Raw genomic sequence first — 57,671 nt, 5'->3', positions numbered from 1 at the left:
CGTCATACAGATATTGATGCATGGCGGCCGTATAAGCGCCATCAATCCCATAACCTGATGGATCATCGTCGGTTGAGTCGCCGCCACTGTCGTAGTCTTTACCTGTGTAGCGACTGTCTAAGCGTCCTATCGTCAAATCTTGATCTCTGAGCAGCTCCTTAGTGTATCGACTGGCGCTCACGCGCAAATTAACACGATCTAAATAGTGCTCATTTAAACCCGTAAAACGCGCCAAGCTTTGACGTACAGCTTGATATGCCTCGGGGGTTAAGCGGCTGCCTTGCAACAACGCGAGGGAATAATCTTTGATCGCAAATTGGCGCGCCTCCTCAATAAAGACCTCCAGCCCCAAGGCTTTATCCGCAGCGCTGACTTTATTATGGTAAAAAGCCGTTGCCGCCATCGTCGGTAAAAAACCAATGTATGGCAGGTTGTTACCCGGCTGGTAGCGGGCATGACTAAAATCGAGAATGGATGAAATCAGCATAATTCCATTGACCGAAATGTCAGTCCAACCGCCCTGCAATTCATTCACAAGTGCTGCCGCGCGGGTAGTACCGTAACTCTCGCCGGCCAAATATTTAGGGGAGTTCCAACGTTTATGCTCAATCAACCAGCGGCGAATAAACTCGGCAATCGACTGGGCATCTTCTTTCACGCCCCAAAAATCCGCACCTTTTTTATCGCCTAAGGCGCGGCTAAAGCCAGTACCTACGGGATCGATGAACACGAGATCGGACTCATCAAGCATAGAGTAATCGTTTGATTCAATACGATAAGGTGCTGCGCCATCGTCCTTTGCATCCGGCACCACCACACGTTTAGGACCAAATAAGCCCATGTGCAACCAGAGCGATGCCGAGCCCGGACCGCCGTTAAAAATAAAGGTTACGGGGCGTGTGCTGCTGTCTTTAACATCGTCACGTAAATAGGTAATAGAGAAAATACTCGCCAGCGGTTCGTCTTTATCATCCTTTAAAATAGTCTCGCCACTTATCGCTTGATAACTGACTTTTTGCCCTTGAATCGTCATCTTATGCTCGGTTTTAACCACCTCAGGGACAAGCTTGTCGGCTTTATCTTCGGCCTTTTTGGCGGGTTCGGCATAGCTCAGGCTCGAGCAGAATACGATCAACGGCAACACGAATAATGACCAAAGCGGCCTAGCCGACGAGCGTCGACGCGATAGTAAAGGTGTCATCTTATTTCCTTTTATTTTTGTTATAGCGGTAACTATCATCTTGCCCAGCTTACAAAGACTCCACAGCAGGCGCAAAACACAATTGCAACTGAATGCGTCAAAGGGCAGCTCAAATGAAATCCCATAAATTCATGCTGCTTTAAGCCGTTAACCGCTAAGATAAGCACGAATCTAAGTCTGTATTCCTAAGCCTCAATGTTTAATAAAGGCACGCCATTCTCCAGCAGGAAGTTTTATGAGCACTATTACTCTGATCAGTATTATCATTCTTTGTCTATTAATCGGCGCTATCTTGCTGCTGATTTGGCAAAGACAAAAAGGAAAAACCATACCGCTGGCGGTGATATTTGTACTGGGATTTTTCGCCTTAGGACTTGGCGCTATTATTGGATTTGTGCATAAAGGCGAGGATTATCAAGCCTATCAAAAACTGCAATGGCACACCTTAGCACCCGAGCAAATTGCGCCTCTGGTTGCCCAAGGCTATACCGTATTTGTCGATATTACTTCAGATTGGTGCACCATCTGCCAAACCAATAAAGCCGAAGTCACCCACAGGGAACAAATTGTGAATGCCTTAATGGCAGACAACATTATCCTGATGCAAGGCAACTGGAGTGAGGCCAACAAAACGATTGAAAGCTATATGCGCCATGAAGGTGTACCTGGTACGCCCTACAATAAAATCTACGGTCCAAGCGCACCCAATGGCATTCTTTTGCCGTCAAAACTCAGTATGAGTGATGTGCTGAATGGCCTTGCTGCCGCACAAACGAATCGTAGCTAACGGAAAAATAACCAATAAAAAAGGCTGCACTGCAGCCTTTTTGCTCACTTCACTTCAAATCTATAAAAGCCAAATTTCTTGAAAGGTGGGTTAGAAATCGCTTCTATAAATTGGCTTACTCATTAAAAACGGTAATTTACACGGCCATAGTAGAAGCCACCGTTGTAATCGAATGGCCCACTTTCATAGTAAACGCCACCAAGTTCACCTAAGGTTCCGTCTTTCAGCTTTTGCGCTTTTTGGTCGAATAGGTTATTTGCCCCTACCGCCAATGTTAAACCATCAAATAACTCATAGCTCACTTCCAGATCTATGGTGACTGCAGCATCGGCCATTTCAGAACCCCAATCAGAGGTATCGTCAGCATGAGTCGCATAGTACTCACCGAAGTAGTTACCACGCAGTGACATGCTTAATTGATCCCATGACTGCGCCCAGCTTAAGGTTGCACGATGCGCTGGAATACCATCTTCTAAACGGCGAACTTTACCTTCATCAGTGGTTTCTGGATCGAATTTATCAACGCTGGTATCGGTCCAACCATAGGCGAGACTGAATTTAGCATTACCCGACAGAATTTCCGCATCATAGGAGGCGACGATATCGATACCTTGAGTGGTAGTATCAAAGTCGTTAGTGTAATAACTCACGCCTTGGATCAACTCAGGGAACTCAACGCCCGCTGCACGCAGCGCATCATAGTCTTTAGCTTCAACATCAATCTTACTCGACTGCGCAATACGACCCTCTACACCAATGTTGTAATAATCGACCGTTAAGAAAAAGTTTTCGTATTCATATACAGCACCTAATGCATAGCTTATTGACTCTTCAGGCTTTAACACTTCCCCGCCATAAAATGCCGCAAGTGGATCGGTGGGTGGCGCAATAAACGTCTGGATCAGTTCACCATCGATAATTGATGTCTGCGTGTTGACGACGTTTTCTTGACCCACGGTTGGCGCACGGAAACCTGTGCTGTGTGACGCGCGGAACGACAACTCATCCGTTGCGGAATACTGCAATGTCAGTTTGTAATTTAACGTATCACCAAAGGTCGAAAAGTCTTCGTAACGCAGTGCTAAACCGACTAACCAGTCATCACTTAAATAGGCTTCTAGATCAGTATAAATACCGATATTGTGGCGAGAGTTTTTACCCGCAGATTCTGGGCCAAAGCCTTTAAATCCGTGCGCACCAATATTGAAACCTTGGTTAGCATAAGGGCCAGCAATCCACGAGGCTTCATCACCTTGAGATATCTCAAACGACTCATTACGCCATTCAAAACCAGAAGCAAAGCTAATGTCTTCGATGCCGCCTATAGTAATGAAACGCGAGAAGTCTAAGTTAACTGTGGTTTCAACTTGCTCATAGGCACCCGTATCGAAATCAGTCGGCGTGTCTAATCCCAATGATGGATTTAAAGAGTTTTTAAGGCCAAAGCTGGCTTTGTTACTGCCCGTACCGGCACTGAAATCATAATTCCACTCGCCGATATCACCTTTTACACCAGCGAAGAAAGACATATCTTCAATGGTGCCGGTGAACTGCGGCGTATAGCCACCAGGAAATATCTGGTTCATGGCAAAGCAATTTGGATCGGCAACCATCGCCTTGTAAGCATCAGTATCGAGTACGTTGCCGTCACTTCCATCAGCATTTTTAGGGATAGGCACAGCCGCACAAGTCGACTGAACACCATTAACCGCGCCCACGAGTAAATTCTGACCATCGTCATTGGAATACACGTTGCTACGATTTTGCGGGTAACGATAATAAAAACCACCTACGGCATCGCGGGATGACAGGTTACCAAAGGCATAGGCATGCATATTGGCATTAATGTCTAAGCCTGAGTTGATGAACACTGAGTAGTCATCATTGATTTCAGGATTACCCCATACTTGAGCGGGGTCATTAATCGCAGTATTACCCTGCTCTGCTAAGTTAGCCGCATCGGGACGCTGCACACTTCGACTTGTTGCATCCGCATTTTTATACTGGAAGCTTAAGTTAACGAAGCCATTATCTGTCAGCGGTAAACCAACATCGCCTTCGACTGTGGTCGTAGCACCGTCACCCTCGTAATATTCACCTTGGGTCACTGTGATGGAGCCACCATCGGAATTATCTTTTAAGACAAAGTTCATGACCCCTGCAATCGCATCAGAGCCGTATTGCGCCGCAGCGCCGTCACGCAGCACTTCGACTTGCTTCAATGCAGAACCAGGAATAACTGAAATATCTGGGCCTTGAGCACCATCGTTAATGCCGCCGCCTTGGAACGCAATCACAGCTGCGCGGTGACGACGCTTACCATTGACTAACACTAAGGTACTGTCGGAAGGCAAACCTCGTAAGTTAACGGGACGCACTAAGGTTGCCGCATCACTAATGGGTTGAGCGCGCGAGTTAAACGAAGGTACCGATGTCACTAACATATCAATCATGTCAGTCGAACCATTCTTTTTAAGGTCGTCACTACTAATAATATCAATTGGAACTGGGGAATCGCCGATTGAGCGTGGTGCCGCACGTGAACCAACAACCGCAATCTTTTCCACGCCTTCATTTTTAACAGCAGCGTCTTCTTCCTCAGCCATGGCTTGCGGGCTAATGAAGCTACCAGACAAAGCTAATGTAATCGCCAAACTGACTGCACTTAATCCAAACTTCTGCTTCTTTGAGGTCATCATATTCATCCCAACTGCTTATTATTTTTTTAGAATACCTGACCTGCTTTATGCGATTCTCATCCCTAAACCTTGCAACTACGGTCAATACAAAGTTATTTTTACATAACAAGAACATTTTTATAACATAAATAAGACAATATCCAATGTTAAATCAGACTTTTGAATGAATATTAGTCATTTCTCTTTTAGATCAGTTTGTTATAGGTAAATATTTTTTAAGGTACTGCATTGGGTAAAAATGCATTTCAGAGTGCTAAAAATGTGATCCAAAATGTCACCATAAAGAGGTAATTACTCAATAGTTCAATCAAAAACACGATATATCGCGTCATACGACTTAAGGTATACTCAGGCAATACCGCCTAAACCTGAGTACCACAGATGACAAATGAGATTTCGGTCAATAATGAAAAATCGGTAGATAAGCATTTCTTACCGGAAAACCAGTTACTGCTTAACGCTGTCAGTGAAGGTATTTATGGATTTGATTTAAGCGGTAATGCGGTGTTTATCAATCCAGCGGCAGAACGCATGACAGGTTGGAAGAATGAAGAGTTACTGGGCAAAAATATCCATAACTGCCATCACCACAGCCATGCAGATGGTAGCCATTATCCCCAAGAAGATTGCCCGATTTACAACACCTTAAAGGATGGTATTACCCGAGAAATCACCCATGATGTGTTCTGGCGTAAAGATGGCAGCAGCTTCCCCGTATATTACAGTTCCACCCCCGTTTACCGTGATAATGAACTGATTGGCGTAGTCGCGATATTTCGCGACATTAGTATTCAAAAGCAAACAGAGCAGTCATTACGCCAAGCATTGGCGCAAGTGCAAGCGCTCTCGGAGCGACTCGCCTCGGAGAATCATTACCTGCAGGCTGAACTTGCTGACAAAACGGGTGATGTGGATATTTCGGGCGCCAGTAGCGTGATCCGCCACATGATCCAGCAATTGCATATGGTGGCTAATACCGACAGTACTGTGCTCATTTGTGGTGAAAATGGCACAGGAAAAGAGCTCGTTGCCCGTAACTTACATCAACTCAGTCGCCGCAAAGACAAGCCGATGATCAGCGTCAACTGCGCCGCATTTTCGGCATCTTTGTTAGAAAGTGAACTTTTTGGTCACGAGAAAGGCGCATTCACCGGTGCCACCAGTCGCCGTAAAGGCCGCTTCGAACTTGCTCACCAAGGCACGCTGTTCCTCGATGAAGTGGCAGAACTCAGTTTAGAAGCCCAATCAAAACTACTGCGGGTCATCCAAGAGCAATTCTTCGAACGCCTCGGAGGCAGCGAAACCATACAAGTGGATATTCGCTTGGTCGCCGCCAGTCACCACGACTTACTCAAGCGGGTCGAGCAGGGATTATTTCGGATGGATCTCTATTACCGCTTGAATGTATTCCCTATTCAAGTGCCACCACTGCGCGCGAGGATCGAAGATATCCCCGAACTCGTCAGCCATATACTGCACAGTTTGAATCGTAAGTTAGGCAAAAAAATCCGCGGTGTGAGCCAAAAAGGGCTGCAAAAACTCATGGCTTACACATGGCCGGGCAATGTGCGCGAATTGCAAAATATCCTCGAGCGCGAAGCCATTTTATCCCAAGGCGATATTCTGCAGATCCATGCGATGCCGAGTAACAACCCCTTAGCTCAAGCCCAAGGCCAAACCTTAGCGGAAGCGGAAGCCTTGCATATAGAACAGACCCTTAAACGTTTAAACTGGCGAATATCCGGTCCACTCGGCGCGGCGAATGTGCTAGGCGTTCCGGCAAGTACGCTGAGATCGCGGATGAAAAAACTGGGGATCCAACGTCAATCGAGTGAAATATAACTCTAACCACACAAGCTAAAAACGCGATATATCGCCAATGTGTGATATATCGTGACTACCACTTAGCTCGCATCATAAAATAACCATATATATCATAAGGTTGAATCAGTTAAAACTTGGCCTAGCGCTTGCTATAGGGAGGCGAATCTTATTTAAGCCGTTAGGACCCTTTATGCCCAAGAGCGAAGTTACCCCCAATTCTCCAAGTGTGAATAAGAGTGTGAACGCGAAACCTTCCTCAGTCGAGCTGCACATTCCGATTAAAATCCTCTCCAGCGAAACTGCAACTGGGAGCAATACGCCCTCTGGCAACATCCATTTTCGTGAGCAGAAAGGTGATTTTCAGCGCCTGCGAACCATGATGAATAGCCTGCTGATCGTGTTGTTTTTCGCCTTGCCGTTTATCTCAATCGATGGCCGCCAAGCGATATTGTTAGATATCAGCCAGCAACAGTTTTTCTTCTTTGGCATCACGCTCTGGCCGCAGGACTTTACCCTACTTGCATGGATTTTTATCGCCGCCGCCTTCGGTCTATTTTTTATCACCGTGTTCTGGGGCCGTGTTTGGTGCGGTTATCTTTGCCCACAAACGGCGTGGACCTTTATCTATGTGTGGATAGAAACGCGCATCGAAGGCAGCAGCAACAAACGCAAGCAACTCGACAAAGCGTCCTGGTCTGGCAGCAAAATCGGTAAAAGAAGCACCAAGCACTTACTTTGGGGTCTCGCCGCCCTGCTCACTGGCTGTGGTTTTATCAGCTATTTTATTCCCGCCCGCGAACTCTATATGGACATATTGACGGGCAATGCTAGCTTTTGGGTGACAAGCTGGGTCTGGTTTTTCGCCATTTGTACTTATCTGAATGCGGGCTGGATGCGCGAGCAAATGTGTCTACATTGCTGTCCCTATTCACGTTTCCAAGCTGTAATGTTCGATGCCAACACTAAAACCGTGACCTATGATGCACAGCGCGGTGAATCCCGCGGCCCACGTAAACGTAAGCAAGAAACCAATCTCAGAGAGAGTAATCTTGGTGATTGTGTTGACTGTAATTTATGTGTCGAAGTGTGCCCAACAGGAATAGATATTCGTAACGGCTTGCAATATGAGTGCATCAACTGCGGTGCCTGTGTCGATGCTTGTAATGAAACCATGTTGAAATTCGATTATAAACCGAACCTTATCGGCTACATGAGTGAGAATGATCTTAAGGGAGTCAGCTACTCCTATTGGCGCTCGCCGCGATTCTTAGGCTACGGCGCAGCGGTCGTGATCATGCTGATAGTGATAGGTTTAGATTTAAATAGCCGCAGCGAAATCCAGCTTAACGTGATCCGAGACCGTCAAAGCCTGTACCGCGAAACGGCTGACAATAAGATTGAAAATACCTATCAGCTGAAGATCCGCAACAAAACGCAGGACACTAAGCAGTATCAACTCGCTGTTGACAGTGAAATGCCCTTCAGCTTGATTGCCGATCCTATTATTACCTTGGCTGCGGGCGAACAAGTGGACTATCCCGTCACAGTATTAGCCGATAAGGATGCCATCCCCTCGGGGCGCAAAATGATCCAATTCTCGGTGACGGATGTGAAACAGCCAAGCCAGCAAGTGAGTCAAGAAACTGGATTCTTCAGTCCCTAGGCTTTTAGCGGTTAATATCGGTAACCGTCTACATTAACCGCTAAATCGGCGCTTGGGGAATCAACCTAAGCGCCGTTCTAAATCAAACACTCATCCTCAAAGGACAGTGTATTTCTTGCGATATCTTTAGTGCTTCTTCGTCCAATAAAATCCAATCTTAGGCATCTAATCAGCAGTGGCTGCAATCCATCTGTTATTCGACGTTACGCAAAATATGCTTAAGCAAGTTGAATTCTTATAAACATACCCATTACAAAATCTCGAATGATCTCCACTCACGCACTTTTAGTGCTTTATCGATGATACGATAATTACGCTATCCTTAACGCCTGAGTTTTAGAGTAAAAATACTATTTGTTACATAAAGATACCGTTATTGGCATAGCGATGTTTTTCGCGATAAGCATTGACCTCTAGTGCTAACACCCTCTAATCTAAACACCTGTTTAACTCCAGAATAATAACAACTAATAAACATCATCTTTGAGGTAGTTCAGCATGGCATACGATCAAGACTCTCAACTCAAACTAGACTACTCATCACTGGTCGATCTGATCGAGAAAACCAGCCTGCGTTATGGCGATAAACCCGCCTATGCCTGCCTTGGTAAAACCAGCAGTTTTAATGAGATAGAACGCGACTCTCGTTACTTTGCCGCCTATTTACAGAATAAGACCACACTCAAACCCGGCGATCGCATCGCCATTCAATTGCCCAATATCACCCAATTTGTCATCGCGGCCTACGGCGCCATCAGGGCTGGGCTAATCCTTGTTAACACGAATCCCTTATATACCGAGCGCGAGCTTATTCATCAGTTCAATGATTCTGGTGCTAAAGCGCTCGTGGTGTTATCCGACCTATTGCCGACCTTGGCCAAAGTCATCGACAGCACTCAAATAGAACTTGTCATCTCCACCCATCCTTTAGATTTGATCGATCCGCATGTGCAGCCAAAAACAGGGCTTAAGAATGTCGAGTTTTGTCAGATTTTAAAACAAGGTGCTGACCTTCCTTTTAGCCGATTTATCTCGAATCTCGACGACCTCTCGGCGTTGCAATACACAGGTGGCACGACAGGATTATCTAAAGGTGCCATGTTGACCCACGGCAATATGCTCGCCAATGCGGCGCAGGTAAAATCCCGCATCGCGAGCGTGATCACCGAAGGGGAAGATATCTTTGTTGCGCCACTGCCGATTTACCATATTTACGCTTTTATGGTGAACTTAGTGCTGTATTTCGAGTGCGGCGGTTGCTCGGTATTAATTCCAAATCCGCGTGATATTAGTGGCTTAATTAAGACACTCGCCAAATACCCCTTCACGGGATTTGCAGGCCTCAATACCCTGTTTGTCGCCCTATGCCATCAACCCGAGTTTAAGGCGCTGGACTTTAGCCACTTAAAAATCACTATCTCGGGCGGTACAGCACTCACGGCCGCGGCGGCCAACATTTGGCAACAGACGACAGGCAATATGATCAGCGAAGGTTATGGATTATCTGAAACTTCACCGGTGATTTCACTCAATGCGCCCGGTTATCAAAAACTTGGCACTATTGGTAAACCTGTGATTGGCACTGAAGTTAAACTCTTAGATGAAAACAACCTTGAAGTGCCCTTAGGTACAGCGGGAGAATTAGCCGCGTGTGGCCCACAAGTGATGCGGGGTTATTGGAATAATCCGCAGGAAACCGCCAATGCTATGACTCCAGAAGGTTTCTTTAAAACCGGTGACATTGCCATAGCAACAGCGGAAGGTTTCCATCAAATTGTTGATCGCAAAAAGGATATGATCATAGTCTCGGGCTTTAACGTTTATCCCAACGAGGTGGAAAACGTGCTGGCGAGCCATCCAAGTGTGATCGAATGTGCCGTGGTGGGAGTAAAGGATGAACACTCGGGCGAAGCGGTTAAAGCCTTTATCGTGCTCAAGGATGATAGCCAAGATCATCAACAGGCAAAAGAGGCCATTCTAGCCTTTTGCCGCGAGCAATTAACCGCCTATAAATTGCCAAAAACCATTGAATTTATGACGCAATTGCCTAAGAGTACCGTAGGTAAAATTCTGCGCCGCGAGCTAAAAGATAAGGCTTGAAGACCGCACTTACAGTGCCGTACTTAAAGTGCCGTACTTAAAGGAAAAGCTGACTAACAGAGCTTAGAGACAAACGCACAATAAAAGACCCAGTGAGCTAGCTTGAGCGTTTCAGCTAGCAACTGGGTTTTATTTTACTTAAATGGTCTCATTCAAGGCGCTGGCATTAGCCTCTTCGGTTAACAATTGCAGACTGGCAAATTCACGATATAACGCATTGGATTGCATCAACTCTTGGTGGCGCCCGCAGGCAACAATCTCGCCCTTATCGAACACAAAAATCCTATCGGCATTGATCACCGTCGATAAGCGATGGGCAATAATCAAGGTGGTTTTACCCGCCATCAATACATCCAGCGCTTGCTTCACTTTCTGCTCGCTCACCGCATCTAAGGCACTGGTCGCTTCATCGAGTAACAATATGGGTCTGTCGGCTAAAATCGCCCGCGCAATGGCGATCCGCTGTTTTTGCCCACCAGAAAGTCGCACGCCACGCTCGCCTAAATAGGTTTGATAACCGTCAGTAAATTCGCTAATAAACTCGTGGGCACGGGCTGCAATACAAGCATCAATCACTTCTTGCTCAGTCGCATCGACGCGGCCATAACGCACGTTTTCAAGTACGCTGGTCGCAAAAATCACTGAGTCCTGGGGCACCAGAGCAAACTGCGCTCTTAGGTCATGTGGCAAAAGCTTAGCAATATCAATTCCTTCCAGTCGAATACTACCAGCGCTAGGGACATAAAAGCGCTGCAATAACTGGAACAAAGTACTCTTACCCGCGCCACTTGGGCCGACTAAGGCAACCCGCTCCCCCGCGGCAATGGCCATATTAAGCTGTTTTAGTACTAAGGCATCATGCTCTGGATAGGCAAAGTTGAGTCCTTCTATGACTAACTCGCCACTGACCTTGGCGGGTAAAGCAATAGGATGAGCTGCAACGGCAATATCCACTGGCGTTTCAGCCAGTTCAATTAAACGTTCAGCGGCGCCAGAAGCACGCTGAATTTCGCCTATTACTTCGCTAATCGTCGCCACAGCGCCTGCAACCATCACAGCATAAAACATAAAGGCGGATAGCTCGCCACCCGTCATCTTACCCGACATGACATCGTGGGCACCGACCCAAGTCACCATAGCAATCGCCGCGATACTTAAAAACATCACGGTTGAGATCAGCAAGGCACGGTAACGGATCCGCCCGCTTGCCGCAGACATCACATCTTCGACGCGGGTATTGAATAAGCTACGGTCTTTATCTTCATGGCCATAGGCTTGTACCGTATGAATTTCATGAAGTGTTTCATCCACATAAGCGCCGAGATCGGCAACCCTGTCTTGGCTTTCTCGCGCCAGTGTACGCACTTTACGACCGAAAAAGATCACCGGTCCCAACACTAAAGGTACAGCCAATAACACTAATAAGGTCATCTTAACGCTGGTGATCCCCATCATGACTAAACCACCAAGTACCGTCACACTAGAGCGCAGTGCCATAGATAAACTCGAGCCCACCACGGTTTGCAGCAAGGTAGAGTCGGCGGTAAAACGGGAGATCACTTCACCGGTGCGCACTTTAGCGTAAAAGGCGGGAGATAGTTTAAGCAGTTGATAGTAAACAGTTAGACGAATATCAGCACTGACCCGCTCGCCGAGCCAAGTCATTAAATAGAAGCGGCAAAACACCGCTGTGCCACTGACGGCGGTAATTCCGAGCACTAACAGTATGATTTCATTCAGCCGCTGCGCATTGTCACGCACAAAGCCTTCATCAACCATTAAGCGCACACCTTGGCCCAATGATAGCCAAGCGAGTGATCCTATCATCAAGCAGATAATCGCCGCGACGACTTTCAGTTTGTAGGGTTTAAGAAAACCAACAATCCAAGGCAATACGGATCTTTGCTGCACCGAGGTTGGTTTAACCTTCGAAGCATCAGCGCTTATTGTAGGCGTGACTGGAATTAACTTTTCAGGCAATGGCTCTGCGCCCGCTTTAATGGGGTTTGGTGATTTGGCTAATTCGACGGTCGGCTCTGTCACGGGTGATATCCTTCGGTAGGGAACGGCAATTCAAGCATAACATTCACCTGAACTGGGTATCTGCAAGCCGTTAACCGCGCAGCTTTGCTTAAAGCATATCAATTAGATGCTACCTGTTGCGGGAAAATTCAAGGGCAAAGCGTGGTTTTACTCAAAAGAAAAGCATAAAACCAACCCGCAGCGAGTGCGGGTTGGTTTTATTGCCATCGCTTAGCGCGACTTAAGCGACTTGCTGGTTTTCTGGCGTTTTGGGCGTGCCATGGTGGCCATCACGCTTCCAATCCACATCTAACAACTCTGCGCCGCTCAGGCTAAATGCTTGGCCAAAACCTTTCACATAAAGACCCTGATGGGGCGCGAGCTTGTATAAGTTAAAATCGGTTAATGCCGCAAGGTTATCGGACATTTCGCCAAAACGGGCCGACAACACACCAACGCCCTTAATGAAGGCTGGCGTATCACGGGGCACGGCCTCGGCAATTGCATCAAAGGTCAAACGCTTGCGGGCAAAAACCGATTTGGCCGCGGTTTCATCTTCAACAAGCATCACAGAGACCTTAGATGAGTGCTTTAAGTTATGACCATGACGGGCTAAGTCACTCACCAGAATATAAAAACCATCATCGGCCAGTGCGAAGGGTGCATAACTCGCATTCGGCTGGCCATCAATACCTAGCGTGGCCAGTTGCAAGGTTTCCCTTTGCTGTTTAAAGGCTTCTATCTCAGGTAAAAGCTTGTCTCTTAAACGTTGTTCTTGTTCGGTCATTTCAGGCTTCATTTGCTCTGTTCCTTAAATACTGTCGTTAATGCTGCAATTCAGAGGTGTGATTACACCGAGGCAAAGGCAGTTGCGAGCGCTTTAAATTGGCGAACTTGTTCAGGAAACAGCGCTCTTTGTTTATCGCGACCTAAATACACTTTGAACACGACCTCACCTTCGCTGCCGAAGAAGTTAATCGAATGGCTCTCGCTGCCTCTAAAAGGTCTGCTGATCAAGGCTATGCCACGCATGGCATCTAATTTGAGATGCCCGTGCAAACCGTCGCCCTTGCTGTAGAGGTTGTAATAACCATGGGCATATTTTCCCTGTGGGAAATCCCCTTTAAATTCAAATACGCTGCCCGATAACATCACAATAGTGGTTAACTTTCCCCATTCGGGTAAGGCTTGTAGTAAGGCATCGAGCTGAGTTAACGGCACAAACACCACTTGTTCGGGCGGCAGGGCTGCAACGACTTCGAGCTCAGCAATGCCTAATTCACTGGCGAGCTGCGCTGGCATCAAATCAGCTTGTTGCTCAAATCGTTGTCGCAGTTGCGCCTGTTGCTCACTTAGCTGGCGTTGCTCAGAGCCTAAATCTGTCGCGACATCGAGCTCGCTATCGAGTGTCATCTTCATTTTACTGTCTCCAGCGGTAGTGACTATTGAGTGGCTTGGCATTAAACCTGGCTCCCGTTTACCGCTTGCTCAGATTTAACACTCAGCATTTGCCGAAACGGAAGTCAGCACTTTAATGCAGGGCTTAGAACATATAGCGCGCCGATAACTTCATATTACGGCCCGGTTGATACAAGGTTTGCCACGCTTGTTGGTACTTTTCATCGCCGATGTTTTCGATGGCGAAATCCACTCTCACACCCGCCATCGCGCCCATAGTCGGCTCCCACGCAACATACACATCCCATAGGGTGTAATCGTCGTATTTCGCCACTTTGAAGCCATCAGGCGTATTCGACTGCGTCGCCACATAAGTGACGCGAGTGCCGAGTTTCATGTCGCCTTCCATAATGCCTTGGGATAAATCAATGTTAAATTTATTGGCGGGTATACCTTCAATATCGCCGCCATTTTTACGATCTTCACCATGGGTTTGGCCATAATTCATCGCTAAGCGAGTTTGGCCAATTCGGTAACGACCGCTAATTTCAAAGCCAGTTAAACGCGCATCTTCGACGTTATTCCATGAGGTCGTTTGCTCGAACCCAGGAATACCATGCCAAGGATTAGACACTTGCTGCACGATGAAATCGTCCACATCGTTACGGAAGATGTTGAACGTCAAAGCTAATTCATCATCACCGGCTAACTCACTGAAACGTAAGTCTGCTTTGATTTCTTTGTTGCGGGCTTTTTCAGACTTTAGATCCGGATTGGTCGCAAAGGTGTTGCATAGACCTTGGGGCAAGAATCCCGGAATAGGTGGAATGCAGTAATGGGTGCCGCTAGAATACATTTCCTCTACCGAAGGTGCGCGGAAGGCTTGATCGTAACGGGCACTTAAGGTCAACCAAGATTGAGTCTGCCAAACTAACCCTAGTGATGGCGATAACTCATTATCATCGGAGGATAAATTGAGGTTGTTACTGTCATTTTTAAAGCTGTCATAACGCAGACCTGCATCCAGGTTTAACGTCTTAGTCAGCTCAATATCTGCCCGCGTAAAAGCGCCCCATACTGTGGTTTCACCATCAATATTTCCCGGACGCTGGCCCACTTGACCCGAATCATCACGCGTCGTCTCTATAGTATCGCGGAAGCCATCAACGCCGTAGGTCAACAATGTATTGCCCAAGCGCGAACTGTTATTGAGGTTAATGCCCACAGTGCGATACTCAGTGCTGTCTAGCTGGCCCTTAGTAATACGGTCTTCATCGTAGTCGGTACTGTTCCAATACACTTGCATCTTAGTATCCAGATACGGGTTATTGGCTGGATTGAAACTGTAATCTAAGGTGATATTTTGATCGTCTGTCTTGCGACGCACTAAAGGTATTGAATTACTGGCTGCCGCAGAAGGATTACTTGGCACTAATTCATTGATCTTATTGACTCTCGCAGATAACTCTAAGCGTGACGCCTCATCGGCTTGCCAACCGAATTTAGCTAAACCACTGCTGCCATGGGATGAACTGTTGCTTAGGGTTTCGTCATTACCGGTTTTTATATTGTTTGAGTCGGTGTAAGAGCCGTTTAGTAACCAATCGATACTGTCTTGTTGACCATAAATAGCGCCACTGGTTTTAGTGCGCGAGCCATTGGTCTCATAACCTTGTTTTAGGAAGCCACCAAAGGTTTCATTGGGCGCTAAGAAATCCTGCGCTGACTTAGTATTTTGCGCGACGACGCCACCCAGTGCGCCACTGCCCCACAAACTACTGGCTGGACCGCGCAGCACTTCTATGGATTTCAGTAACTCAGGGTCCATAAAGTAGGTAGCTCTGTGGCCAGAGCCGGTATTTTGTCTTGCTCCGTCAATCGTCTGCAGTACTCGACTGCCACTTAAACCACGGATTTCAACCCCTTGAGATGAAGCTCTTGGGCCATTCGTCAGCGTAATATTCGCCTCGTTTTTAAGGGCATTAGCCACGGATGATGCTTGAGCTACCGCAAGTTGCTCTTCACCCACCACGGCTACGCTGCGGCTGGTTTCGGAGGCTTTTTCGCTGATGCGGGTTGCACTCACTAACACTTCATCAAACTCTGTCGTGACGAGTTTTTTATCCGCATCACCTTGAACAACAGGCTTAACATTTTCTTCTGCCGCTAACGTAAAACTTAGGGCCGTACTGCTCAGTGCTATCGCCATGGCGATCACTAACGGCTTTTTCTTCATCTCTTCATCCTCAAGTGATAATCAGCTGTTCCCGTGCAATTCAATACTGAGCCCAGACTCTCTTTCCAGACGCCAATCCTTTTGAGATTGAGTCTGTTACAGATGCTCAATTCCAGATTAGGCTCTTTCAAACTTGAGCCCTTTCCAGACAGAGTCCAAGACAATCAGTCCCCATAAAGTAGGATGAATTACCGGTTTAGCTGTTTTTTTAAGCGCTCATTCGAGCTATTGCAGGCACTCTACCTGAGATAACAAAATAGATCAAATGCAAATCATTATCATTTGCGATCTTGTTTATATTGAGATATCTTAATTAGCGAAGATAAATGAGCAGAAGTGCTTTATTGGGAAAAAGAGGTTGCTGTGACACCGAAACGATATCTTGCCTTTGGCGCGTTAACTGTTGCCATCCAAACGGGTGTTATCGCCTCGCAGCCTGCTATCACTATGCTACAAAGTGCCCAAGCATTGAGTGCAAATCAAGCATCGAACGCTCCCAGCGCGAATCGTGTCACCCTCAATTTTTCTGCTGCGACAAGCAGCAACGCCAGTGTCGAGCCCATAACGCAAACAGAATCCAAGTTAGCCACAGTGAGCAGCACAGCAAGAAAAGTATCAACAGCAGACTCTGTCGATAAAACGGTTATCGAGGCTGTAGAAAAACCCAAAGCTGATCAACGAATTGACAGCCAGTTAGCTAAGAAACCTTCTGTCGCAAAACCTACTGCTAAAAGTTATCCAGATACAGATCAATCAGCGACGAACGCTTTAGTAAATAAGCAACCCGAACATGTTGAACAAGAATTAGAGCTAAAAACAGAGCCCAAAACAGCACAAGAACCAACGAATTTAATCGCTAACGCAGCCGAACTAGATGCAAAAGCGACTCAAAATGTAGACAGTGCAGCCGCTGACAATGCCCCATTTAACGACAGCCTCCAAACGAACATAGTGGAATTAGCCAAACCGCTGTTTGCTACAGCGCCACCGCAACCGACTTATCCGCGAATAGCGCGTAAGAAAGGACTCGAAGGCACTGCAACCATAGAAGTGATGTTTAACGAACTTGGCGAGCAACTGGCGCTGACGTTAGTAAAAAGCTCAGGATTTAGCCTGCTTGATCAGGCAGCAATTGCTGCAGTTGAGAACTGGCAATTTACGGCGCCGACGCCAAGGCTAGCGAGTCATTACAAGGTCAGAGTGCCGATTCGTTTCGCGCTTAACTAGCGGGCCTTAATCTTATTGCTGAAAGCTAGCCATAGTAAAGCTCACTTTTTGATTCACTCAATGACGTATAAAACTGATTTTTCAATCGATTGGAGAGGCTTAATGCCCGTAACTGATTTTTCAACCCTACAGACACAACTTGGCGTGCTGACTTGGCCCTTGTTGTTATGTGCTTTTTTAGCTTTGATGATCTGCCTTGAACGTAGTGCCTTGTTTTTGCATCAAACTCTGCTGTCAATCTGGCCGAAAAAACAGGCTTGGGTAACGTCATTGCGTCAATCAAGCTCAACGGCGACCACTGAAAACGTCAGCGCGCTGCTAACACAAACCAGCGCACAGCAAGATTTACTCGCCCGTGGCGCGACCTTGTTACTCAAACAAGTCCACCAGCCCAAAGTGCTAAGGGAAGAATTACTCAGTCTGTGGCTCAACAAACAGCAACGCGACTTGCAAGCCGGACTCAAGGTTTTACAAGTGATTGGCATTATCAGCCCATTACTCGGCCTACTTGGCACCGTACTAGGCCTCATCGACATGTTTGCTCAGCTTGGGCAATCACAAGGCCCAGTTACCCCAGCGCAACTCAGCGCCGGACTCGGTCTTGCGATGAACACCACAGCCGCCGGACTCATTATCGCAGTGCCCGCCATTACCGCCGCCCATCTTTTTGGCATTTGGGCTCAAGGTCAATGCCTGCGCGCAGGGCACGTGCTCAATCAACTCAATCTGTGGTTAGCGGGTATCGAAGATATTTCAATCGATAGCAATCAATACCAAGCATTCAGCAAAGTCAGCAACAGCAGCACTGCGCAAAAGTCGGCATTCAACTCTCATTCCCAGATTGAGCCACAGACATGATAAGTGCAGATGCATCACCACGCAGGCAGGCAGGCATTGCTTCGCCTGAGCAACTTCCGAGCCTAGATTTAACCGCGTTAATCGACATTATTTTTATCGTGTTGGTATTTCTACTGCTGACGGCAAACACCCAACTACTCAGCTTGCCGGTAGATGTGCCGCAAAGCCCAAGTTCGGCCATCACTGCAATCGACAACAAGCCAACGATTGCCATCAATATCATGGCGACAGCGCCTTATTGGGCAATCGATAGTGAGACATTTGATGATTTAGCGACTTTTACCGCCGCGTTTACCGCACATTTTAACACTATGCCGGAGGCGACCGTGATTATTGCCGCCGATAAGGCCGCGCCCGTGGAACCTTTGATGCAACTGCTCGCGCTGCTACAGACGCAGTCAATCAGTCAGACCCAAATATTGATGGAGCATTAGCGCATTGCCAGACCCGCTATCTGACCCCAAAAGCCAAATGAGCAAGCTAAATAATGAGCCAGAGACACAGCTAATGTTGCCTTTCTGACAAGACCATAACCAAAACAAAAGATGCAGGCCGTAAAGCATTGCTTTACTTTTCTGGACTTAATGTACTGATTTTTAAAGCTAAGACTTTGAAAGTCAGAGACTAAAAACAGTATCTAAGCCTGTGGCGAACCAGTTTTTATGAGGAGTTTAACCATGTTGTTTCAAGCAACTAAAATGTCATTAAGCAAAGTGGTAGTTATCGTCTCTGCATTGTCGGCTTTGCTATCGCCCAGCGCCTTTAGTGCTGAGCCCGATGTGGAAAGTACTGAAAGTGAGATAAGACTCGTGAGTGCGGGCACGGGCGTCACTGAGCTAGTGCTCGCCCTCGATGCGGGCAATGAACTGGTCGCTATCGACTCCACCAGCTATGTACCTGAAGGTTTAGCCCATGTGGCTAAGCTTGGCTATCACAGAATGCTCTCCGCCGAAGGTATTATCGCCCTCTCGCCAACACTGGTTGTCGGCTCGGATGTTATGGGGCCTGAGACCACGCTCAATGTATTGAAACAAGCCAATATCCAAGTTGTGCAGTTACCCGCAACGAACGATGAGCCGCAGCTAATGAGCAATGTGGATACCTTAGGTCAATTACTCAACCGTCCAGATAATGCCATTAAGTTAAAGCAGGACTTACATCAACAACTGCAAAGCTTAGCGGATAAAAAACAGCAAATAAGCGATGCTGGCGCGCAGCCAAAAATCCTCTTTATGCTATTACAAGAAGGCCGTGGCGCACGGGTCGGCGGTAAAGGCACTGCCGCAGATACCATTATCGCGCTGTCGGGCGCACAGAATATTGCCGAGTTTGATGGCTACAAAAGTATGTCTCAGGAAGGGATTTTGTCCTTGCAGCCCGACATTATTTTACTGTCAAAGCGCAGCGATAACCCCACAGAGCAAACCAACGCGCACATTGCCCAAGAACTGATAAAAGAGATGCCGCTACTCGCCCATACTCCTGCGGGTAAAAATGGCCATATACAAACACTCGCGCCGCAAGCCCTTCTCGGCGGCTTAGGCATCAGTGCCATTAGCGCCGCCGATACGCTTGCCAGTACATTGCTCAAGCAAAATCAGTAACCTGCATAGTAACGAATACCGTCACTACTCAGGGGGCTCATGTTGATTATATGAGTCACTTATTTGAATGGCTTGTATGAGTCACTAATCGGACTCGCAGACTTGCAGTACTGACTCACACACCAGATTAGTCACCTGATAAAAATAGAAAGGATAGTTGAGATGTTCCTCAATCGCTGGCTCTGGCCCGGTTTAGTCACACTGTTAGCCCTAAGCTGCTTACTCTCGGTCAGCACAGGCCCTGTCAGTATCAGCCTAGTAGATGCCCTAAGCGCAGTGCTTAATTGGGCGACCCAGCAAAACATCGGCAATATTGCGCCCCACGAACAACTGGTGGTCAACACTGTGCGCCTGCCGCGAACATTATTGGCACTGGCGGTGGGCGCCACGCTCGCTCAATGCGGCGCAGTGATGCAGGGACTGTTTCGTAATCCCTTGGCTGATCCCGGTATTATCGGGGTGTCATCTGGCGCAGCTCTTGGCGCGGCCATCTGTATCGTGCTGTTACCCAATGCAAATCCATTCATGATCCCCATCAGTGCCTTTGTATCGGGTTTAATCACCACCCTTGTTGTCTATCGCCTCGCCAGTAGCCCAACCGGAACATCGGTCGTGTTATTACTGCTATCGGGCGTAGCCATTGCAGCACTGGCAGGCGCAGGAATTGGCATGCTCACGTATCTTGCCAACGACATGGCGCTGCGTGACTTAACCTTGTGGCAGATGGGCTCGATAGCAGGTGCGCAGTGGATGTATGTCAGCCTGTGTCTCGTGACTTTAGCACTACTAAGCTGGCGATTTCGCCAAGATGCGGCGGCGCTCAATGCCTTGCTACTTGGTGAATCCGAAGCGCGTCACTTAGGGATAGATGTCGATAAGCTTAAGCTGAGACTCATTTTACTTTGCGCTTTAGGCGTTGGCGTAAGCGTCGCGGCGACAGGCATTATTGGCTTCATCGGCCTAGTGGTACCTCATTTAGTCCGCATGATGGTAGGGCCAGATCATCGCCAACTGCTGCCCATCAGCGCCCTTTTAGGTGCAGCCCTATTAGCCTTAGCCGATATCGGCGCTCGCGCCTTCTTGCCACCAGCAGAGTTACCGGTTGGGTTAGTGACCGCGCTCATCGGTGCGCCATTCTTCATCTTCTTACTACTGCAACAACGCAGTAAGCTCATCTAAGCGAGGCGTTATGACTGCCACTTCCTATGCCAAATCAGAATCAAGATCAAGATCAGATTTTGAATTAGCACCTAGAGCACATCTAACTCATTCAGCTAATGCACAGTTTGAGCGCACTGAGCTCTGCATTAGTCAGCTCGATGTCAGCATTGGGCAAAAAACGGTGCTCAGCGATATTAATGTGCAATTTAAGCCCGGCGCAGTAACCGCCCTACTCGGCCCCAATGGCGCGGGGAAATCGACGCTACTCAAAGCCCTTTGCCAAGAAATCAGCACGCCAAGGCAAAGTATCCGTCTAGGCCATAGCCAACTGGCGGATTGGCCTAGGCGCGAGCTGGCAAAATCCTTAGCCGTACTGCCACAGCACGCCAGTCTGACGTTCCCCTTTACTGTGTCCGAAGTGGTGGCTATGGGTCTTTATCCCTTAACCATCAGTAACAAAGAGGGTGAAGCGTTAGTTGCCGAGCAGCTGGCGCAAGTGGGCTTAACCCATCTGGCTAAACGCAGTTATCCAACCCTCTCAGGCGGCGAAAAACAGCGAGTCCAGCTCGCCCGCGTCTTGACTCAACTCAGTCAACCGCCATTCCCGCCCATACTATTACTGGATGAGCCAACATCGGCATTAGATCTCGCCCAGCAACACAGAGTGCTTGAGTTAGCCCAAAACTTAGCTCATCAGCACGCGTACACTGTGATAGTGGTACTGCACGACCTTAACCAAGCCGCTCGCTATAGCGATCAATTAATTGTATTAAAACAAGGGCGAATCGTGAGCGAAGGCACGCCAGCGGAAGCCTTGTCGGTCGATACTATTCGTGAAGTATGGGACTATGAACCTGTGTACGTCCCTGCACCACAAGGTGGACATCCACTGATTTTTTAATGAAATGAAGATATTGGCTGTAAGTTTTAATGTCTAATGCGGGTATAATCTGGCGCTGACACTTTTCGCACGCTTTTTTATGAACAGATTAGCGAGCAGCTTCGCGGGCATATTGACTCTCGTATTCACGAGTATATTTCAGCCGCAGGCGCGTTAACTCAAACCGCATTCACTTAAGTCGCGTTAACTTAAGCCGCATTAAATCAGGCAGAATCCAGATGAAACCCACTATCTCGACAGAAACTCAGCAAGAAGCACTGGTCGCAGCCAAAGCCACCCAAAAGCCAGGACAAACCAAAGAGCAAACTAAGCTCATTGCCCAAGGGATTGAAAAAGGCATCGCCGAGTATAAAAAACTGCTTAAAGCCAAAGCCCGTGAGCGGGATAAAGTCCGTAAACAACAGTTGAAAGCGAAATCTCGCACAGTGAATGACATCAATGATCTAGACGATGCTGACGAAGCCTTCGACTCCCAAAGCCAGTTCACCCGTGCCACTTGGGTTGCCATCGCCCTACTACTGTTAAGTTGGGCAGGATTTGCCGCCTATTTTTTTATGACGTGATTGCCGAACTTAAAAGTGACCGCTTCACACTGCGGTTTCGCCGCTCTCAACAACACCTATCAGATCGGCGATTTCACTTAGATGGGTATCAACCCAAGCGCTGCTGATTGGGCCCCACGTCACTATGCGGTAATATCCAGCATTGTTACGGCTGCCTTCCTGCACAAACTCGACCCGAATACCTATATCCTCAAATGCGGCGATGGCATCCTGTAAGGTGCGGCGCGGCATTCCAGTTAACTTATTGAGTGATAAAAGATTATGGCGATCGTCATCCATTAAGTGCGCTAAATAGAGCTTACGCAAAAACGCCTTATGTTGCTTTGAAACCTGTTGGGATACTGGCATTGAAGGTGACATAGAATGACCTGCCTAGAAACAAAAGTAATTATCATCAAAACTACTTTATATTCAGTCAATAAGGCAATAGCCAACACTAAATACTTCCGCTGAGCGACCAATTCTTCAGATAACCAATCTCCCCCTAAATCAAGCGAAACGACTTGTCATCCTCCCCCAACAACTGTTATTTGTAATGTCACTCACCACCTATGAGGGAACGCTAAGATGAGCCAGACAATTACAGCCGATCAAATACTGACATTTTGGTTTGAAGAAATTGAGCCAAAGCTTTGGTGGATTAAAGATGTTGAATTTGATGAACAAATCAAACAGCGTTTTGGGGACATATTAGCTCAAGCTAAACGTGGTGAGCTTTCCCATTGGCGAGTCACGCCCCAAGGCCGATTAGCGGAGATCATAGTGCTCGACCAATTCTCCCGTAATATTTACCGTGATACGCCTGCCGCTTTCGAAGCCGATGCCATCGCCTTAGTGCTCGCCCAAGAAGCCGTTGCCCAACAGGTTGATTTAGCAGTTAAACCTAAACAAGTGCCCTTTCTCTTTATGCCCTATATGCACAGCGAGTCGGCCATGATCCATCAAGTCGCGGTTAAACTGTTTAACCGCGAAGCGGCGATAGGAAACTTAGCGTTTGAACTGAAACATAAGGAAATTATCGACAGATTTGGTCGCTATCCACATAGAAATGCCATCTTAGGCAGAGAATCGACAGCAGAGGAAATCGCCTTTCTGAGTGAACCTGACTCATCCTTTTAATTCGCTCATTCTTTAGCGTATTTGGATAAATAAAGCCGTGCTGAGTTCACAGACACACTACACTTATTCAATCGAGTCATGGAAAGACTGACGAGTGTCAAACACAGTTGCAAGTGTGTACCGCGGAGGTATTGGTAACTTATGGCGCAAAATCTAAATAAGCCAAATAGCTCAGTGGCTCGTCGTAACCGCTATAAATTGATGGGGTTACTCACCTTGTGCGGCGCTCAGCTCGGCCAAGCGGCAGAAATTAAGATAGGCGTCAGCCTGTCTATTCCCCCTTATGTTATCCAAGCAACCAATAGCGGACTCGAACTCGAATTACTGAACCAAGCCCTCGCCGTTAAAGGTCATACCGCTTCTATCCACTACTTACCACTGGCGCGCACTTTCCATGAACTCAGAGAAGGTAAACTCGATGGCATCATCAACATTAAAGATGGCATGCTCGACAACGTATTTTACTCCAATGTTGCGATAACCTACCAAAACTGCGCCATTAGTCTCGAAGCCAATCACTTTAATATCAATAACATAGACGATTTAAAAAACAAGCAAGTCGTCTCCTTTCAGCGCGCATCATCGTTACTGGGGGAAGAGTTTGCCAAAATGGTTAAGGCCAATAGCGGCTACCAAGAACAAGCGAGGCAAGTGCAGCAAGTTTATATGCTGATGAAACACAGGGCAGATGTCGTGGTGATGGATAAAAATATCTTCAAATATTACCTAAAACAGGCCTATCTTGAGGGAAAGCTAACTGAAAAAGATTTAAAACAACAGGCCATTTGCCACCAAATATTCCCACCAACAGAGTATAAGTTTGCGTTTCTCAGTGAACAAATTCGAGATGATTTTAATGCGGGACTCAAACAAATCACCCAAGATGGGAGCTTAGTGGCCTTGCAGGAAAAGTATCGACGCCTGATGTCATTTGAAAATGAAGCCGAGGCGTCAACCAAGCTAACAGAACCTAAAATAATTAAAAACGATTCCTACTAGGTTTTCTCAAAGAGCTTTATCTAAAGCTCTTTACTTAAACCTATATATCTAAGCTTTATTTCACCACCAGCACAGGGCACTTAGCATACTTAACAATATCTTGTGTCACATGGGGCTTTAAAAAATCCGCTAAACCACTGCTACCGTGACTGGCAATCACCACCATGCCGACATCAACGGCTTCCGCTAAAATCTCATCAATAGCATCACCATGGCGCACCACTAGCTTAATATTGAGTCCCTCGTTGAGATCTTGCTGCATTTCCTGCTGCAAACTTTGCATTTTTGCATCGACAAAGGCTTGAAGTTCATTTTCCAATGTAGCTGGAATATCGACCGCAATACCATAGCAATGGGCGCCACGGGCTGGGCTTGTCACATGCAACAACCGAATATCGACATGATAAAGATTAGCCATTTCAACCGCATATTTAAGCGCATGGGCTGCGGTGGATGAAAAATCCGTAGGGCATAACACTTCTTGAGTACGCATAAGCTTATCCATCATTTGAGTTTTAATCAGGCTATTTATTAAAGTCAAAATACCACTATTTTATAGCAGTTAGCTATGCTTCTTGCGTACCCATTTCAATTAATTATTCTTTATCAATCAAAAAGAAAGGACGCAATAAGCGTCCTTTGAATTTATTGAGTCAAGCCACTAACTCACTTACTTCACCACCAGCACAGGACAAGCCGCACCGTTAGCTACCGCTTCTGCGACATTGGTGTGTAAAAAATGCGAAATCCCCGTTCGGCCATGGCTCGCTATCACTACCATGCCAATATCTTTACTGTTGGCCTCTTCTAAAATCTGGTACACAGGATCGCCGCGGCGGATTAAGGTCGTGATAGGAAGTTCAGTGTTTAACCCTTCTAACAGCGCCTGCATCTTGGTTGCTGCCGCTTCCTCCATACTCTTAGCCAGCTCTTCAGGAGTGATCGATAGAATCATAAAGTTTTCATCGCCAAGCGGCTGTTCAACCACGTGTAAAATTTTGAGTCCTACATGGTATAGATTAGCCATTTCAATGGCATAACTCAGTGCATGGGCCGCAGTTTCCGAAAAATCTGTGGGCCAGAGTATTTGACCTGTACGCATAATCTGTACTCCTTCTATGGCGCGAATGGATTGCTGAACAACTAGTCTTTTAACCAAGCAACGGCGTCGCCATTATCAACAAAAAACCTGACCTCAGCAGGCGTAAACCAGTTTGCTAATTTAGCCAGTACTTCCTGCAGAGTCGTCTTACCGACTATGGCAATCTTCTCGAAATGACGAATATGCTTCACCCCAAGTTTGAGATCATCCCAAGCGGCCTGTAATTCCAAGCCATCCAACTCGGTCACATCCACTAAAGCGAAGATATCGGGATCTTTTACGCCCGTCAGTGCCGACTCCAACACAGGCACCATCATCTCGTAGTCGTGATGAGTTAAGGTACCGATAGCTTTAAAGGCAACGAAAAAATCATCATCACCATAGCGTTCAATACCAATTGAAATTCCATGCTTTAACAATGCCATACATGCTCCTTATGTTACAACCCTTGATTTAGTGTAAAAGCTAACGCCACAACAAGCCGTGATCTTGCTCAAAAATACACCAGATACCTTGCACCATCTCACTAAGCAAGCTAGGATAAACCGACTAATCAGTCGGTACTTATTTATCTGTCTTTGTTTAATAACAGGTTCAATCGTTTAACTAAAGTGCCGAATAAGACTCAGCCTATAATCTCGCTTGGAGCAACCACTATGAATATGGCCACCGAACACCTTAATGCCTCGCCACTGACTCAATTGCTCCAACGCCAACGCAGCAGTTACTTAGCGGCGCCGAATCCTAATTACGCTACGCGAGTGGAGCAATTAACTCGACTTAAAGCGGCCATACTGCAATTTAAAACGCCCTTAGTCGAAGCCTTAAGCCAAGACTATGGTCATAGATCGATTGATGACAGCCTGATCTCAGACATTATGCCTGTCATCAACAACATCAATTACAGTTTGAAAAATCTAAAAAAATGGCTCAAGCCCAGCGCTCGCCATGCGGGGCTGTTGCTCGCCCCAGCCAAAGTCACAGTGCATTATCAGCCTTTAGGGGTTATCGGCATTATCGTGCCGTGGAATTTCCCCGTGATGCTGTCGATTGGTCCGCTAGTGACCGCCATCGCCGCGGGTAATCACGCCATGCTCAAATTATCTGAATTTACCCCTGCGACCAACCAAGTGATCAAACAGCTACTGGCACAAGTTTTCGATGAGTCACACGTCGCAGTCGTTGAAGGTGAGGCCGATGTTGCCGCTGCGTTTTCAGCCCTGCCCTTCGATCATTTACTCTTTACCGGCTCCACCACAGTTGGCCGTCATGTGATGCGCGCCGCGGCCAATAATCTCACCCCAGTGACACTCGAACTGGGCGGTAAATCGCCAGTAATTATCGCCCCCGATATGCCACTTGAGATAGCAGTAGAACGAATGATTTATGGTAAGTGTTTGAATGCCGGACAAATCTGTGTGGCACCCGATTATGTTCTATGCCCTAAAGCCCAAGTGGATGAATTTATCGCCACCTACCGAACTAAATTTAATGCCATGTACGGCGCGATAAACCACAACAAAGACTATGGCAGCATCATTAATACCCGTCAGTTTGACCGCCTTATGACAGTGCTCGAAGATGCGAAAGCTAAAGGTGCCCAAGTTATTTCGGCGACTGATGAAGCTATAGATAGCCAACATCGCAAACTCGCAACTCAGCTAATCACTAATACCAGTGAAGATATGCTATTAATGCAAGAGGAAATCTTTGGTCCATTACTACCGATCATTGGCTACGACTCCTTAGATGAAGCGATTCAATACATCAACCAGAGAGCAAGACCGCTAGCGCTGTATGTGATGAGTTTCGATGAGAAAAGTCAGCAAAAAATCCTCCAACAGACTCATTCTGGCGGCGTGTGCATTAACGAAACCGTGTTCCATGTCGCCGCCGACGATGCGCCCTTTGGCGGAATAGGCCCGTCTGGCATGGGGCATTACCATGGTAAGGAAGGCTTTTTAACCTTCAGCCACGCTAAAACGGTACTCAGCCGTGGTCGATTCAACACGGGTAAATTTGTGCACCCGCCCTATGGCACTGTTATCCAGCGCATCTTGATGAAACTCTTCTTGCGCTAGTCATTGGGGGATAAATCTTGAATCAGCCATTAACACCGCAACCTATTAAAACCATGACAGATAAGCGCCAAGCCATTCTCGACACGGCCTTAGCACTCTTTGTCAGCCAAGGGTTTCATGGCACGTCCACCGCCTCGATAGCTAAGCAAGCAGGCGTAGCAACAGGTACCTTGTTCCATCACTTTCCTTCCAAGGAAGCCTTGATGGAATCTTTGTTTCTTACTATAAAACAAGAACTTGCCGATACCTTACTGTTAAACACCCATAAGGGCAGCGATCTAAAGCTCAATGCCCTACAACTATGGCAAAGTGCGATTGATTGGTCGCTGGACAACCCTGTCAAGCAGCTGTTTTTTCAACAATATTCAATGTCGCCCATGATTGCCGCTAAGGTGCGCGATCAAGCGATGAATAGCATCTTAGGCTTTATTAGCGAGCTTATTAAGCAAGGACAAATAGAGGGATTAATCGCCCACTATCCGCTGGAGCTGATGCTAGAAAACTGCCATGGCCAATATCTGGCGGCAACCCGATTCTTTATCGATAACCCGCACTTAGGTACGAATACAAGGTATCGCGATGCCAGTTTTGAACTGTTTTGGAAGGCCATGCAAGCGGGCTAACACCACACAGCCCACAACACTGCCAACGTCCAACCACAGCAGAATTTAATCCAATAAAAAACCGAGTCAGTTTAACTGGCTCGGTTTTCTTTTACGTATTCAAAAATATAGTGACTAAGAGTTAAAGCAGATGCCTGCTTTCAGCGATATCTAACTCCGACGCCTAGCGTCTAACTCTGACTCAACTCCTGCGCTTTCTCGACTGGCTGGGTGACTTGAGTTGGACTCCAGTAGCCTTGCTTAATACCCTTATCAATCAGCTCAGCGACAGCCAGTTCAATGGCTTGCAACACGCAAAACTGCACTGGCTCGTTGGTGGTAAAACCAATTTCTGCTTCAGCGAGGCGATTTAAACTAGTGTAACGGAACAAGCCCGCGCGCATTTCTTGGGACAAGACTCGTTTGCTGGTTGAGACCGACATCATCACTTTACCTGTGTGCACATCGACGGCGCGAAGATAAATGGTCACCTGATCTTCACGGTACATTTCCGAAGCGCCAATGCCGTAGTATTCGACACCGCTACCGCCTGTGCTGGTGTTAGTCTCATAGCTAATGACGCCACCTTCAAGTAACAATCTGGCGGTGGATAATACGGGCACATCATCACCCTTAGTACCGCTCTGTTTATTACTAATTTTGCGCTCAGTCAGCAGGTTTTGTAGCCCTTCACGTTCCACTGGGGTAAACCACTTAGAATCGAGCAAGGTCTGCATCAACATCGAAGTTGCGCCCTGAGTCACCGCAGTCGAAAACGAACTCACGTTCGCCTGTGGTTTATATTGACCAGTTTGATCGCGAAAGGAATACACGGCTACTGGAATGGGAAACTTAGGTCCAGGTTGAGTTTGTAATCCACGCATCACTTCACTCAAGGGGTTAACCTCGGCAGGCGTGATATTTAAATCGGGTTTAGGGATCAAGCTACAGGCCGACATGCTTAACAGCAATAGACCCAAAAAGACTAAACGGGCCATTAGTTGCCACCTTTATATACTGGCATTTCAATCACAGTGATTTCACCGGTTGCAATATTAGTGATAGTTAACATAACTCCATCCCCTACAGTAGCAACTTGGATACGAAAATCCCCTGTATTGTATTCACCATCTTTAACTTCGCCATCGGCCACGCCTCGAGTGATCGAGTTGATGACGTTACGCTCTAGGGATTCTTTAAAACGGGTAACAAAGTCCTTCTCGGTCGAGTTAGATTTATTGTCATTCTGCGCTTGGGCTTTATTTAATAGAAAAGCCCCATTTTGTGGATTGCCGCCAAAACTGGGATTAACTGGCGTGTAAATCAATTCAGTGGCTTGGCCACTGCTTGCCACACATAGCGTGACAAGGGCAAGTAACGTCCTGTATGTCATTATTATTATCCTAAAAGTCGTCCGATGTTCCTGAAAAATCACCTGTTATTGCATTGGCTCTGACTTGCGCTAAATAATCAATCGTGATCAAAATCGCCTGTTCTGCACTCTCTTTAACCGGATTTGCACGACGACCAAAATGGGTGGTGTAAATCCGTGTCCCGTTTACTTCTAAGGTTAAAACGGTTCCGGCCTGCGGAAACACAGTCTCGTACAGCGTCACGTTAAAGCCTTGGGTAAAGGGCAGCTCGCGCCAATAGCTTGAGTAGTAGAAGCCAAAATCCTTACCAAACCGAGTCAAGGTTCTATCTATCACTAAACCACTAATTTCAATGTCGTTGTCGGCAAGAGTGATAGGGGAAGCCAGCAGCAGGAATGGACATAAAACGCAGATCAGCAGACGCTGTTTTAACTGTTTCACTTATCCCTCCTTAACCTTTTAATCGAACCTTAAAAACCGCGCCAACCTCTGTTTTAACAACGGGAGTTTTAGCGTCAATTTTCGATAAAGCAGGTTAACAGGGTTGAAGATCTCCCGTCATTACGCTGGGGGGCAAATTAGCCCGAAGAGCTAAGGTAAAAAGGCAAAAATAGCCCATTTGGCTAATACGCAAAGAAGCCGTTAAGACCGGAGTAATAGGGTAAACGAACAAATGAAGAAGCAATAAAAATGCGACCCCAGGGTCGCATTGCTGTGCTGATACAAAACGTGCGGATTATTATGGCCCCTATGGTGAAAACCATAGTCATTGTGGTAACCACAGCCGAACCAACAGGCCACCGTCGCTACGATTATGCATGCTAATACTGCCATCGTGGGCTTCGATAATTTCACGGCACAGAGGTAATCCAAGCCCAGTACCCGATTGTTTCGTGGAGTAAAACGGCAACAGCGCTTGCTCTAAGACTTCGCCAGACATGCCAGTACCGCGATCCTCGATCGCAATGCTAAAACCTGCACCATCCACTAAGGTTTGATACCGAATCGACAGGGTAACCTCCTCTGGGTTTGAACCCGATTCATGGGCGTTTTTAAGCAAATTGAGTAGCACTTGCTCCATCTGTCCTTGGTCGAAATAACCATCGACCTCAGGCAAATCATGCCTAAGTTTAAAGGGATAATGCTGGGTTAACTGGGTCGTAAATTGCGTCCAATTCACCTGACGCCGCTGCGGGAGCGGCAACTTAGCAAAGCGGGCATAGTTGAAGATAAACTGGCTCAGATGACTGGTGCGATTCTCGATCGTATCGAAAATTAAAGTTAACTTGGGATTATCGATACCTTTGGTGAGCAGTCGGCCGGAGTTCACCATAGAGGCGATGGGCGCCACTGAGTTATTGAGTTCATGGCTAATAATGCGGATCACTTTCTTCCACACTGCCACCTCTTGACGATTAAGCTCGCGGGTCATCTGCTTAAGTAAAATCAAGTTATGTTGTTGGTTATTTAACAAAAATTGGCCGCGACTCAAATACCAAGTTTCCACATCATCTTCGCCCATGGCAAAGAGACCGTTCTTCTCATGTTTAAGCGCCAAGGCCAATACTTCGGGCAAGTCCACTAACAATTCATCTAGGCTCAAACCTTCCATTTTGCCCTTTTTGTGGAATAGATGACGCGCCGCATCGTTGGCGTAAATGAGCCGCTGATGGTCGTCGAGCAATAACATTACGTTGGGAGAGCTTTGGATCACCTTATCCAGCAACAACTCACGCTGGTAAATGTATTGCCTTTCTTGGCGCAATTTTGCTGCCGAATGATTAAATAACTGGGCCAAGGTTTTGAGCTGACCTTCACCATACTCTTGAATACTCACGCTAAAGTCATTATCGCTAAAGTTCAGTAGACCTATTTCGAGGGAGTCCAAACTGCGACCCAGATGCCGTGTTAACCAAGCGACACTTAGACCGCACGCTCCACAAGCGAGCAATAACACCAGCAAACCTTCACCTAAGGTTAAACTCGAGATTCGCTCGTTGTCTGCTATTTCAGCGGGCGCCACTGGGGATACAGGGGCTTTGGGCGGTAAAATGGATAGCGGTTCTACACGTAAAGGCTCAGCAATATGAGCGGTGAAATTAAACTGCCCTTCTTTAAGCTGTTCTAACTTGAAGAGTTTTATCTGTAACTGCTCTTGTTTAAGTTGTTCAAGCTTTTGCAGTTCTGCCTTAATCTGCTCGGTCCTCTGGCGCGCTTGCATGGCTGCCGTCAGCTGCAATTGTTCAGTATTTTTAAGGCCAAGCTCGATGGAAGCGACGGTTTTCTCCAGCTCCGCAAAATCGAGTTGCACATTCACATCAGGGATTTCAATCGTGTTAGACGTGGCAACAGACGAAGCATTAGGTGAGAAATATTTCACTAAGGCAAAGCTGAGCAAGACGCCAAAAGCGCAGCAAGCCATTGAATAAATGATCAGTTTAGTTCGAATTAACACTCACATTCCTTAATCGATAGCCTTTCTGTGGCCTAGTATCTGAGACTTAGTATCGATGCCTAGAAGCTGTGACCTAGCATCTGCGCTTGGCCTATGACTTATCTAAACCAAACTTATCCATGCGCCGATACAGCGCCTGACGACTGAGCCCAAGCGCTTTGGCGACCCTAGCAATCACACCATGGTGCTGTTTTAGTGCCGCTTCGATATCTTCTCGACTCACTTCTATCGCCTCATTGGCAGACAGTGCTTGACCGCGGTCAGAGTTATCAGAAAAAGTGGCATTAGTGGGAATGGAAGCAGACGCATAAACGGGCTGAGGATCAGATTGCCGCAGTTCAAAGATGCGCGGATCAGGCTGTCGCTGATCAAAGCGTCGAGGCTCAGAAGCTGCCGAAATATGGGAAGTAGCAGATCTTACGGCACTCACGACAGGTGCTAAACCAAAGTCAGTTTCAGTCAGCACACGGCTTTGCGCCAACAATACCGCTCGCTTACAGGCATTTTCCAGCTCACGCACATTTCCCGGCCAGCGATGGTGCAATAACGCCTGCAATGCCGGTTTACTCAAGCTAAACTCGCTACCGATAAAATGCTGCACTAAAGGCAATATATCGTCAGTGCGCTGATTCAATGGTGACAACGCCAGTTCAATCACATTTAAGCGGTAAAACAAATCTTCACGAAAACGCCCTTCGGCAATATCTTGGGCCAGATCCGCATTGGTCGCACTGATCACCCGCACTTTCACTTTTTGGGTTTTATGGCTACCTAAGCGTTCAAATTCACCGGTTTGCAGCACCCGCAGTAATTTCACTTGGCCAGATAAGGGCAAGTTACCGATTTCATCTAAAAACAGTGTGCCGCCGTCGGCCGCTTCAAAGCGACCAATACGCGCTTTAGTTGCGCCCGTAAAAGCCCCCGCCTCGGCACCAAACAATTCTGCCTCTAATAAATCCATCGGCAAGGCGCCGACATTGACCTTAATAAAAGGTTTGTTTTTTAAGGGAGAATTAGCATGGAGAATATCGGCAAGCTTGTCTTTACCCGCGCCATTGGGGCCAGTGATTAGAACCGACACATCGGAGCGCGCCAGCTGCAATGCTAAATCAATACAACGCTGCATCGCGCCGCTACCAAAGACAATCCCGCAGAGGTCCGAATCGGCGATCGCCACTTGGCGTTGATGATTCACCCGCTCGAGACGATGGTTAGCACGGGAGAGTTTATAAAGCGCAATTAAATTGGTGATGCTATTGAGTACCTTAGCGTCATCCCAAGGTTTACCCATATAATCGGCGGCGCCCGCTTTCACTAATTCAACTGCGGTTTCGAGTTGGGTCCACGCCGTCATCAAAATGATCGGCAGATCCCCTTGGCGTTCGCGCAGGGCGTAAAACAGCTGCTTGCCTTCCTCACCCGACGTGGTATCCCGAGTAAAGTTCATATCTTGGATCACTAAATCCACATCTTGCGTCGCCAATAACCCAAGGGCGTCCTCCGGGCTATGGCAAGTCAGCACCCGATAATCATTGAGTTCTAGCATCAAACCTAGGGCTTGGCAGATGGCATGATTGTCGTCGACGATAAGGATAGTATCCATAAGTATGAGTGTTGTCCTATATAAAACTATTAACCGTAAAGTAACAAAAAGTGCAATAACATCCTATTGTTATCGCACTTTTATCGGGCTTTTATCGTACCTTGAGTGACATCAAATATTTCGCTATACGCTGCGGGTTGCCGTTGCTGGCGAAATATTTGCCGCCTTACGCGCCGGTAAGTAAACCGCCAGCGTGGTGACAATAAATAAACCTGCCACAGTAAATAGTGGGTAACTTAAGTCCAACATAGGCAAGCTATAGATTTTCATTAACTGTTGGCCTAACTGTATCGCTAACAAGCCGCCCAGCACGCCTCCCGCTAAGCAAATCAAATAGTTCTCCACGAGGAAGTAACTGATAATATCGCGCTTTTTAGCACCCAGTGCGCGGCGGGTACCTATCTGCTTAGTGCGGCGCTGGATATTAAACATCACCATGCCCGTTAAACCGAGCGAAGTGATCAGCAGCAGCAACACCACCATCATAGTTAACACAGTAATCATTAATTTATGATCGCGGTATGAACTATCTTTTAAGGCCTCGATTGACTTAAAGCCATCGAGTACTCGATTGGGATTCTCCGCCAGCAGCGCTTTTTTTATCGCGTCTTTAAGCTCGGCGTGAAACTCAGGTTTAGCCCTTACCATGTAAGAACTGCTACCATAATCCACATTTTGAATCACACTGTTTTCAAGGCTAGAACTGTCAATCCACGCGCCTTGCAGTTTTTCGACAACCCCAATCACAGTGATCTGCGCATCCTTGCCCTCGTACAACACTTTGCCAAGTGGGGATTCATCAGGCCAAACAGCTTTCGCTAACGCGCTGGAGATGACCGCTAAGCGACTCGGGCTATCGAGACTGTCCTTTAGTTCATGGGGATAAAAGTTACGCCCCTCAATCAGCTTAATGCCTAAGGTCTCAATGGTATGATCTGTCCCTAGATACATGGCAAATTGCGGTGTCGATTTAGCGCTATCTGGATCGGGGCCCAGATTTAACGTGCTCGACCAGCCACCACCGCTTAACGGCAACATATTGGTTGAGGTCGCATCAATCACATTGGGTAGCCCCCGCAAAATTTGCTGATCAATTTTGTTTTGCGCGGTTTTATCAATCAATGGATCAAAGTTGAACAAGCTAAAGGTCAAAACTTCTGACTCTTTAATCCCCGAATCACGCTGCATCAGGGCTAAACGCTCTTGAATAATAAAGCTCGCATTCGCCACAATCGCCACAGACAAGATAATCTGAATAAGCAGTAAGATTGGGCCACTTTTACTGCGCAATAAACTGCTGAGAATAGGTTTAATATGCAACATAATGAGTCCCTTACTGGCTTTTCAGATAAACGCTAGGTTTAGTGCGACACACAACCCATGCGGGATACAAGCCAGCCAACAAGGCTGTGCCTACCGCAATACTTGGGGTGATAATCCACATACTCGCCGATAAATGGGTTAACCCCTTCGAGACCTCAAACTGTGCCGATAAGCCGTAAAGTGACGCGTAGGCCCAAGCGAGTCCCAGCAAACCACCTAATAAACCAATCATGCCCACTTCCACCATGTATTGAGCGAAGATTTGGGCACGGCTAGCACCGATTGCACGGCGCACTCCCACCTCGGGTGCCCGCTTGAGGAACTTTGTCAGCATTAAACCTAATATATTGACTAAACAAACACTTAAAAATAGTGCACTCAAGCCAACCAAGATTTTATTGTCTTCGGGCACCACATTATTGTATTCAAGCCAAGTCGCCACATCGGATACTTTGACTGAGTCAGCGGCAGATTTATTATCCGTAAAACGGCCCAAGGCTTTTTGCTCCGCCACATAATTGCTGAGCCAAGAACGGTAACTGGCTACTGCGTCTTTATTTGGCAACTCAACCCAATACAGCAACCACACTTTTTCAGAGTTCAGGCGATCGCTGTAACTATTCATCGTCTCAAACTTCCAACCCGAAGTGTTACCCCATATATCAAACTCTTCGATAGGCGTCAGCGAAAACGGCACAAAAATTTGTTCAGTGTCGTTAAAGGCACCGTTAGTGGGATCATAATATTTAGGCTTAGGATCCCAGGTTTTAATCACCCCAACCACTTGATAAGGTTTACGATTAAGATAGATAACCTTGCCAACACTATTTTGACCCGCAAACAACTTTTGATTAAGTTTATCGTTAATCACCACTTGATAAGCAGGTTCAGTGTCGACGGATTTATCCCACGCATTACCGTACAAAAATGGCACGTCAAACAGCTTAAAAAAGTCACTGTCCGTCACTCGAATGCTTTCTAAAATAGGCGCAAAATTAGCATCCTCCGTTTGCACAGCCATCCCAGTACGAAACATCGCCGCTTGGCGTTTAGGTAAGGTATTGTTGCGCAGATTCATCGCATCTTGATAAGTCACTAACGAGTTAAACTCATCCCAAGAATCTGGGCCTTGGCTCCAAAGTTGAACCGCATTTAACTCATCAGAGCGTTCACCCGCAGGATTAAATGACATCATCTTGTACACGTTTAACGTGGTGATTGTGATACCAATACCAATCGAAATCGCCAACACCATCAACAACGACAGCGCGGGGGTTTTCTTAATGCTGCGCCAAGCTAAATCAACATAATAAAAAAACATAATGCGTATCCTTAGTCAGCGTTGGCGACAAGTTTGTCTAATGGGTGCGGGGTCACCGCAGTTTGAACACTGCCATGGGGATGATACATAGTAAAATCACACACTTGACCGTCGACAATTTGAATATTGCGCTGGGCGCGGCGAGCGAGTTCAGGGTCGTGGGTCACCATGATAATAGTCGTGCCCGCTTGATTGATATTTTCAAGTAATTCCATCACTTGACGTGCCATTAGGCTGTCGAGGTTACCCGTTGGTTCATCGGCGAGCAGGAAGCGGGGTTCACCGGCTAATGCACGGGCAATCGCCACCCTTTGTTGCTGTCCGCCCGAAAGCTGAGTAGGAAAATGCTTGAGTCGTGAGGCTAAACCCACTTGTTCTAATGCTTGCTGTACGCGGCGTTGGCGTTCCTTGGCATTAAAACCACGGTAGCGCAGCGGCACTTCGATATTTTCTGCCAAGTTAAGGTCGGGAATTAAGTTAAAGCCTTGGAAGATAAAGCCGATCTTCTCGTTACGGATAGCAGCGCTCTTGTTATCGCTCAAGTTAGACACGTTAATGCCATCGAGAAAATAGTCACCGTGGGTAAAACCTTCGAGCAAACCCGCGATATTTAAAAACGTGGTTTTACCAGAGCCAGAAGGACCCGTGACCGCGACAAACTCGCCTTCATTCACTTCGAGGTTAAAATCGCGCAGGGCGTGGGTTTCCACTAAATCCGTTTTAAAAACCTTGCTCACACTCTTCATTGATAACATGTTAATTTCCTTAAAATAATCAAATCAATTTTACGCCCTGACGCTGCATCTAAACGACGTGATGCATGGCAGCGTCATCAGCCGAAAAATGGCTCAACGACAGATTCTACAAGCCACACAAAAACGCCCAATATAAGGTCGGCACTTTCGAGTGAAACCTCACCCACTTGGCGAACCTCCTCCAATGGATTGGTCCATTCCAAGATATTCAGTCCAAGGAAAAACCAGCTATTGGCTTCACCAATACTCAACTCCACCGCGACCACCAGCAGCAGTAAGGCCAACACGCCAAACATTTTTGATGACATCAACACGCTGAAATCAAATTGTTTATCACGCATATTCGGCTCCTATTCTTGTCCATGTCGCAGCAGGTTTCGTCATTCACCTTGATCGCTGCGTTGTTATATTCATCAGATTGGTTATTTAGTAATTTACGAATATCGGTCATCAATGAATCCTGACCTGTTCTGCTTGATTAAAAGGTTCGACACTGGATATCACCCACTCATCTCCGGCTTTACCGCCTTCGAGTACTTCGACTTGGCTCAGGCTGGTACTGCCGAGTTTGATCTCGCGGCGGCTGGCTAAATCGCCTTCAATTTGGTAAGCCTCATTGCCACCACCGCTAGTCATAAAGGCGCCACGTTTCACCATTAGTACATCGGGTCTGTGCTCTAACAAGACTCGAGCGGAGATACGTTGGTTCTGACGCAGTTTCAAGCTGTTATCTTGAACGAACTGCACTCTTGCGGTCACTTCACGGTTACGTACTTCGGGGGAGATGGACGATAACTTACCCATTAACTTCACGCTGCCGAAACTGAGCTCAACTTCCATGCCCAAACCTAAATCGTCGGCGTAGGACTCTGGCACAGCAAGTTCGGCCTCATAGGCGCTTAAATCCACAACGGTTAGAATTGGTTGGTTAGCGCTAAGGCGGGTTTTCTGCTCGGTGATCCAGTTGCCGATAATGCCGCCAACGGGGGCTTTGATATTCAGAGCCTCAACTTGGCGTTCGAGTTCGTGCACGGCAAGGGTTTGGCGCTCGACGTCTAAGGCTTTGTTTTTAACTTCGAAGGTCAGAGTGTCTTTTGTTAACGCGACTTCCTGCTCGGCATGGGCAAACTTGAGTTTAGCCTTGTGTAATTCGTCTTTGCCTTTTTCGTAATCGATTTCGCTGATCAGCTTATTTTTAATTAACAACTCACCCCGGCGACGTTCTCTGTTGGCGGCTTCTAGGTCAACCGCGGCCATGTCTAAGGTTTGATTCACTTGCAGTTGACCGCGTCTGGCGTCCAACTTGGCGCGCTCTAACGCACTCTGCATTCCCGCCAAAATCGACTTAGCCTGCTCCAACTGATTGAATAATCTTGGGCTATCGAGTTTGGCAACCACATCGCCTTTATTGACGCTATCGCCAGGGTTACTCAGCAGAGTGACTGTGCCTTCCTCTGTGCTATACAAAATAGGCGCATTCGCCGCCACAATTTTACCTGTGGTCGCAACATCACGGGTTAACGTTCCAACAAAGAGTGTTGCGGTAGTGATGTCGCTGCGGCTTAAGGATTTGCTCACGCTATCTGTGTCCAAGCTCGCCCACACTAAGGCGCTGACTAATAAGGCGCAACCGCCGATCAACAGAGGTAACTTAAGACGTTTAGTGGTCGATGGCACAAGTACAGTATCTTGGCCGCTAGTATCTTTAATCATGGCTTTACTCGCTTCCCTGTCGGAATCATCAGTGCCGGAGCGCAATCAACGGACACTATTGGAAATCTATACCACAGAGATAGCAAAGCCTATGCCAAATCAGTAAACACATTATTATTCATAACGTTAACTTTAGTTTGTTGATAAAAGTGTCCGCGGACACTGGGGTTTAAATCGAAAAGTGTCCGCAGCAGATTAATCAAAAGTGTCCGATGCTAAAAACAGTGACATAGCGCGAGCCACGCAGCTAAGCGCTTCAATTACATGTCCTAACAGATTTATTGGCCGAAACTACCGAGTTTCCCTTTACAGTAAAATCCTTGCCACATAAGATCCTGCCACCTCGCAGCAAAAACAATCAAAAGACCAAACCCTATGACCACAATAACAATCACTCGCCCAGACGACTGGCATATTCATTTAAGAGACGGCGCCCAGCTAAAAGATACCGTGCGCGACATCAGCCGCTATATGGGCCGCGCCATCGTCATGCCAAACTTAGTGCCGCCCGCTATCGATACCGAAACAGCACTGACTTATTACGACCGCATTAAAGCGCAGGTGCCAGCGGGCTCACAATTCGAACCTTTGATGGTGTTGTATTTAACTGACAAAACTAGCCCAGATGAAATCCGCAAAGCCAAAGCTTCGGGTAAAATTGTCGCCGCGAAACTCTACCCTGCGGGCGCGACGACCAACTCGGATTCAGGCGTAACCGATTTGAAGAACATCTACCCAGCCCTCGAAGCCATGCAAGAAGTCGGCATGCTGTTTTTAGTGCACGGTGAAGTCACGGATTCATCGATTGATATTTTCGACCGCGAGCGCGTTTTTATCGAAAATATCCTCAGCAAAATCGTCGCCGATTTCCCAGAACTTAAAATCGTGCTTGAACATATCACCACTAAGGATGCGGTCGATTTTGTCACCCAAGCCTCTGATAATGTGGCCGCGACTATTACAGCCCACCATTTGCTGTATAACCGCAACCACATGCTGGCTGGCGGTATTCGCCCACATTTTTACTGCCTACCGATTTTAAAACGCAATACCCACCAGCAGGCGTTATTGGCCGCTGCAGCAAGCGGTAGCAAGAAGTTCTTCTTAGGCACAGATTCGGCGCCCCACGCTAAAGATAAGAAAGAAGCCGCATGTGGCTGCGCGGGTTCGTACACGGCCCATGCCGCAATTGAGCTGTATGCCGAAGCCTTCGAATCGGTGAATGCACTGGATAAACTCGAAGCGTTCGCCAGCTTCAATGGCCCAGACTTTTACAATCTGCCACGTAACGCCGACACGATCACCCTAGTGAAAAAACCATGGAATGTCCCTGCAACTTACCCGCTGGGCGACACTAACGTAGTGCCGATTCGTGCAGGCGAAGCCATTGATTGGCAGGTTAAGTAAACCTTAAGTCTTTAACATCAGGTCGCCTACGGGCGACCTTTTTTACACCCTAGGTTCATTTTGATTTTCAATCCAACTTATTACCTTTTAAGAGAAAATATGTATGCCCACAAGGATGTTGTTCTCGGTTTTATCTTCAAGCCTATTGTTGGCTTCCACGCTCCCCTTACCGACCTTTGCGGCCAATGAACTGACTGGGATCTGGCAGGGACAATTAGGCAAAAGCAAAGTCAGAGTCTGCTTTAATCAATATGGAACAGGCAGTTATTACTATCAACGCTACTTAACGCCGATAAGGCTCGAGCAGCAAGATGAACTGTGGAAAGAAGAAGGCAACACGGGAAACTGGCAGTTTGATACTGTCACGCCACAAAAACTGAGCGGCCATTGGTTTAAAGATAGCGCGAGTAAATCGTTCCCCGTACAACTTGAGCGAGCAATCAGCCCAGATGATATAGAAGATTGCGGCGCCGATGCGTATAACCTGCCACTAGAAACAAGGCCAAAACTCAGCCGAGGGAAATGGCAACCCTATGAAAATATTGAGTATCGCCCGCTGACGTTCGGTACAGAAGTAGGGATCGAATTTAAAGGCCCACAAACGGGGATCTTGGCAATTAATCAATGGCTTGAACATAAGCTCACCGATGAAGCCCAACTAGCACAAACCTTTGACACCCGCCGCAGAATGCTGGCACAAATGGGCAGTTTTGTGACTGACGAAACCTTTGCCGAGCCGATTTTTATTAATAAGCATTGGCTCAGTGTGCGCCTATATCGCTGGGCCGCAGGTTATGGCGCTAATGGTATCAGCCAAGAATTTGTCAGCTTCTCCCTTAGCGATGGCAAACCTTTCCACCCGTGGCAATGGTTTTTCGCCGACACCAAACCGCAAAGCATGCTCGATGGTATGAGCCATCCTTTACCCCAAGCATTAAGGGAAAAATTGTTTGCAGGTAAAGAGTTAGATCCAGAATGTCCCTCATCAGACGACTCGGGATATTATCAGCTCACCCTTGAGGCAAAGACCATCAAATTCTGGGAAACACCCCGCGGCGATGGATGCGAACAGGAGTTTGTCCTGAGTCCGCAGGAGGCGATGCCTTTCGCCACCCAATGGGGACAAACACAGCTTAAGCTGTTGTAATAAAAACATTAGGATAGTGAATATGACGGAAGCCACAGGCATCGGTGCAAGTGCCAGAACTAAAGCCAAAGCAATAGAAAGCTCACCCGAAGCCTTAGTGCAAGCCCAGCTTGAAGCCTATAACCAGCGCGATCTCGCTACTTTTGTCGCCCAGTTTAGTGATGATGTGTGCATCTATCGTCCACCCGCAACAGCGCCCGTCATCCAAGGTAAAGCCGCTTTTAGTGACTTCTATCAGAATGAACGCTTTAATCTGCCCAACTTACATGCCGAAATAGTCAGCCGTATGGTGGTGGGCAATAAAGTCGTCGATCACGAACGCATCAGCGGGATTAGGGATGACCCCTTTGAAGTAATGGTGGTGTTTGAAGTTAATAATGGATTGATTCAAGCCATGTGGAGTTTTGCAACCAATTGATTGGTTGGGTTGGGTTGGTTGATAATCAAGCTCCGCTTGACCAACGTCGTGGGGCTTCACCCCTGATTTGTTAATCAAGAGTCGACCAAGAGGGAATTAACAGCAATCCCCTCTTTAAGGGTGATTAGTGCTTTATCTGTTATGCATAGAATTAATCACTTTCATTCCAGTGACACGCCATAAACTCATCCCTGAGGGCTCGACGACGGCATCCATGCCGCCAACGGTCACTTACATGCAAGTGCTTAATTTCGTCAACACTTGAGTAGTCTGTAGCTAAATGACTCACTGTCACCATAAAGCCCTTAGTAACCAGTCTCATACGCCAATAAAAATCGCCTAACTGTTCAGATGGCACATCCATGTGCCCCGAGCCTGCGCCATCATCCGTGATGTCACCACGGCATTTTTATCTCAGCATTTCAACAACCTCGCAGGGAACAGGTGTATTACCTTAGCTTTGGTGTTGGCTGTTAATCTGAAAAGAGTTACGCCTGACCAACTTATTCTTTACTAGCTAAATAGAAAATGTCTTTACCCATTGATTTCTAGATCTAAAACAACAATTTTCACTCTCCCTTGTTGTGCAGCAAGACAATTAGCCATGAGCATTTCTTGCAATTCTTCCGCTGTTTTAGGTATAGCTGTTCCCCTTCCTTGCGGCTTTAGCCTCTTAGTGCCAAGCTGACCCTTGCCAAACCAAAGCACTAAATAGATCCCGCGATGCTCTGCACGCCAGTCTTGCGTATATAGCCTATCTAATTGAGTATCTGCGGCATGCCATAAATCTCTATGCCATTGCCCTTTTACTTCAATTGGAAGCCTAAGCCCGCCAACAGAACAACAGATATCAACTTCTTTATCATTCGATACATGCTGCTCTGGCGTATATTCAACGCCTGCTGCGCCTTGACGAAGTAACCCAATTAACAAACTGCTACAGCGTTCTTCATTGTGTGGAATATTGTCATCGTTATAAAAAACGCGACCACTATCTATGTCATCGCTTTTTATCTTTGCCTGAACAATTTCTAACTCTTCCATTATTAAAGCTTGAAGATCAGCCATTGATTGTGGATATATATTACAAGTAATAGCCTTAATTGATGCTAATGTCGGTGGCGCATAATTTGATTCAACCACAAGCCGTTGTTGCTCAGCTGCAACCACTTTTATCCACGAGGTATAACTATCCTCTGGAGCTTGCCGCAAACGCCTTAATGCCAAGACTGCATCTTCATCGGAGGATTTCCCTAATCGCTCTATAAATGAATTAATAAATTGACTAGCATCCCAAGCATTATTAGAACCACGAGTTTCTTCATAAAGATCTGTTGCCATTGGCCATAACAATCTAAATGTCTGTACTATCCATTCACATTGAGCAACACTAAGTTCTAAATATGTGTTGTGCCTGTAGTGACCTTGCACTAAGTCACGAATCTGCCAAATAAAATCAGGGGTAATTTTTTTACCGACTTTTTCAGTAATGCTTTCAAAATCCACAATAAAGCAAATCGCATCCCAAATTAAACGATGATGTTTCTCGCTAACATTAAAGTACTCAACAAGTAAAGATCGTAGCTCTTCGAATTTAGATGAGTAAATAAGACGTTTAATGCACTCACTTTCAATATTTTCTGGAAGTGATTTATATCGTTGTAACCATTCAAAAGCAAATTGACTACTCACCTCTTTTTTTGAATCATCATGCATTAGCTCATAAAAACCTAAAATAGTATTTTTACCAATAGCAAGTTGTGGTTCATAAAAACGTCTTATGGCAGTTTCCCACAATCCCCGCAGTTCAATCTCTTGTTCTACTGACTGAGTAAGTTGAAGATCACTTATGCCTGCATGCTGCTCAAGATTAGAATAATGACGTAACGATGAAAATACCGAGAGTATCACTTCATCTGAAAGGTCTACTATCCCTATGCCATTTCTGATACGTTCGGCAGTAGCTACAATAATAATGTACTCTGCCTCATAGTACTGCCCATCATTTCTAATTTGTTGCATTTGATCAATTGATGGGAATAAAGGTTTTTTAGTTAAGTATGCTTCAATTCCCTCAAAAGCAGCTTGACTCAATTCATCACCTAGCCATTCAGCGATGCGTTGGTAAGCAGGAGTATCATGGCCAATATCAATAAATAGTTTCAAATAAGCCATTGCAGGCTCAACTATATCTTGATAGTTTCCGGTTCGCATTTTATTGATTTGAAGTGAATATTTATGCCTATGGGCTTCATACCTTGCTGTTGTTTCTTCTCTATTTTTGCGCAGTATTTCTTCTTCCTTAATTTTCCACTCAGGCACGAGTGCTACTGCTAGATTAGATAGCCATTCGATATCTACTTGCTTATGTCGTGCAAAACGTTGTGCTGCTTGTCTTAACTGACTTCCAACTTCCCCGTCATGTTGAATAAGCTGAACCAACTCTTTCCAGCGTTGATCATGTTCATCTAATGTATTTAAAATAATAATTAGATCTTTTTCGGAAACAGTTAGTGCAGATAAAGCACTAGCTAGATTATAACCTCTGCCTATAATACTTTTATTAATAGGAGCCTCAAGCAATACCCACTTTTGTATGGCTAGCTTAAAATCACTATTTTCATTGATAAGTTTACTTAGCTCATTTCCATTATTTTGATTGTACCCTTGTAAGCTATGATGTGGACTTAACCAAGAAAAAAACCTCTCAACATTTGGATTTTTATTTGATGATTTAATTTCTCTAAGAATAAGATAATAGGAAAAATCAGCAAGTTCGTGATTACCAGCTCGCTCATACCAATCTCCCATTTCTGTAAGTGATTTAGAAAATAGATCTAAAACACTCCCGATCCTACTATCAGGTAGACTTCGCTCAATGCTATATAAAACACCTATAGTAAATTGATTTTTTGCTGCATAAGAAATGACGGCATCGACAATAAGTTTATCATCAACACTTTCGAAATTAAGTAGCTCAAAACTCTCAATGACTAAACGCAATGAATCTAAATCACTATATATGCAAAGAGAATTCAGTAACGTAATAACATCATCTTTGGCTTTACTATTAACAAGTACTTCTATAGCAGCACTTCTAATCGCAAACGTATCTGTCTTGTCTAAAATAATACGTTTTAAATCATCGACTAATCTACAGTTAATGTCACTACCATTAAATGCTTCAAGCAATATCAAACGTAACCCAAATATCGTATTTTTTGAAATAATTAATTGTCTTAAATCTTCGATGAGTGGTTCTTGAATTAATCCTCTTATCGAATATTTTTTCCAATCTCTAAATCGAGGATTCTCAATCGCTAATCCTTGCAAAGCCGTAAGCAAGATACTCGCCTCATTTACTGTCAGTACATCTGCATCGCCATATTCAATAAACCCCATAGGATCATTTTTGATGACAATAGACTTAAACGTAGGATCTTGCGCCAGCCAAGCATGAATCCCCCTCAAACTCGCGGGTACTAATCCATCAGAATAGAACAGTGAAAAAAACCGTCTCTTGTTCGTTCCAGAATTTGAGTTTTGAGCCAACCATTTAGCGCCAAGGTATTCACCAATACTACGATGTAGATAACTAAAGCGATCTACTCCAATACTATTAAATAACCTTGCGGTAATGACATCTTTAATATTTTTCGCATTAGGTAATGTGGCAATTTCAGTAAATGATATCTCGCCATCTCCAATATTAGCTGCAGCTTTACGAGTTAAAGCCTCATTTCCGGTGAGTATTAAAGCCGCAAAAGCGGCACCTGCGGCTTGGATTATGGCTTCTTTATCAAGCTGATATTGGGCTTTACTGTCTTTATGCTCACACCACAAAACATCAATCGCACGCTCAAATAGTTCACTACGGCTATTTGGCAACTCACGTTCTTGAGCTACTTTACCAATGAGTTCAAGTGTTTGCGGATTGCCAAGTAACTGATTCAAACCACGAGAATTAAAATGTTGAATAACGACTTCCGCTCTCTCAACTCCAAAGGATAGAGATAAGTACCTCTGAATATCATTATCGCTGAAAGACATTAAGTGCAGTTCTATTGGCTTCTTTGAATAATCCTCCAAAATCGATACCACTGCTGTAGCACTTTGCCAATCAGCAACTCGGCAGGACAAAATAAAAGCTGGACAATTGAGTTGTTGAAGCTTTTTTAAAACAGCATCAACCGCAGTCCCTTCTTTTTGAGAGCTAACTTCATCTAAAGCATCTATAACAAGAACTTGATTACCATCAAAAAGCTTTACTGGATCTTGGCTACGAATAAGCTGCCCTGCTGTGCAATATTTAAAGCCTGACAATTCGCCCAATCGAGCCAGTAAAACTGACTTACCCATTCCAGCTTCGCCCAATATAATTAAAGGCTCGATAAAACTGCTTAGCTCAGTTTCCTTAAGTTCTTTACGGCCATCTTTGTGCTCATACCAAAGAGTCCGCTCAACAATGCCTTTATCCATGTTTGGAAAAACCTTATTCAATACTAATCTTTACCAACTATTTGAACAGCCTAACAAAACTAATTTGGAGATGACAGTACGAAATACAAACATTGAACTGTTAATATGAAAGCCAAAGATAGTCATAAATCCTCTATAAAATCAGCTATCAGACATACACAGGAGTTAACCAAATTAAGCACTATCATGGAAGTGACCGTCCGTGGCATGGATGCCACGTTCGAGCATCCAGGGACGGACTTGCTGCGAGTCACTGGAATGATAGTGCTTAATGGATATGCGGAATTAAAGTTCCCCAATATTTACAAAAGCACGAAGGATTAAGTTGGCATCCCAACAAAACTGTGGGAAAGCCTATTTAAGATAGGCAACGCAGGTGCGGAGTTTGGCTGAGGTTTCTAGGCGTGATGCATAAATCACATAGATTTCAGCGGATTGATGATACTGGGGTAGCACTCTGACTAGTGTACTCGGCTGGTGCCATAATTTTTTTGTGTGCTAGATATAAATATGAGTCGATGATGCTACCAAGATATCGTCTACATTCGGTCTTGCAGCATGATGCTGACACGACCATCAGCACTTACAATAAATGAAGTAAAATGATTAATTGCTCTACATAAAAATAGCCTCAGAAGTGTCAGTAACGACGATTCAGAGGCTATTTTTCAGTAACTATTTTTAGTGACTATTATTTTTAGTGACTATGATGACTTACTGCCGCTTACTTCAATAATGCGGTAGTAATGCCACATGATAATTTAACGTCTATCCTAAACTAACGCCTTAGGATTCGGTCCATATTCATTGTCTGCATGACTATCTTGTACTAAAAAAATCAACAACACTATGATACCAATGATCGGGATCAAAACGATCAACTGCCACCAACCAGATCGCCCAGTATCATGCAGCCTGCGAGTCGCAATACTGATGCTAGGAATAAGTAAGGCAAGAGAGAAAATCAGAGCAAAAAGCTGAGTACCTAATACATAATCAATTGCAGCAACAGCAAAATAGAGCACCAGATAAATAAGGCCAAACATCCAATATTGCTTACGTCTAGCACGGCCACTAAAATCTGCGAACTTTTTTAAACCTTCAATAAAATAATCCATTATCAATCCTATTCCATCAATATAATTTGATATAGCACAATTAGAAGAGCACAACTATTACAACCGATAATGGCATAATAAGCTGAGCTCAAAAATATTATACCCGAATTAAACTCCAGAGTGCCACACTCACAAGTTAACAGTTAATGATTTAAAAATGACTTAACTTCAAAGCCAATAACAGTAATCTACACAATTTGCCATAGTTAATTTGGATGAAACTTGTTATTAAGCCTAATTCTCACTTGACTTAGCTTTGCCAACACAAGGAATATGACTATGCGACTGACTATTCAGTGATGAGTAACCATCAGAATCTGATGCTATGCTTTGTTACATGCCAAACAATGGAGCGATACGCAGCCTTTGTCTCGGTATTGCCAAGCGCCCTATCCAAGGCAAGCGATCTTACTGGGTTATGCAGCTCATACGCCCGATGAGCTGCGGGAAAATATTAAAAAGCTCGCCCATGTCCTTTAATATCAAGCATTAAAAAGCTTGAAAGAAAATCCCGAAGGCGCTGAAGATAGCGACAAACCATGAGAGGGATCGCAAGGTACCTTTGTTGGCAAGGTATAGGATGTGGTACACGAAGCGGGCGACGACATGGGTGATGGCCAGCCACTCAGTGGTGGGATTCACTTTGCCCGTTGCGATTACCACTAATACCGCCAGACCAAACACTAACAGGGACTCGAAGGCATTTTGATGTCCTGCTAAGGCGCGAGCACCAAAACCGGTTAACTGTGCTTGCTGGGCGCGGGGATGATTATTATCATAACCGCCCGCCTTGGCCATCGCCCAAGCGACGGGGCCTTTCGCCAGATACGGCAATAACATGGCAACAAATAGGCAAATAAGTAAAGTATTCATAGGTTAAGCTTCCTTAGATTGTTGTTCGAGTTCTGCTGTTTTAGTTCTGTTCCTACTGCGATTGTAAGTACTGCTGTTTAAGTTCGACTGTTACGAGTGCTGCTACGTGAACTCTAGTTAAAAGTGTATGGGTTAGCGGTGTTATTTCACCATATACATGCCTTCACTTGCGGGGCGACTGAATTTAAAGCCAAATTTTTCATAGAGTTCAGGTACATCGGCCATCAAGGTAATATACGCGCCTTCAAAAGCCTCACGGTCAAGATAGGCCATAATGTACTGCATAATCAGCCGTCCTAAACCTTTGCCTTGGTGCTCGGGATCGACCGCGATATCGACAATTTCAAAGTTCAGTGCGCCGTCGCCAACCACACGTCCCATACCTACAGTTTGATCGGCAAGCTTTATCTGCACGCCATATAAACTCCTAGGTAAAGCCTTAATAGCGCCCGCCAATGGTCTAGGACTTAACCCCGAAATCTGCCGTAAACGGATAAAATCATTGGCTGAGGCAACGTCTTCAAGCACTTGATACATGATATTCCCTATTGTTTTTATTCAGTCGCTTGCTTCAGTAACTAAGCTTCAGTCACTAAGCTTTCAATCGCTTGGCTTTCAATCAATTTTTCAATCACTTAGCTTTCAATCACCTCAAGATCAAAGCCTTCATCCAGAGTCGGCGGCTGAAAATAACCGCTCACATGCCAGAACATCGCCTCGGTATCGAACATAGCGCGCTCAGGGTGACTTTGTCTGCGTTTATCGAGTTGGCTCAAACAAAGCGCATCACTGTGATTCAGATGCATCAACTTATGGGCGGCGCCGCAATCGGTAAAAATGCTTCGAAACCACAGGCGTTGATTCACGGTATTCGCGGGAAAGTCCATCACCACAGATACACCCGAACAGAGCAGTTCCTGCACATGCTTTTTAAGCAAGGGCTTAAGACGAGCGGAATACTTCAGGTAAGTATCAAAATCGTTAATTTCATCGGCATACAGCGCCGCCAGCCATTCATCTTCCGAGATTAAAACGCGGTTTTCGGCCTCGGCAAGTTGTCGCGATAAGGTGGATTTACCTGCGCCCATTTTGCCACAGAGGAATATTAACGTGCCTTTACTGGCTTCTTGCCCTAACGCATTCTGCTCTGCCATCTTCACTCCTTGATACTTTTCTCAGCTAACGATTTCATCTAGTGAGGACACAAATTAACGACAGTACAGAGCATCACATAAAGCATGAACAGCGAGCAAGGCTTAGGGCGGGTTTGAGGTAATAAATTCCCATTAAATTAATGACTATGCAGTGTTTCCACAGCAGGCGTTTCCGCTATTCCCACAATCCAGTTTTAGCTTTCATCACTTTCTTAGATGTCTTATATCACTTCGCCCACTCAGTCATAAATCTATTCGCCCGCTCAGTCTTACATCTCTTCACCAACTGAGTTCGCCTCGCGCTCTGAGCCCTCACCGCTGCCTTAAACCAGAAAAAACCAGAAAATCTCCAAGTATTTAACTCGACCAATAAAATAATAAACCACACTTTTAATCTAATAATTAAGCACTAAAGTAGTAATTTACGCTGCATAATAAAAATATTACCACCACTCATGCTGTGACGATAAATTAAGCGTATGCTAGGGTAAGCATGAAAGGATAACCGTCATAAGTGCAAAGGAGGCTCTATGAGCACTGTCGTTCCGCGTACCGTCACTTCCCCTAAAAAATTCATTATCGGCAAGGGCTTATTAGCTCAAATGCATGATTATGTTAAGGACTTTGGTGACAATGCTTTTATCATCTGCGATGAATTTATCCTCAACCGAGTTGAGAATGAAGCGGTCGCAGGGCTGGATCAAAATGGGATCAGCAACCATCTCGAAAAATTCAACTATGAGTGCAGCGAAGCCGAGATAAAGCGCTTAGGTGCGCTGGCAGAGCAGCATCATACCAATGTAATTGTTGGAGTTGGCGGGGGTAAAACCTTAGATGCCGCCAAAGCCGTCGCCTTCTATCAAAAACGGCCAGTGGTGCTCTACCCAACCATTGCTTCAACCGATGCACCATGTACGGCACTTGCCGTGATCTATTCCGAAACCGGTGAGTTTGAGCGCTATCTGTTTCTGCCACAAAATCCTGATGCTGTTGTTGCCGACACCGCCATTATCGCCGCGGCTCCCGCCCGATTTTTTGCAGCAGGCATAGGCGATGCACTGGCCACTTACTTTGAAGCCCGCGCCTGTTATCAGTCCGATGGCGTCAATCTTGTATTGAAAAAACCTTCCCGCACTGGGCTGGGATTAGCGCAGCTTTGCTATCAATTACTGACTGAAAATGTTGAAGCCGCTATGGATGCGGTGAGAAACAAGATAGTCACCCCCGCACTTGAGCAAACCATTGAAGCGACGATTTATCTCAGTGGTGTCGGGGCCGAAGCGGGCGGATTAGCCGCAGCCCATGCTGTGAACAATGGTATGTCGGCAGTAGCTGACCTACATAAAGCCCAGCACGGCGAGAAAGTGGTGTTTGGCTTGCTCACCCAGCTAGTACTCGAAAATGCCCCAAAAAGCGAAATCGATAACGTCATTCACATCATCAAAACCGCGGGACTGCCGCTCACGCTCGCCGATTTGGGGCTAAAAACCTTTGTCGAAGTAGAGTGGCGCAAAGTGGCTGAGATTGCCTGCGCTGAAGGCGACACTATGGGCAATATGCCGATGCAGTTAACCGCCGACGATGTCTATCAAGCCATGATCGCCGCCAATGCCATGGCTGAACGCTATAAAAAGCTTGCGGTTTAAAACAGTTAAAAACGCCTCTGGCAGGCGCCCATCATCCCTTTGATATGTTTATCAAAGTTAACGGATGTGGCTAAAATTCAGCCTGCCACTGCGCGAGTTTAAAGCTCATCAATCAACCCGTTGCCTCACCTCTATGGTCAGCAAGATGGCAAGGGAGATAACAACGGACACGATATTTCCACCCTCGATGCCAAGAGTTGGCATTTACTCTCTATTCGTTGAACGCTTGGAGGAACATATGGCTTATGCAACGATCAATCCCTTTACGGGAGAGCTAGTTAAAGAATTTCCAAATGCAACAGATACCGAAGTCACGCAGGCGATAGAATCCGCCCATCAGGCATTTTTAAGTTGGCGAACCACGCCTTTTGCCGACAAGGCCGCCGTACTCACTAAAGCCGCTCACATCCTCAGAGACAGCAAGCCTGCTTACGCTAAATTGCTGACCTTAGAAATGGGCAAAGTCACCGCAGAAGCTGAGGCAGAGGTCGAACTGTCGGCGCAAATTTTCGAATACTACGCCGAACATGCCGAGCGATTGTTAGCCCCACAAAAACTGCCCGTTGCCGATCCCGCCGAAGGTGAAGCGATACTGGTTAACGAGCCGCTGGGCGTATTGCTGGCCATCGAACCTTGGAACTTCCCCTACTATCAAATTGCTCGCATCCTCGCGCCGCAGCTTGCTGCCGGTAATACCCTACTGCTCAAGCATGCGTCTAATGTGCCCCAGTGCGCCGCCGCATTTGAAGGTCTAATGCGCGATGCCGGATTACCCGCAGGCGCATTCCAAAACCTGTACGCCACTCGAGAACAAATAGGACAGATCATCAACTCACCCAAAGTACATGGGGTTGCCCTCACAGGCTCAGAAGATGCGGGATCGCACATTGCGGCTCAGGCCGGTAAGGCGCTGAAAAAGTCCACCCTCGAACTGGGTGGCGCAGATGCTTTTATCGTACTTGAAGACGCCGAACTGCCAAAAACCATTGATTGGGCTGTATTTGGTCGTCACTGGAATGCGGGTCAGGTCTGCACCTCATCTAAGCGGATGATCTTAGTTGAAGCCATTTATGATGAATTTATGCAAGGCTATATCAAAGGGATCGAAGCCTTAAAAGCGGGCGATCCTATGGATCCCACCACCACACTGGCACCGCTGTCTTCCCAAGGCGCCGCCGATGAGTTGAAGCAGAAAATCCGTGATGCCGTAAAACACGGCGCGACCGCGACCGAAGTGGGGCCAAAAGTGCCGCAGCAAGGCGCCTTTGTGCAGCCAACAATACTGACAAACCTGACGCCAGATAATCCCGCCTACTATTGGGAATTCTTCGGTCCTGTGTCCAGTATCCACAAAGTGAAGGATGAGCAAGCAGCGATTGCCGTTGCCAATGACTCGCCCTTTGGACTGGGTGGCTCAGTGTTTACCGCCGATACCAAACGCGGGCTGGCGGTCGCTAAGCAGGTTTCCACTGGCATGATGTTTGTTAATCATCCGACTATGGTCAAGGCCGATTTGCCCTTTGGTGGCGTGCGCCGCTCAGGTTATGGCCGCGAGTTGATTGATTTAGGATTGAAAGAGTTTGTAAACCACAAGCTGATTGATGTGGTCGATATAAACGCACCTTTCTAACTCCTTAAACAATAGCGAAATCGGACTAAACGCCTGACGGAATAATCTGTTAGGCGTTTTTATTTAACGCGCTTTATCCAAGGCATCACATAGGGCTTGAACGCCAAGTAAGGCTCTGGGCGTCGCGCGATGTAATAAATCGGCATTGAGTTGATAAATATGCTGTTTTTTAACGGCGGGAATTTCGGGCCATTGGCTCCAATCGACACCTTTAACATTGCCTTCCTCTTGGCTTTGCAAAATCACCTCGGGCAAGGTCAGCAACACATTTTCTAAACTCACCTGCGGGTAATCACTGGCGGCATCGTAAAACACATTTTGGCCATGACAGACACTGAGGATTTGTTGGATCCAACTGTTTTTAGAAACCGTCATCAAGGGCGTAGACCAGAGTTGATAAAACACTTTAGGCTCTGATTTACTGGCATTATCAGTCCGTAAACGGATAAGTTCGGCGCGATACGCAGCAGCGGCCTTACTCGCCTCTTCAACATGGCCAGTTAATTTACCTAGCTCTTCCAGTTCCTTGGCAACCCCTTCTAAAGTTTTGGGATCGCTACCATAAAGGTTAAAACCCAGAGCCTTAAGTTGATTGATATCTTCGGCTTTATTGCCCGTATCCCACACCACAATCAGATCGGGATTAAGCTCCATCACCCGCTCCATTTGAATGCCATAGTAACCCCCAATACGCGGGATTTTTTTGGCTGCCTCGGGATAATCCGCATAATCGGTTGCGGCCACTATGGCATCACCCGCGCCTATGGCGTAGAGCATTTCTACCGCGTGGGGCGAGAGCGCAATAATGCGTTTAGCGGGATTGGCCAACACGCTGTGGGGAACTAACAAGCAGAGCCCAAAAAAGAGTCCAGCTAAGTGTCGCTTAATCATGATATGCCTTAATTTTTAAAGAATTAAACTAGCTGCTCTGGCCAGCCATAGTGTTCGATATAGGTTTGTAGATTCTTGGGGCGATAGCTAGGATCTTGATCCCAGCGGGCCTTGACCGAATGATGCAAAAGCACTGGGACTTGCTCAGGGTCGAGTGGCCGCAAGTATTCCTGCTTTATCCGATAAAAGCTGCGCCTCGAATCATGCAAGGTGGCTAACGGACTCGGATGCGCACTCGCGGCTAAGTGTGGCTCTAGGCTTAAATCAAATTTCTGCGCCTCGGATATCATCCACAGCAGCGCATTGTCCGACAGCAATGCACCGTCTTTATCGGGTTTATAACTGCCGCCAATATTGCTATGGGCACCGGCAAACCACACTTGTTGCATGTCCATATTGTCGCGCATTTGCCAAATGGTGGGCTCAAAGTCACTGCGGTGTTCGTCTATGGCTAAGGCATGGCGGGCAACGCGCACATTGCGGCCAATTTTAGTGTCGTAAAACTCATCTTTATCTTCGAACAAGCCTAAAAATGAAATAGGGATCCCCATAGCACCAACGGTATCCCACACACCAACAAACTTGATTTCCCGTGATTCATGACTGTATCTCGCTCTAAATTCGAGGGATTTTTCACCATCAGGCGCAAAGGGCGCACTGCTTTTTTTATAGTGGTCGAAAGCTTGTTGAATCAACGCCGCATCGGGGCGTTTAAGTATGCCGCAGTTATTAATCAAGCCACACAAGCAACGCACAGTGTAAGCACCGCGGCTAAAACCAAAGAGATAAATCTCATCGCCTGGGGAATAGTTTTGCACTATGTAGCGATACCCATCCATGATGTTTTTATGTAAACCGCGCCCTGTTGCGCCACCGATGGTTTGATCGTAATAGGAACCCACGCCCCAATCATAAAATACCTGCTGGGGTTTACCATCAGCAGCTATCGGGCTGATAGCACGCGCGAGGCGCAGCACATTGGTTGGGAAATCGACCTTAAGATCTTTCTCGGGCCGATTCCAAGTCCCATCGGCACAAATCACGATACGCTTATTCATAGGATCATCCTTGAGAACACTTTGAACGTTGAACGGTAAGTGACTAACGGCTAGTAGTGGCTAAAGGCCTAGCTGCCAGCCAATAACAAATAGTCGCTTATGCGCCGGCTTTTACAAAGTTCGATTAGTAATCAAAACCTTGCTGCGCCTTGATACCCGCTTCGAAGGCGTGTTTCAGCGGTTGCACTTCGCTCACAGTATCGGCAAACTCGATGATGGCACGGTGGCAAGCACGACCCGTGATAATCACATGCTGCATCGGTGGGCGATTTTTAAGTGCGCTAAGCACACGTTCCACATCCAAATAGTGATAGCTCACCATGTAGGTCAGCTCATCCAGCATCAAGCAGTCAATCGACTCATCTTGCAGCAGCTTTTCAGCGGCTTCCCAAGCGAGCACAGCGGCGGCGGTATCCTTTTCTTTATCTTGGGTTTCCCAGGTAAAACCTGTGCCCATTACATGAAACTCAACCCCTGCACCTTCGAGTAAATTGCGCTCACCGCACTCCCAAGTGCCTTTGATAAATTGCACTACCGCGGCTTTTTTACCGTGACCGACGGCGCGGGCCACTGTGCCAAAACCTGAGGTCGATTTGCCTTTACCGTTACCGGTTAACACCAGCAGAATCCCCTTCTCCTCTTGGGCGGCGGCAATTTTAGCATCCACACCGGCTTTCACTTTCTGTTGGCGAGCCTTGTGGCGTTCGGCCTTGATTTGCGCTTGTTCGTTGTCGTTTTGTGCTGTCATGGTCTTCTCTTCACTCTGCTGCTAAAAATGTCTGCTTGTATAAATGGTTCAATTTGTAAATGCCGCTCTCTTAATATCCGTTCTTTGCCGAATTCAACGCCGAACTGCAGCATCCAAAATAGTCTGTAATTTTTGCATGTCTAGATGCTCGGCTAGCACATCGGCTAAACGCTCGAGTTGCTGCTCACGTATTTGATTGATATCTATGGTCTTAGCATCGTTTAATCCCGCCCAGCGCAAAATCAACTGACAGGCATCAGGGCTATCAAATAGCCCATGTAAATAAGTACCTAAGATTTGCCCATCATCACTTTGCAGGCCATCGGCAAAACTCATCGCTGGCGCAGCTAAGCTTGTCGATTCTGGGATTAACTGCAAGGGCGCATTCGTTTGTTCAAGCCTAGGGATAAGATAACTTGATTCGCCGCAGTGGATTTCATAACCCTGCACAGCAACTGTTTGCCCAAGTAACCTTAGCTCACCACTCACCCGCCGTAACTGTTTATCGGCTTTAAGTTCTGTACACAATGGCAAGTAGCCAAGCCCTGCTGTGTCGCCCGCACAGTCTTCAATCCCTAAGGGATCGGCAATGCTTTGACCTAACATTTGGTAACCGCCGCAAATACCGAGCACTTTGCCGCCGTAACGCAGGTGTGTGTCGATATCCTTATCCCAACCTTGCTGGCGTAAAAAGGCCAAATCGGCGCGTACATTCTTACTGCCGGGTAAGATCAATACATCGGCTGCGGGCAAATGAGTGGCGTGACTCGCGGTTTGGGTTTGCAATGACACATAGTCAAAATCGATATCTGGATGCAACCGCAGCGGATCAAAATCCGTGTGATTACTGATCCTTGGGTACACTAATACCCGCACTTTTAAACGGCTGTTAGCGCCTTTAGATGGCGAGCTTATCAGCGCATCTTCGGCATCGAGATGTAAATCATGCAGATAAGGCAACACGCCTAAAACAGGCTTGTTCGTATAGGCTTCAAGCCAATCGAGGCCAGATTGCAATAGGCTAATATCGCCACGGAAACGGTTGATCACAAAGCCCTTTACCCGCGCCTGTTCAGACTCAGATAACAGCGCCAAGGTCCCGACCAAATGGGCAAATACGCCGCCCTTATCAATATCGGCAATGATAATCACAGGGCAATCCACAGCTTCGGCAAATCCCATGTTGGCAATATCACCTTCACGCAGATTGATCTCCGCTGGGCTGCCCGCGCCTTCCACCACTATGGTTTGATACTGGCCACTTAACCGCTCGAAGGATTCCAGCACAGCACCGAGCGCCATTGCCTTGTAGTCCTTAGATTTAGGCCCAAAAAAGGCCGAGGCTTCCAGCGTCGTCAAGGCTTTACCGTGAACGATAATTTGCGCGCCCGTATCCGAGCTAGGTTTAAGCAGTATGGGATTAAAATCGGTATGGGGCTCAAGATAACAGGCCACGGCTTGCAACGCCTGTGCGCGGCCAATCTCGCCGCCATCAATAGTCACTGCGCTATTGAGCGCCATGTTTTGCGGCTTAAAGGGCGCAACCTTTACGCCCTCTCGGGCGAGCAAACGACAAATCCCCGCCACTAAGGTGCTTTTACCCGCATCGGACGTTGTGCCCTGCACCATCAAGACTTTTGTACGCCGAGGTGAATTAACCGCAGGTCTATTCACTGCGAGATTCACCGCAAGATTAGCAGCAGAATGAATAGCTAAAGCGTTAGCGGTATCAAGTGCATTTGCACAGCCTGTGTTGTCTGTGTTTGGAGAGGGCATAGGGCTAAAAAACTTATTCTAGTTTGCAGGGATAAAGATAAAGCTCAGTCTCAACATCACTTAACTTATTTAGATTACAGTGGTTTGAGTGCCAAGGGTAAACCCGCGACCACTAAGGTGACATTGTCAGCTAAGGCGGCAACGGCTTGGTTTAACCAGCCCGCTTCATCAACAAATTGTCGGCTCAACTCACCTAAGGGCACGATACCAGAGCCTACTTCGTTACTGATCAACACCACCACACCTTCAAGCTCGGCAAGGGAATCCACAAAAGCGCTTTTCTCTGCCTGCCAACTCGCCAAAGCTTCATCGTTAGAGGTTGAACTGGCAGAGGTTATAAAGTCAGTCGCATGCCACTCAGTCGATGCTGGTTCATCATCAATCTTGGCGCTGGATGCGAGTAATTGATTGGTTAACCAAAGGGTTAAACAGTCCACTAAAATCACTCGCCCAGGTTTTGCTAAGCGTTTTAACAGTGCCGTAAGGGCGAGGGATTCTTCAAACAATTGCCATTCGATACCATCGTCCGTTCGTCCCGCTTGATGCTTGGCGATACGGGTCGCCATTTCATCATCCAGCGCCTGCGCCGTGGCCACATAGCAGGCATCGAAGCCAAGCGCTGTGTACTGGCGCACT

Annotated in this window: 51 protein-coding genes (2 of these 51 running past the window's edge); 21 read left to right on the top strand and 30 right to left on the bottom strand. The window is 46.6% G+C overall.

Annotated elements, in window-relative coordinates:
• On the bottom strand, positions 1-1,201 hold the 5' portion of the coding sequence (locus AC5YB3_RS16650) for a S10 family peptidase (RefSeq protein WP_494525762.1). 341 nt of this gene lie to the left of the window's left edge; the window shows 1,201 of its 1,542 coding nt (coding positions 1-1,201); the start codon lies at positions 1,199-1,201; the stop codon falls past the left edge of the window.
• 235 nt (positions 1,202-1,436) lie between these two features.
• Here AC5YB3_RS16650 and AC5YB3_RS16645 point away from each other — a divergent pair, with 235 nt between their 5' ends.
• On the top strand, positions 1,437-1,988 hold the full coding sequence (locus AC5YB3_RS16645) for a thioredoxin family protein (RefSeq protein WP_300477487.1): 552 nt from the start codon (positions 1,437-1,439) through the stop codon (positions 1,986-1,988).
• A 122-nt stretch (positions 1,989-2,110) separates the two neighbouring features.
• Here the strand turns inward: AC5YB3_RS16645 and AC5YB3_RS16640 are convergent, their stop codons facing one another.
• Positions 2,111-4,687: a TonB-dependent receptor plug domain-containing protein gene (locus tag AC5YB3_RS16640; RefSeq protein ID WP_259520784.1), complete on the bottom strand. Its 2,577-nt coding sequence runs from the start codon at positions 4,685-4,687 to the stop codon at positions 2,111-2,113.
• 381 nt (positions 4,688-5,068) lie between these two features.
• Here AC5YB3_RS16640 and AC5YB3_RS16635 point away from each other — a divergent pair, with 381 nt between their 5' ends.
• The 3 genes from AC5YB3_RS16635 (at position 5,069) to AC5YB3_RS16625 (ending at position 10,274) form a co-directional block, all read left to right on the top strand.
• Complete coding sequence (locus tag AC5YB3_RS16635) at positions 5,069-6,529, top strand: sigma-54 interaction domain-containing protein (RefSeq protein WP_494525761.1); 1,461 nt, start codon at positions 5,069-5,071, stop codon at positions 6,527-6,529.
• A gap of 172 nt (positions 6,530-6,701) precedes the next feature.
• Positions 6,702-8,174, top strand: a complete 1,473-nt coding sequence (ccoG, locus tag AC5YB3_RS16630; protein WP_063883729.1) for a cytochrome c oxidase accessory protein CcoG — start codon at positions 6,702-6,704, stop codon at positions 8,172-8,174.
• Positions 8,175-8,672: 498 nt separating this feature from the next.
• On the top strand, positions 8,673-10,274 hold the full coding sequence (locus AC5YB3_RS16625; protein ID WP_494525760.1) for an AMP-binding protein: 1,602 nt from the start codon (positions 8,673-8,675) through the stop codon (positions 10,272-10,274).
• 138 nt (positions 10,275-10,412) lie between these two features.
• On the opposite strand, the gene AC5YB3_RS16620 is transcribed toward AC5YB3_RS16625, so the two are convergent.
• From AC5YB3_RS16620 to AC5YB3_RS16605, 4 genes are all read right to left on the bottom strand, one after another.
• Complete coding sequence (locus tag AC5YB3_RS16620; RefSeq protein ID WP_494525759.1) at positions 10,413-12,317, bottom strand: ABC transporter transmembrane domain-containing protein; 1,905 nt, start codon at positions 12,315-12,317, stop codon at positions 10,413-10,415.
• A gap of 220 nt (positions 12,318-12,537) precedes the next feature.
• Entirely contained in the window at positions 12,538-13,095 is a 558-nt protein-coding gene (gene hutZ / locus AC5YB3_RS16615; RefSeq protein WP_107402482.1) for a heme utilization protein HutZ, read from the bottom strand.
• Positions 13,096-13,145: 50 nt separating this feature from the next.
• Complete coding sequence (gene hutX / locus AC5YB3_RS16610; protein ID WP_310796170.1) at positions 13,146-13,715, bottom strand: heme utilization cystosolic carrier protein HutX; 570 nt, start codon at positions 13,713-13,715, stop codon at positions 13,146-13,148.
• A 124-nt stretch (positions 13,716-13,839) separates the two neighbouring features.
• The gene (locus AC5YB3_RS16605) at positions 13,840-15,930 is read right to left on the bottom strand and encodes a TonB-dependent hemoglobin/transferrin/lactoferrin family receptor (protein WP_494525758.1); all 2,091 of its coding nucleotides are present in this window, start codon (positions 15,928-15,930) and stop codon (positions 13,840-13,842) included.
• Positions 15,931-16,293: 363 nt separating this feature from the next.
• Here AC5YB3_RS16605 and AC5YB3_RS16600 point away from each other — a divergent pair, with 363 nt between their 5' ends.
• From AC5YB3_RS16600 to AC5YB3_RS16570, 7 genes are all read left to right on the top strand, one after another.
• Positions 16,294-17,157, top strand: a complete 864-nt coding sequence (locus tag AC5YB3_RS16600; protein WP_494525757.1) for an energy transducer TonB — start codon at positions 16,294-16,296, stop codon at positions 17,155-17,157.
• Positions 17,158-17,259: 102 nt separating this feature from the next.
• A complete protein-coding gene (locus tag AC5YB3_RS16595; RefSeq protein ID WP_494525756.1) occupies positions 17,260-18,015 on the top strand; it encodes a MotA/TolQ/ExbB proton channel family protein in 756 nt (251 codons plus the stop codon).
• Complete coding sequence (locus AC5YB3_RS16590; protein ID WP_494525755.1) at positions 18,012-18,449, top strand: ExbD/TolR family protein; 438 nt, start codon at positions 18,012-18,014, stop codon at positions 18,447-18,449. The genes AC5YB3_RS16595 and AC5YB3_RS16590 overlap by 4 nt, the downstream gene beginning before the upstream one ends.
• A gap of 243 nt (positions 18,450-18,692) precedes the next feature.
• Positions 18,693-19,619, top strand: coding sequence for an ABC transporter substrate-binding protein (locus AC5YB3_RS16585; RefSeq protein ID WP_494525754.1), 927 nt, complete (start codon positions 18,693-18,695; stop codon positions 19,617-19,619).
• A gap of 162 nt (positions 19,620-19,781) precedes the next feature.
• Positions 19,782-20,798, top strand: a complete 1,017-nt coding sequence (locus AC5YB3_RS16580) for a FecCD family ABC transporter permease (RefSeq protein WP_494525753.1) — start codon at positions 19,782-19,784, stop codon at positions 20,796-20,798.
• Between the two features lie 10 nt (positions 20,799-20,808).
• Positions 20,809-21,681 (top strand): heme ABC transporter ATP-binding protein, encoded by an 873-nt coding sequence (locus tag AC5YB3_RS16575; protein ID WP_494525752.1) that lies wholly within the window; start codon positions 20,809-20,811, stop codon positions 21,679-21,681.
• Positions 21,682-21,899: 218 nt separating this feature from the next.
• Positions 21,900-22,244, top strand: a complete 345-nt coding sequence (locus AC5YB3_RS16570; protein WP_071940176.1) for a DUF2956 domain-containing protein — start codon at positions 21,900-21,902, stop codon at positions 22,242-22,244.
• A gap of 24 nt (positions 22,245-22,268) precedes the next feature.
• Here AC5YB3_RS16570 and AC5YB3_RS16565 read toward each other — a convergent pair whose 3' ends face one another.
• Positions 22,269-22,604 carry a winged helix-turn-helix domain-containing protein gene (locus tag AC5YB3_RS16565; protein WP_063883739.1) on the bottom strand — a complete coding sequence of 112 codons (336 nt, stop codon included), beginning with the start codon at positions 22,602-22,604 and terminating at the stop codon, positions 22,269-22,271.
• 207 nt (positions 22,605-22,811) lie between these two features.
• Here AC5YB3_RS16565 and AC5YB3_RS16560 point away from each other — a divergent pair, with 207 nt between their 5' ends.
• Complete coding sequence (locus tag AC5YB3_RS16560) at positions 22,812-23,363, top strand: DUF924 family protein (protein ID WP_494525751.1); 552 nt, start codon at positions 22,812-22,814, stop codon at positions 23,361-23,363.
• Positions 23,364-23,504: 141 nt separating this feature from the next.
• Positions 23,505-24,362: a substrate-binding periplasmic protein gene (locus tag AC5YB3_RS16555; RefSeq protein ID WP_012088452.1), complete on the top strand. Its 858-nt coding sequence runs from the start codon at positions 23,505-23,507 to the stop codon at positions 24,360-24,362.
• A gap of 55 nt (positions 24,363-24,417) precedes the next feature.
• Here the strand turns inward: AC5YB3_RS16555 and AC5YB3_RS16550 are convergent, their stop codons facing one another.
• From AC5YB3_RS16550 to AC5YB3_RS16540, 3 genes are all read right to left on the bottom strand, one after another.
• Entirely contained in the window at positions 24,418-24,855 is a 438-nt protein-coding gene (locus AC5YB3_RS16550; RefSeq protein ID WP_006082806.1) for a universal stress protein, read from the bottom strand.
• A 177-nt stretch (positions 24,856-25,032) separates the two neighbouring features.
• Positions 25,033-25,464 carry a universal stress protein gene (locus AC5YB3_RS16545; protein ID WP_006082807.1) on the bottom strand — a complete coding sequence of 144 codons (432 nt, stop codon included), beginning with the start codon at positions 25,462-25,464 and terminating at the stop codon, positions 25,033-25,035.
• A 41-nt stretch (positions 25,465-25,505) separates the two neighbouring features.
• Positions 25,506-25,889: a SpoIIAA family protein gene (locus AC5YB3_RS16540; protein ID WP_011847574.1), complete on the bottom strand. Its 384-nt coding sequence runs from the start codon at positions 25,887-25,889 to the stop codon at positions 25,506-25,508.
• Positions 25,890-26,120: 231 nt separating this feature from the next.
• On the opposite strand from AC5YB3_RS16540, the gene AC5YB3_RS16535 reads away from it, so the two are divergent.
• Together AC5YB3_RS16535 and AC5YB3_RS16530 are read left to right on the top strand one after the other, a co-directional pair.
• Positions 26,121-27,545, top strand: a complete 1,425-nt coding sequence (locus AC5YB3_RS16535; RefSeq protein WP_259213456.1) for a coniferyl aldehyde dehydrogenase — start codon at positions 26,121-26,123, stop codon at positions 27,543-27,545.
• 17 nt (positions 27,546-27,562) lie between these two features.
• Positions 27,563-28,168, top strand: coding sequence for a TetR/AcrR family transcriptional regulator (locus AC5YB3_RS16530; protein ID WP_494525750.1), 606 nt, complete (start codon positions 27,563-27,565; stop codon positions 28,166-28,168).
• A 170-nt stretch (positions 28,169-28,338) separates the two neighbouring features.
• Here the strand turns inward: AC5YB3_RS16530 and AC5YB3_RS16525 are convergent, their stop codons facing one another.
• The 10 genes from AC5YB3_RS16525 to AC5YB3_RS16480 all read right to left on the bottom strand — a co-directional run bounded on the left by AC5YB3_RS16525 (position 28,339) and on the right by AC5YB3_RS16480 (position 38,690).
• The gene (locus tag AC5YB3_RS16525; protein WP_006082811.1) at positions 28,339-29,145 is read right to left on the bottom strand and encodes a CsgG/HfaB family protein; all 807 of its coding nucleotides are present in this window, start codon (positions 29,143-29,145) and stop codon (positions 28,339-28,341) included.
• Positions 29,145-29,540, bottom strand: coding sequence for a curli assembly protein CsgF (locus AC5YB3_RS16520; RefSeq protein ID WP_259503624.1), 396 nt, complete (start codon positions 29,538-29,540; stop codon positions 29,145-29,147). The genes AC5YB3_RS16525 and AC5YB3_RS16520 overlap by 1 nt, the downstream gene beginning before the upstream one ends.
• A 10-nt stretch (positions 29,541-29,550) precedes the next feature.
• Positions 29,551-29,961 carry a curli production assembly/transport protein CsgE gene (locus tag AC5YB3_RS16515; protein WP_115335346.1) on the bottom strand — a complete coding sequence of 137 codons (411 nt, stop codon included), beginning with the start codon at positions 29,959-29,961 and terminating at the stop codon, positions 29,551-29,553.
• A 325-nt stretch (positions 29,962-30,286) separates the two neighbouring features.
• Positions 30,287-31,975 carry a sensor histidine kinase gene (locus AC5YB3_RS16510; RefSeq protein ID WP_494525749.1) on the bottom strand — a complete coding sequence of 563 codons (1,689 nt, stop codon included), beginning with the start codon at positions 31,973-31,975 and terminating at the stop codon, positions 30,287-30,289.
• Positions 31,976-32,066: 91 nt separating this feature from the next.
• The gene (locus AC5YB3_RS16505) at positions 32,067-33,578 is read right to left on the bottom strand and encodes a sigma-54-dependent transcriptional regulator (protein ID WP_494525748.1); all 1,512 of its coding nucleotides are present in this window, start codon (positions 33,576-33,578) and stop codon (positions 32,067-32,069) included.
• A gap of 123 nt (positions 33,579-33,701) precedes the next feature.
• The gene (locus AC5YB3_RS16500; protein ID WP_427750390.1) at positions 33,702-34,901 is read right to left on the bottom strand and encodes an FtsX-like permease family protein; all 1,200 of its coding nucleotides are present in this window, start codon (positions 34,899-34,901) and stop codon (positions 33,702-33,704) included.
• Positions 34,902-34,911: 10 nt separating this feature from the next.
• Entirely contained in the window at positions 34,912-36,222 is a 1,311-nt protein-coding gene (locus AC5YB3_RS16495; protein ID WP_427750392.1) for an ABC transporter permease, read from the bottom strand.
• An 11-nt stretch (positions 36,223-36,233) separates the two neighbouring features.
• A complete protein-coding gene (locus AC5YB3_RS16490) occupies positions 36,234-36,977 on the bottom strand; it encodes an ABC transporter ATP-binding protein (RefSeq protein WP_259562586.1) in 744 nt (247 codons plus the stop codon).
• Between the two features lie 77 nt (positions 36,978-37,054).
• Positions 37,055-37,318, bottom strand: coding sequence for a hypothetical protein (locus tag AC5YB3_RS16485; protein WP_006085862.1), 264 nt, complete (start codon positions 37,316-37,318; stop codon positions 37,055-37,057).
• Between the two features lie 109 nt (positions 37,319-37,427).
• On the bottom strand, positions 37,428-38,690 hold the full coding sequence (locus tag AC5YB3_RS16480) for an efflux RND transporter periplasmic adaptor subunit (protein ID WP_494525747.1): 1,263 nt from the start codon (positions 38,688-38,690) through the stop codon (positions 37,428-37,430).
• A gap of 375 nt (positions 38,691-39,065) precedes the next feature.
• Between AC5YB3_RS16480 and pyrC the strand changes: the two genes are divergently transcribed.
• The 3 genes from pyrC to AC5YB3_RS16465 all read left to right on the top strand — a co-directional run bounded on the left by pyrC (position 39,066) and on the right by AC5YB3_RS16465 (position 41,662).
• Positions 39,066-40,097 (top strand): dihydroorotase, encoded by a 1,032-nt coding sequence (gene pyrC / locus AC5YB3_RS16475; RefSeq protein WP_338725637.1) that lies wholly within the window; start codon positions 39,066-39,068, stop codon positions 40,095-40,097.
• A 103-nt stretch (positions 40,098-40,200) separates the two neighbouring features.
• Positions 40,201-41,244, top strand: a complete 1,044-nt coding sequence (locus AC5YB3_RS16470; RefSeq protein WP_494525746.1) for a hypothetical protein — start codon at positions 40,201-40,203, stop codon at positions 41,242-41,244.
• A gap of 22 nt (positions 41,245-41,266) precedes the next feature.
• The gene (locus AC5YB3_RS16465) at positions 41,267-41,662 is read left to right on the top strand and encodes a nuclear transport factor 2 family protein (protein ID WP_494525745.1); all 396 of its coding nucleotides are present in this window, start codon (positions 41,267-41,269) and stop codon (positions 41,660-41,662) included.
• Positions 41,663-42,196: 534 nt separating this feature from the next.
• Here the strand turns inward: AC5YB3_RS16465 and eruA are convergent.
• Positions 42,197-46,141 carry an NACHT domain-containing antiphage protein EruA gene (gene eruA, locus AC5YB3_RS16460; RefSeq protein WP_494525744.1) on the bottom strand — a complete coding sequence of 1,315 codons (3,945 nt, stop codon included), beginning with the start codon at positions 46,139-46,141 and terminating at the stop codon, positions 42,197-42,199.
• A 186-nt stretch (positions 46,142-46,327) separates the two neighbouring features.
• Between eruA and AC5YB3_RS16455 the strand changes: the two genes are divergently transcribed.
• Positions 46,328-46,465: a hypothetical protein gene (locus AC5YB3_RS16455; protein ID WP_259503611.1), complete on the top strand. Its 138-nt coding sequence runs from the start codon at positions 46,328-46,330 to the stop codon at positions 46,463-46,465.
• Between the two features lie 449 nt (positions 46,466-46,914).
• On the opposite strand, the gene AC5YB3_RS16450 is transcribed toward AC5YB3_RS16455, so the two are convergent.
• The 4 genes from AC5YB3_RS16450 to AC5YB3_RS16435 form a co-directional block, all read right to left on the bottom strand.
• Positions 46,915-47,259 (bottom strand): DUF805 domain-containing protein, encoded by a 345-nt coding sequence (locus AC5YB3_RS16450; RefSeq protein ID WP_012088438.1) that lies wholly within the window; start codon positions 47,257-47,259, stop codon positions 46,915-46,917.
• A gap of 489 nt (positions 47,260-47,748) precedes the next feature.
• Positions 47,749-48,132, bottom strand: a complete 384-nt coding sequence (locus AC5YB3_RS16445; protein WP_432326891.1) for an MAPEG family protein — start codon at positions 48,130-48,132, stop codon at positions 47,749-47,751.
• Between the two features lie 141 nt (positions 48,133-48,273).
• Positions 48,274-48,669, bottom strand: a complete 396-nt coding sequence (locus AC5YB3_RS16440; RefSeq protein WP_494525743.1) for a GNAT family N-acetyltransferase — start codon at positions 48,667-48,669, stop codon at positions 48,274-48,276.
• 98 nt (positions 48,670-48,767) lie between these two features.
• Positions 48,768-49,286, bottom strand: a complete 519-nt coding sequence (locus tag AC5YB3_RS16435) for a P-loop nucleotide/nucleoside kinase family protein (RefSeq protein WP_012088433.1) — start codon at positions 49,284-49,286, stop codon at positions 48,768-48,770.
• 530 nt (positions 49,287-49,816) lie between these two features.
• Here AC5YB3_RS16435 and AC5YB3_RS16430 point away from each other — a divergent pair.
• Together AC5YB3_RS16430 and AC5YB3_RS16425 are read left to right on the top strand one after the other, a co-directional pair.
• Positions 49,817-50,932 carry a glycerol dehydrogenase gene (locus tag AC5YB3_RS16430; protein WP_494525742.1) on the top strand — a complete coding sequence of 372 codons (1,116 nt, stop codon included), beginning with the start codon at positions 49,817-49,819 and terminating at the stop codon, positions 50,930-50,932.
• Positions 50,933-51,170: 238 nt separating this feature from the next.
• Positions 51,171-52,562 (top strand): NAD-dependent succinate-semialdehyde dehydrogenase, encoded by a 1,392-nt coding sequence (locus tag AC5YB3_RS16425; protein WP_115335360.1) that lies wholly within the window; start codon positions 51,171-51,173, stop codon positions 52,560-52,562.
• A gap of 63 nt (positions 52,563-52,625) precedes the next feature.
• Here the strand turns inward: AC5YB3_RS16425 and AC5YB3_RS16420 are convergent, their stop codons facing one another.
• The 5 genes from AC5YB3_RS16420 to cobU all read right to left on the bottom strand — a co-directional run.
• Positions 52,626-53,453, bottom strand: coding sequence for a cobalamin-binding protein (locus AC5YB3_RS16420; RefSeq protein WP_494525741.1), 828 nt, complete (start codon positions 53,451-53,453; stop codon positions 52,626-52,628).
• Between the two features lie 23 nt (positions 53,454-53,476).
• Positions 53,477-54,511: a T6SS phospholipase effector Tle1-like catalytic domain-containing protein gene (locus AC5YB3_RS16415; RefSeq protein WP_494525740.1), complete on the bottom strand. Its 1,035-nt coding sequence runs from the start codon at positions 54,509-54,511 to the stop codon at positions 53,477-53,479.
• Between the two features lie 124 nt (positions 54,512-54,635).
• A complete protein-coding gene (cobO, locus tag AC5YB3_RS16410) occupies positions 54,636-55,259 on the bottom strand; it encodes a cob(I)yrinic acid a,c-diamide adenosyltransferase (protein WP_494525739.1) in 624 nt (207 codons plus the stop codon).
• A 93-nt stretch (positions 55,260-55,352) separates the two neighbouring features.
• The gene (locus AC5YB3_RS16405) at positions 55,353-57,035 is read right to left on the bottom strand and encodes a cobyric acid synthase (protein ID WP_494525738.1); all 1,683 of its coding nucleotides are present in this window, start codon (positions 57,033-57,035) and stop codon (positions 55,353-55,355) included.
• A 74-nt stretch (positions 57,036-57,109) separates the two neighbouring features.
• Positions 57,110-57,671, bottom strand: partial view of a bifunctional adenosylcobinamide kinase/adenosylcobinamide-phosphate guanylyltransferase gene (cobU, locus tag AC5YB3_RS16400; RefSeq protein ID WP_006082833.1) — the 3' portion only. It continues 59 nt past the right edge of the window; 562 of the gene's 621 nt are visible here — the last part of the coding sequence; the start codon falls outside the window, past its right edge — the gene reads right to left on this strand; it ends in the stop codon at positions 57,110-57,112.

It is taken from the genome of Shewanella sp. 1311 (genome assembly GCF_059338235.1).
The sequence above is the reverse complement of the archived record's forward strand: the minus strand, read 5'-3'. Positions and strand labels throughout refer to the sequence as shown.

What these genes read in the sequence shown, in the direction of transcription:
- AC5YB3_RS16645 (WP_300477487.1), top strand. Translation starts at nt 1,437, where the DNA reads ATGAGCACTATTACTCTGATCAGTATTATCATTCTTTGTCTATTAATC.
- AC5YB3_RS16640 (WP_259520784.1), bottom strand. Translation starts at nt 4,687, where the DNA reads ATGATGACCTCAAAGAAGCAGAAGTTTGGATTAAGTGCAGTCAGTTTG.
- AC5YB3_RS16635 (WP_494525761.1), top strand. Translation starts at nt 5,069, where the DNA reads ATGACAAATGAGATTTCGGTCAATAATGAAAAATCGGTAGATAAGCAT.
- ccoG (WP_063883729.1), top strand. Translation starts at nt 6,702, where the DNA reads ATGCCCAAGAGCGAAGTTACCCCCAATTCTCCAAGTGTGAATAAGAGT.
- AC5YB3_RS16625 (WP_494525760.1), top strand. Translation starts at nt 8,673, where the DNA reads ATGGCATACGATCAAGACTCTCAACTCAAACTAGACTACTCATCACTG.
- hutZ (WP_107402482.1), bottom strand. Translation starts at nt 13,095, where the DNA reads ATGAAGCCTGAAATGACCGAACAAGAACAACGTTTAAGAGACAAGCTT.
- hutX (WP_310796170.1), bottom strand. Translation starts at nt 13,715, where the DNA reads ATGAAGATGACACTCGATAGCGAGCTCGATGTCGCGACAGATTTAGGC.
- AC5YB3_RS16605 (WP_494525758.1), bottom strand. Translation starts at nt 15,930, where the DNA reads ATGAAGAAAAAGCCGTTAGTGATCGCCATGGCGATAGCACTGAGCAGT.
- AC5YB3_RS16595 (WP_494525756.1), top strand. Translation starts at nt 17,260, where the DNA reads ATGCCCGTAACTGATTTTTCAACCCTACAGACACAACTTGGCGTGCTG.
- AC5YB3_RS16590 (WP_494525755.1), top strand. Translation starts at nt 18,012, where the DNA reads ATGATAAGTGCAGATGCATCACCACGCAGGCAGGCAGGCATTGCTTCG.
- AC5YB3_RS16585 (WP_494525754.1), top strand. Translation starts at nt 18,693, where the DNA reads ATGTTGTTTCAAGCAACTAAAATGTCATTAAGCAAAGTGGTAGTTATC.
- AC5YB3_RS16580 (WP_494525753.1), top strand. Translation starts at nt 19,782, where the DNA reads ATGTTCCTCAATCGCTGGCTCTGGCCCGGTTTAGTCACACTGTTAGCC.
- AC5YB3_RS16575 (WP_494525752.1), top strand. Translation starts at nt 20,809, where the DNA reads ATGACTGCCACTTCCTATGCCAAATCAGAATCAAGATCAAGATCAGAT.
- AC5YB3_RS16570 (WP_071940176.1), top strand. Translation starts at nt 21,900, where the DNA reads ATGAAACCCACTATCTCGACAGAAACTCAGCAAGAAGCACTGGTCGCA.
- AC5YB3_RS16565 (WP_063883739.1), bottom strand. Translation starts at nt 22,604, where the DNA reads ATGTCACCTTCAATGCCAGTATCCCAACAGGTTTCAAAGCAACATAAG.
- AC5YB3_RS16560 (WP_494525751.1), top strand. Translation starts at nt 22,812, where the DNA reads ATGAGCCAGACAATTACAGCCGATCAAATACTGACATTTTGGTTTGAA.
- AC5YB3_RS16555 (WP_012088452.1), top strand. Translation starts at nt 23,505, where the DNA reads ATGGCGCAAAATCTAAATAAGCCAAATAGCTCAGTGGCTCGTCGTAAC.
- AC5YB3_RS16550 (WP_006082806.1), bottom strand. Translation starts at nt 24,855, where the DNA reads ATGCGTACTCAAGAAGTGTTATGCCCTACGGATTTTTCATCCACCGCA.
- AC5YB3_RS16545 (WP_006082807.1), bottom strand. Translation starts at nt 25,464, where the DNA reads ATGCGTACAGGTCAAATACTCTGGCCCACAGATTTTTCGGAAACTGCG.
- AC5YB3_RS16540 (WP_011847574.1), bottom strand. Translation starts at nt 25,889, where the DNA reads ATGGCATTGTTAAAGCATGGAATTTCAATTGGTATTGAACGCTATGGT.
- AC5YB3_RS16535 (WP_259213456.1), top strand. Translation starts at nt 26,121, where the DNA reads ATGAATATGGCCACCGAACACCTTAATGCCTCGCCACTGACTCAATTG.
- AC5YB3_RS16525 (WP_006082811.1), bottom strand. Translation starts at nt 29,145, where the DNA reads ATGGCCCGTTTAGTCTTTTTGGGTCTATTGCTGTTAAGCATGTCGGCC.
- AC5YB3_RS16520 (WP_259503624.1), bottom strand. Translation starts at nt 29,540, where the DNA reads ATGACATACAGGACGTTACTTGCCCTTGTCACGCTATGTGTGGCAAGC.
- AC5YB3_RS16505 (WP_494525748.1), bottom strand. Translation starts at nt 33,578, where the DNA reads ATGGATACTATCCTTATCGTCGACGACAATCATGCCATCTGCCAAGCC.
- AC5YB3_RS16500 (WP_427750390.1), bottom strand. Translation starts at nt 34,901, where the DNA reads ATGTTGCATATTAAACCTATTCTCAGCAGTTTATTGCGCAGTAAAAGT.
- AC5YB3_RS16495 (WP_427750392.1), bottom strand. Translation starts at nt 36,222, where the DNA reads ATGTTTTTTTATTATGTTGATTTAGCTTGGCGCAGCATTAAGAAAACC.
- AC5YB3_RS16490 (WP_259562586.1), bottom strand. Translation starts at nt 36,977, where the DNA reads ATGTTATCAATGAAGAGTGTGAGCAAGGTTTTTAAAACGGATTTAGTG.
- AC5YB3_RS16485 (WP_006085862.1), bottom strand. Translation starts at nt 37,318, where the DNA reads ATGCGTGATAAACAATTTGATTTCAGCGTGTTGATGTCATCAAAAATG.
- AC5YB3_RS16480 (WP_494525747.1), bottom strand. Translation starts at nt 38,690, where the DNA reads ATGATTAAAGATACTAGCGGCCAAGATACTGTACTTGTGCCATCGACC.
- pyrC (WP_338725637.1), top strand. Translation starts at nt 39,066, where the DNA reads ATGACCACAATAACAATCACTCGCCCAGACGACTGGCATATTCATTTA.
- AC5YB3_RS16470 (WP_494525746.1), top strand. Translation starts at nt 40,201, where the DNA reads ATGCCCACAAGGATGTTGTTCTCGGTTTTATCTTCAAGCCTATTGTTG.
- AC5YB3_RS16465 (WP_494525745.1), top strand. Translation starts at nt 41,267, where the DNA reads ATGACGGAAGCCACAGGCATCGGTGCAAGTGCCAGAACTAAAGCCAAA.
- eruA (WP_494525744.1), bottom strand. Translation starts at nt 46,141, where the DNA reads ATGGATAAAGGCATTGTTGAGCGGACTCTTTGGTATGAGCACAAAGAT.
- AC5YB3_RS16455 (WP_259503611.1), top strand. Translation starts at nt 46,328, where the DNA reads ATGGAAGTGACCGTCCGTGGCATGGATGCCACGTTCGAGCATCCAGGG.
- AC5YB3_RS16450 (WP_012088438.1), bottom strand. Translation starts at nt 47,259, where the DNA reads ATGGATTATTTTATTGAAGGTTTAAAAAAGTTCGCAGATTTTAGTGGC.
- AC5YB3_RS16445 (WP_432326891.1), bottom strand. Translation starts at nt 48,132, where the DNA reads ATGAATACTTTACTTATTTGCCTATTTGTTGCCATGTTATTGCCGTAT.
- AC5YB3_RS16440 (WP_494525743.1), bottom strand. Translation starts at nt 48,669, where the DNA reads ATGTATCAAGTGCTTGAAGACGTTGCCTCAGCCAATGATTTTATCCGT.
- AC5YB3_RS16435 (WP_012088433.1), bottom strand. Translation starts at nt 49,286, where the DNA reads ATGGCAGAGCAGAATGCGTTAGGGCAAGAAGCCAGTAAAGGCACGTTA.
- AC5YB3_RS16430 (WP_494525742.1), top strand. Translation starts at nt 49,817, where the DNA reads ATGAGCACTGTCGTTCCGCGTACCGTCACTTCCCCTAAAAAATTCATT.
- AC5YB3_RS16425 (WP_115335360.1), top strand. Translation starts at nt 51,171, where the DNA reads ATGGCTTATGCAACGATCAATCCCTTTACGGGAGAGCTAGTTAAAGAA.
- AC5YB3_RS16420 (WP_494525741.1), bottom strand. Translation starts at nt 53,453, where the DNA reads ATGATTAAGCGACACTTAGCTGGACTCTTTTTTGGGCTCTGCTTGTTA.
- AC5YB3_RS16415 (WP_494525740.1), bottom strand. Translation starts at nt 54,511, where the DNA reads ATGAATAAGCGTATCGTGATTTGTGCCGATGGGACTTGGAATCGGCCC.
- cobO (WP_494525739.1), bottom strand. Translation starts at nt 55,259, where the DNA reads ATGACAGCACAAAACGACAACGAACAAGCGCAAATCAAGGCCGAACGC.
- AC5YB3_RS16405 (WP_494525738.1), bottom strand. Translation starts at nt 57,035, where the DNA reads ATGCCCTCTCCAAACACAGACAACACAGGCTGTGCAAATGCACTTGAT.